Source organism: Vibrio sp. 10N.247.310.24 (assembly GCF_041467175.1).
Taxonomy (GTDB): Bacteria; Pseudomonadota; Gammaproteobacteria; order Enterobacterales; family Vibrionaceae; genus Vibrio; species Vibrio tasmaniensis_A.
Genome location: NZ_JBFSUD010000032.1, coordinates 1 through 54323 on the forward strand (window position 1 = coordinate 1; position 54323 = coordinate 54323).

39 protein-coding genes are annotated in these 54323 nt (G+C 43.6%); 20 read left to right on the forward strand and 19 right to left on the reverse strand.

The genetic code is table 11. The features are described 5' to 3' along the window. Positions 1-150: 150 nt before the first annotated feature. The gene (locus AB6E08_RS11795; protein WP_371708214.1) at positions 151-1587 is read right to left on the reverse strand and encodes a DUF2867 domain-containing protein; all 1437 of its coding nucleotides are present in this window, start codon (positions 1585-1587) and stop codon (positions 151-153) included. Between the two features lie 96 nt (positions 1588-1683). Here AB6E08_RS11795 and AB6E08_RS11800 point away from each other — a divergent pair, with 96 nt between their 5' ends. From AB6E08_RS11800 to nhaA, 5 genes are all read left to right on the forward strand, one after another. Further along, entirely contained in the window at positions 1684-3057 is a 1374-nt protein-coding gene (locus AB6E08_RS11800) for an MATE family efflux transporter (protein ID WP_372066411.1), read from the forward strand. Between the two features lie 122 nt (positions 3058-3179). Next, entirely contained in the window at positions 3180-3851 is a 672-nt protein-coding gene (locus tag AB6E08_RS11805; RefSeq protein WP_009847080.1) for an ABC transporter ATP-binding protein, read from the forward strand. Beyond that, positions 3832-6285: an ABC transporter permease gene (locus AB6E08_RS11810; protein ID WP_372066407.1), complete on the forward strand. Its 2454-nt coding sequence runs from the start codon at positions 3832-3834 to the stop codon at positions 6283-6285. The genes AB6E08_RS11805 and AB6E08_RS11810 overlap by 20 nt, the downstream gene beginning before the upstream one ends. Next, positions 6275-7423, forward strand: a complete 1149-nt coding sequence (locus tag AB6E08_RS11815; RefSeq protein ID WP_372066404.1) for a lipocalin-like domain-containing protein — start codon at positions 6275-6277, stop codon at positions 7421-7423. Before AB6E08_RS11810 ends, AB6E08_RS11815 begins: the two co-directional genes overlap by 11 nt. 275 nt (positions 7424-7698) lie before the next feature. After that, a complete protein-coding gene (gene nhaA, locus AB6E08_RS11820; RefSeq protein ID WP_029222855.1) occupies positions 7699-8862 on the forward strand; it encodes a Na+/H+ antiporter NhaA in 1164 nt (387 codons plus the stop codon). 237 nt (positions 8863-9099) lie between these two features. Here the strand turns inward: nhaA and AB6E08_RS11825 are convergent, their stop codons facing one another. Further along, complete coding sequence (locus AB6E08_RS11825; protein WP_372066403.1) at positions 9100-9711, reverse strand: OmpA family protein; 612 nt, start codon at positions 9709-9711, stop codon at positions 9100-9102. Continuing rightward, positions 9711-11018: a TolC family outer membrane protein gene (locus AB6E08_RS11830; RefSeq protein WP_017079061.1), complete on the reverse strand. Its 1308-nt coding sequence runs from the start codon at positions 11016-11018 to the stop codon at positions 9711-9713. Before AB6E08_RS11830 ends, AB6E08_RS11825 begins: the two co-directional genes overlap by 1 nt. 300 nt (positions 11019-11318) lie before the next feature. On the opposite strand from AB6E08_RS11830, the gene AB6E08_RS11835 reads away from it, so the two are divergent. The 4 genes from AB6E08_RS11835 (at position 11319) to fabV (ending at position 19948) form a co-directional block, all read left to right on the forward strand. After that, positions 11319-15128 (forward strand): VCBS domain-containing protein, encoded by a 3810-nt coding sequence (locus AB6E08_RS11835; protein ID WP_372066400.1) that lies wholly within the window; start codon positions 11319-11321, stop codon positions 15126-15128. 440 nt (positions 15129-15568) lie between these two features. Continuing rightward, positions 15569-16198, forward strand: a complete 630-nt coding sequence (locus tag AB6E08_RS11840; RefSeq protein ID WP_009847073.1) for a TetR/AcrR family transcriptional regulator — start codon at positions 15569-15571, stop codon at positions 16196-16198. Positions 16199-16253: 55 nt separating this feature from the next. After that, positions 16254-18536, forward strand: coding sequence for an acyl-CoA dehydrogenase (locus AB6E08_RS11845; RefSeq protein WP_017101462.1), 2283 nt, complete (start codon positions 16254-16256; stop codon positions 18534-18536). Between the two features lie 209 nt (positions 18537-18745). Next, positions 18746-19948, forward strand: a complete 1203-nt coding sequence (gene fabV / locus AB6E08_RS11850) for an enoyl-ACP reductase FabV (RefSeq protein ID WP_009847071.1) — start codon at positions 18746-18748, stop codon at positions 19946-19948. Between the two features lie 175 nt (positions 19949-20123). On the opposite strand, the gene AB6E08_RS11855 is transcribed toward fabV, so the two are convergent. Then, positions 20124-21806 carry an aspartate:alanine antiporter gene (locus AB6E08_RS11855; RefSeq protein WP_012604238.1) on the reverse strand — a complete coding sequence of 561 codons (1683 nt, stop codon included), beginning with the start codon at positions 21804-21806 and terminating at the stop codon, positions 20124-20126. Between the two features lie 247 nt (positions 21807-22053). Then, a complete protein-coding gene (locus AB6E08_RS11860; protein ID WP_009847069.1) occupies positions 22054-22317 on the reverse strand; it encodes a GrxA family glutaredoxin in 264 nt (87 codons plus the stop codon). 510 nt (positions 22318-22827) lie between these two features. Between AB6E08_RS11860 and AB6E08_RS11865 the strand changes: the two genes are divergently transcribed. Continuing rightward, complete coding sequence (locus AB6E08_RS11865; protein ID WP_017101463.1) at positions 22828-24120, forward strand: iron-containing alcohol dehydrogenase; 1293 nt, start codon at positions 22828-22830, stop codon at positions 24118-24120. A 135-nt stretch (positions 24121-24255) separates the two neighbouring features. Here AB6E08_RS11865 and AB6E08_RS11870 read toward each other — a convergent pair whose 3' ends face one another. The 5 genes from AB6E08_RS11870 to AB6E08_RS11890 form a co-directional block, all read right to left on the reverse strand. Next, positions 24256-25110, reverse strand: a complete 855-nt coding sequence (locus tag AB6E08_RS11870) for a MurR/RpiR family transcriptional regulator (RefSeq protein ID WP_004734686.1) — start codon at positions 25108-25110, stop codon at positions 24256-24258. Positions 25111-25468: 358 nt separating this feature from the next. Next, complete coding sequence (gene panP / locus AB6E08_RS11875) at positions 25469-27112, reverse strand: pyridoxal-dependent aspartate 1-decarboxylase PanP (protein ID WP_017101464.1); 1644 nt, start codon at positions 27110-27112, stop codon at positions 25469-25471. 118 nt (positions 27113-27230) lie between these two features. Next, positions 27231-27758: a hypothetical protein gene (locus tag AB6E08_RS11880; RefSeq protein WP_009847065.1), complete on the reverse strand. Its 528-nt coding sequence runs from the start codon at positions 27756-27758 to the stop codon at positions 27231-27233. A gap of 174 nt (positions 27759-27932) precedes the next feature. Continuing rightward, entirely contained in the window at positions 27933-28838 is a 906-nt protein-coding gene (locus tag AB6E08_RS11885; RefSeq protein WP_372066394.1) for a lysine exporter LysO family protein, read from the reverse strand. A 54-nt stretch (positions 28839-28892) separates the two neighbouring features. Continuing rightward, positions 28893-29813 carry an HDOD domain-containing protein gene (locus AB6E08_RS11890; RefSeq protein ID WP_371708196.1) on the reverse strand — a complete coding sequence of 307 codons (921 nt, stop codon included), beginning with the start codon at positions 29811-29813 and terminating at the stop codon, positions 28893-28895. Positions 29814-30168: 355 nt separating this feature from the next. Between AB6E08_RS11890 and AB6E08_RS11895 the strand changes: the two genes are divergently transcribed. Continuing rightward, positions 30169-30750, forward strand: a complete 582-nt coding sequence (locus AB6E08_RS11895; RefSeq protein WP_009847061.1) for a TfoX/Sxy family DNA transformation protein — start codon at positions 30169-30171, stop codon at positions 30748-30750. Positions 30751-30876: 126 nt separating this feature from the next. Here AB6E08_RS11895 and AB6E08_RS11900 read toward each other — a convergent pair whose 3' ends face one another. From AB6E08_RS11900 to AB6E08_RS11910, 3 genes are all read right to left on the reverse strand, one after another. Then, the gene (locus tag AB6E08_RS11900; protein WP_009847060.1) at positions 30877-31431 is read right to left on the reverse strand and encodes a hypothetical protein; all 555 of its coding nucleotides are present in this window, start codon (positions 31429-31431) and stop codon (positions 30877-30879) included. 357 nt (positions 31432-31788) lie between these two features. Beyond that, positions 31789-32286, reverse strand: coding sequence for a response regulator (locus AB6E08_RS11905; protein WP_135442714.1), 498 nt, complete (start codon positions 32284-32286; stop codon positions 31789-31791). Further along, positions 32279-34222, reverse strand: a complete 1944-nt coding sequence (locus tag AB6E08_RS11910) for an ATP-binding protein (RefSeq protein WP_372066389.1) — start codon at positions 34220-34222, stop codon at positions 32279-32281. The genes AB6E08_RS11905 and AB6E08_RS11910 overlap by 8 nt, the downstream gene beginning before the upstream one ends. A 183-nt stretch (positions 34223-34405) precedes the next feature. On the opposite strand from AB6E08_RS11910, the gene AB6E08_RS11915 reads away from it, so the two are divergent. From AB6E08_RS11915 to AB6E08_RS11925, 3 genes are all read left to right on the forward strand, one after another. After that, entirely contained in the window at positions 34406-35668 is a 1263-nt protein-coding gene (locus AB6E08_RS11915) for a DUF945 family protein (protein WP_372066386.1), read from the forward strand. Between the two features lie 163 nt (positions 35669-35831). Then, positions 35832-36926, forward strand: a complete 1095-nt coding sequence (serC, locus tag AB6E08_RS11920) for a 3-phosphoserine/phosphohydroxythreonine transaminase (RefSeq protein ID WP_029222857.1) — start codon at positions 35832-35834, stop codon at positions 36924-36926. A gap of 66 nt (positions 36927-36992) precedes the next feature. Further along, positions 36993-37685 (forward strand): MOSC domain-containing protein, encoded by a 693-nt coding sequence (locus AB6E08_RS11925; protein ID WP_065680233.1) that lies wholly within the window; start codon positions 36993-36995, stop codon positions 37683-37685. A 135-nt stretch (positions 37686-37820) separates the two neighbouring features. On the opposite strand, the gene AB6E08_RS11930 is transcribed toward AB6E08_RS11925, so the two are convergent. Further along, complete coding sequence (locus AB6E08_RS11930; protein ID WP_372066383.1) at positions 37821-38537, reverse strand: 3'-5' exonuclease; 717 nt, start codon at positions 38535-38537, stop codon at positions 37821-37823. A 5-nt stretch (positions 38538-38542) separates the two neighbouring features. Then, the gene (locus AB6E08_RS11935) at positions 38543-40432 is read right to left on the reverse strand and encodes a DUF294 nucleotidyltransferase-like domain-containing protein (RefSeq protein WP_009847053.1); all 1890 of its coding nucleotides are present in this window, start codon (positions 40430-40432) and stop codon (positions 38543-38545) included. Between the two features lie 150 nt (positions 40433-40582). Between AB6E08_RS11935 and AB6E08_RS11940 the strand changes: the two genes are divergently transcribed. Further along, positions 40583-41224, forward strand: coding sequence for a hypothetical protein (locus AB6E08_RS11940; protein WP_372066380.1), 642 nt, complete (start codon positions 40583-40585; stop codon positions 41222-41224). Positions 41225-41346: 122 nt separating this feature from the next. Here the strand turns inward: AB6E08_RS11940 and AB6E08_RS11945 are convergent, their stop codons facing one another. Beyond that, positions 41347-42537 carry an amino acid aminotransferase gene (locus tag AB6E08_RS11945; protein WP_372066378.1) on the reverse strand — a complete coding sequence of 397 codons (1191 nt, stop codon included), beginning with the start codon at positions 42535-42537 and terminating at the stop codon, positions 41347-41349. A gap of 261 nt (positions 42538-42798) precedes the next feature. On the opposite strand from AB6E08_RS11945, the gene AB6E08_RS11950 reads away from it, so the two are divergent. Further along, the gene (locus AB6E08_RS11950) at positions 42799-45957 is read left to right on the forward strand and encodes an Ig-like domain-containing protein (protein WP_372066375.1); all 3159 of its coding nucleotides are present in this window, start codon (positions 42799-42801) and stop codon (positions 45955-45957) included. A gap of 215 nt (positions 45958-46172) precedes the next feature. Here the strand turns inward: AB6E08_RS11950 and AB6E08_RS11955 are convergent, their stop codons facing one another. Both AB6E08_RS11955 and AB6E08_RS11960 read right to left on the reverse strand, forming a co-directional pair. After that, positions 46173-47699 carry an HD-GYP domain-containing protein gene (locus AB6E08_RS11955; RefSeq protein WP_029222860.1) on the reverse strand — a complete coding sequence of 509 codons (1527 nt, stop codon included), beginning with the start codon at positions 47697-47699 and terminating at the stop codon, positions 46173-46175. A gap of 298 nt (positions 47700-47997) precedes the next feature. Continuing rightward, entirely contained in the window at positions 47998-48297 is a 300-nt protein-coding gene (locus AB6E08_RS11960) for a hypothetical protein (protein ID WP_009847048.1), read from the reverse strand. A gap of 220 nt (positions 48298-48517) precedes the next feature. On the opposite strand from AB6E08_RS11960, the gene AB6E08_RS11965 reads away from it, so the two are divergent. The 4 genes from AB6E08_RS11965 to AB6E08_RS11980 all read left to right on the forward strand — a co-directional run bounded on the left by AB6E08_RS11965 (position 48518) and on the right by AB6E08_RS11980 (position 52515). Next, positions 48518-49921, forward strand: a complete 1404-nt coding sequence (locus tag AB6E08_RS11965; protein WP_372066371.1) for a PLP-dependent aminotransferase family protein — start codon at positions 48518-48520, stop codon at positions 49919-49921. A 127-nt stretch (positions 49922-50048) separates the two neighbouring features. Then, entirely contained in the window at positions 50049-50255 is a 207-nt protein-coding gene (locus AB6E08_RS11970) for a hypothetical protein (protein ID WP_004734707.1), read from the forward strand. A 387-nt stretch (positions 50256-50642) separates the two neighbouring features. Next, positions 50643-51353: a hypothetical protein gene (locus tag AB6E08_RS11975; protein WP_372066368.1), complete on the forward strand. Its 711-nt coding sequence runs from the start codon at positions 50643-50645 to the stop codon at positions 51351-51353. A gap of 1 nt (position 51354) precedes the next feature. Then, positions 51355-52515, forward strand: a complete 1161-nt coding sequence (locus AB6E08_RS11980; RefSeq protein ID WP_017101478.1) for a serine protease — start codon at positions 51355-51357, stop codon at positions 52513-52515. Between the two features lie 93 nt (positions 52516-52608). On the opposite strand, the gene AB6E08_RS11985 is transcribed toward AB6E08_RS11980, so the two are convergent. Beyond that, a complete protein-coding gene (locus AB6E08_RS11985) occupies positions 52609-53985 on the reverse strand; it encodes a hypothetical protein (protein ID WP_372066366.1) in 1377 nt (458 codons plus the stop codon). Between the last annotated feature and the right edge of the window lie 338 nt (positions 53986-54323).

The window sequence follows — 54323 nt, forward strand, 5'->3', positions numbered from 1 at the left end:
TAGTAAGACTCGCTACACTGTGCGATCTAAACACCTTAAATGATAGGTGTTGGCCTAAATGGCGGTCTTTTTCTAGCAAGAAGCTGTGGAGGGAGTCTCATCTATAGCTCTTAATTTCTTCGTATCTCGTTGCCGGATCTCGAATCTGCTTTAATCCTTCATCTGCTCTTTAGCCTGCTTCTCAATCGCCTTCACCATGCCTTTAAAGATAAACAGGTGAGCTGGCATCATCGCGAACCAATACAGTAAGCCTAAAAAGCCTTTTGGATGCCACCAAGCCGAGATGTTTAGTTCACGTGAATCACCGTGGTCAGAGACGGTAATCTCGAGTCGCCCCAACCCCGGGCCTTTCATGCCGAAAAGCAGAGATAAAAACTGGTTTTCTTCACAACGAATGACTTTCCACGAATCGATTTTATCACCGACTTTTAGGGTCGGTCCTTCAGGCATTTGTCTAACCGGCACACCACCGCCAAAGAGAAGATCTAACCATTCGCGTGTGCGCCATAGAGCATTAGCAAAGAAGTAACCTTGCTTCGGACTTCCTATTTGCTGAGCAACGTGCCAGAGGGAATCTAAGGATGCGCTTGAGGTGATACTTGCCCCTGTTTTCTTCGGGTAATAGCCATACCCAGCTTGCCAGCGCTTGAAGGCGGTTTTGTCAAAGCCCCAAACATTACTTTTTACGAAGTTGCCTTCAGAATGAATCGCTTGCTCAACCATGCTGTCGAATGAGATAAGTTTCTGAGGGTACTTTTCTCTAATGATGGTCGAACTGGCAATAAAGTCATGCTTTAAGCCCGCGAGAAGCGCTCTGCCTATGTTGGACGGAACAGAAGTCACCACGCCTAGCCAATAAGACGCAATTTGCGGTGTGAGTAGCGATGTCGCCCACAGCCTGAGTGGACGATCGGCTGTTTTGGCAATGTGAGCAAATTGATTTCGATAAGAGACAATATCTGGCCCGCCAACCTCGAAAGTTTGGCTTTCGCTAGGCGTGTCTTGTGCGAGTTTTAGTAGATAGTGGTTCAGGTTCTGCAAGGCAATAGGGTTGGCTTTAGAGTCGACCCATTTTGGCGCAATCATAATAGGCAAGTTGTACACGAAGTCTCGCATGATCTCGAACGCCGCAGAGCCGGGGCCAATGATCACGCCTGCTTGAAGTTCGGTCACCGGTACTGGTCCTTTACGAAGCAGTTGTCCGGTTTGTTTTCTCGCTTGAAGATGCTCTGAATCACCCGTTTGTGGCTGAAGCGAACTGAGGTAGATGACGTGTTGGTTTTTTGGCCCAAGAGCCGAAACAAAGTTACGAGCCAAGTTGAGTTCGTAATCAATGAAATCATGGCCTTCAGCCATTCCATGTACAAGAAAGAAAATAAGGTCAAAGTCAGGGACGAGCGCTTGTGTCGCAGCTTGATCTGCGAGATCAAGGTATTCAAGTGACAAGTTGTCGTGAGGCTCTGTTCGTGCTTTTAAATAGTCGATATGCCTTGCTGCAGCTGTGACTTGATAGCCTTGCTCAAGCAGGAGAGGGAGGAGCTGCGAACCAACATATCCAGAAGCGCCTAAAACCAGTACTTTCTTCATTGTTACTCCATTTATATCTGTGGTTAAAAACCGAACATTGATATAATAGCGCGATATTTATCTTTATTCATCAATACGTTCCGTTTAGGTATCTCTATGTTGCTCTCTTCAATTATTCATCACACTCGAGGTGATTTTGTTCGTAGGCTTATTGCGATTGCTTTGCCTATTGCTTTGCAGAGCATTATGTTTTCAAGCCGAGGCTTAGTCGATGTGTTGATGTTAGGTCAGCTTGGGGAAGCAGACATTGCGGCAGTGGGGGTTGCGAGCCGTGCAATGTTTGTCACGACCATTATGCTGGTGGGTGTCACCACGGGTGGTGCGTTATTGACTGCGCAATATTGGGGAGCAGGTAACAAGCAAGGCGTCAGAGAAAGTGCGGCGTTGACTTGGCTGGTTTCAACACTGTTTGCATTACTAACTATTGTTTTCTTCGTTTCATTTCCCGCACAAATCATGGGTGTGACGACTGACTCCCAAGAAGTGATCAACCTTGGTGTTGAATATATTGTTATCACCTCGCTTAGCATGCTAGCTGTATCGTGCGTTAGCAGTATGGCTGTAGGTTTGAGAGCGATGCACAAACCCGGGCTAAGCACCTTCTTCAGCGGTATCGGTATCCTGTCTAACGTGTTCTTAAACTGGGTGCTGATCTTCGGTAACTTAGGCTTTCCTGCACTTGGAATCAAAGGCGCAGCGATTGCGACAGTGTTGAGTGGTGCAATCGAAGTGGCGACCTTGTTTGGCTATCTTTATTGTTCAAAGCATCTCTTGGCTTTCAAGTTATGCGATATAAAAGCAGCAGCTTCGATTGAAAAAGTGGTTCGCTTCTTAAAGTTATCGCTGCCGACGACGTTTAACTTTTTGGCGTGGGCAGGTGGCTTATTTGCTTACCACGCGATCATGGGGCAATCGGGCGTTCAAGGACTGGCAGCACTGTCAGTGATGACGCCGGTTGAATCTATCTCACTGAGTTTACTGATTGGCCTTTCGAATGCGGCAGCCGTTCTGGTGGGTAATCAACTTGGCGCAAAGAATAATGAAGCGGTTTATTACCAAGCGTTAGGCTTAACGATTTTGTGTTTCTTGACCAGTATCGTGGTCGCGATTTTTCTTTACTTCGTACAAACGCCAATACTGAATGCTTTTAGTGCACTGACGGAAGAAACCAGAGCCCTCTCAGAAAAGTTCATTCTAATTTTAAGCGTGGGTATTGTTATCCGATCGGTACCGCTGACTGTCATTGTTGGTGTGTTGAGAGCGGGCGGTGATGTGAAGTTCTGCCTTTATCAAGACCTGATTGCCCAATGGGTGATCGGTATTCCGCTCGCCGCGATTGCTGCTATCTATCTGAAGTTTCCACCTGAGTGGATATATCTACTTTTCCTCACTGAAGAAGTACTTAAGTGGGGTGGGTCGCTCTATCGCATGAAAACAAGAAAATGGATTAAAAACTTGATAGGAAATTGAAGTAGAGCGCATCAACCCCATCACTTTATCGTTGGTGTGTGATCTATCTTTCAAAATACTTCCTCCTAACAGGGAATTAGTGTAGATTCTCATTCCAAATTCTAACTAATGTGAGCTGTTTAATGTTAAAGCTGTCAGACCTGTGTAAAGGCTATGTCGATGGGGGGGAGTTTCACCCTGTTTTGCAAGGTGCTGAATTAACATTAAACCAAGGTGATCAGCTGGCATTAATGGGAGAAAGTGGCTCTGGTAAGAGTACTTTGCTGAATCTTATCGCGGGTTTAGACCTCGCCGATTCAGGTGAAATCGCTTTCCCTCACTTCGATATGCACGACTCGACCGAGCGTGACCGCACCGCTTATCGTAGAAACAACATCGGTCATATCTTCCAGCAATTCAACTTGCTACCAACGCTTAACATTGCCGACAACATCCGTTTTTGCCGCCAGTTAAAAGGTTTACCTGAAGATAAGGGGCTCTGGAGACAGATTCTTTCTGCTTTAGACCTGATGCCTTTGCTTGGTCGTTACCCTGAAGAAGCGTCTGGTGGCCAGCAACAACGTGCTGCGATTGCTCGTGCCTTGTATATGGAACCGAAAATTTTGTTGGCCGATGAACCAACGGGAAGCCTTGATGAGCGCAATGCGGAAGCGGTGATGCGTTTGCTGACCTCTTTGGCCCGCCAATTAGAATGTACATTATTGCTGGTGACACACAGTGAGAAAGTTGCATTGCATATGGATGGCAGAATTCGCCTACAAGGAGGGCAACTGCATGTTATGGCCCGTAGTTAAAGCGCTACTTGGTCACTATCGACGTTACCCACTTCAGATTATCTTGGTATGGCTTGGTTTAACCCTAGGCGTATCACTTTTGGTTGGTGTTACCGCTATCAACCAACACGCCAAGCAAAGTTATACGCATGGCGAAAAACTCTTTTCGAATCCTCTTCCTTACCGTATTCGACCAAAACATAACGCGAATAAAATCCCGCAAGGTTTTTACATTCAGCTTCGTCGTGAAGGCTTTCAGCAGTGTTCTCCTTTTGACCACCATAGTATCACTGATGAAAATGGTGCAAACTTTATGCTTATTGGCATAGACCCTGTTTCTATGCTTCAGCTTCAGCCTGGTGCTGCCCTAAAAGAACTCACCACGTTAGATCTCATGAAACCACCATATCCGATCCTAGTGAGTGATGATCTTGCTGAACATATGGAATGGAAGGATGGGGACTACATTCCACTGATGGATGGTTCAGAGCTAGGTCCTGTGGTAGTTGACCAAAATAACCTGATTAATGGTACAAGGTTGATTGCGGATATATCTTTGCTCCGAATGCTTAAACGCAGTGCAGGGCTTTCCGTGATTGCGTGTTCAGACATGTCTCCTGAGAAGTTTGAACGTCTTAAAAACATGTTGCCCAATGGTTTGACAATCTCTCGCAGCTCTAAAGCTGAGCTTGAGTCATTGACTAGCGCTTTTCACTTAAATCTAAAAGCGATGGGCATGCTGTCGTTTGTCGTTGGCTTGTTTATTTTCTACCAAGCGATGTCGCTGTCTTTCATTCAGCGACAACCACTCGTCGGAATCTTGAGACAAACAGGTGTGTCTGGTTGGCAACTGACTAAAGCGCTTTGCTTAGAGTTATTGTTATTGGTTTTACTGAGCTGGATCTGCGGCAATGTATTCGGTGTCATGTTGGCAAACCAACTGTTACCTGCCGTTTCTTCGAGTTTAGGTGATCTTTACGATGCGAATGTGGGCTTAACCCTTAGCTGGAGTTGGCGTTGGAGTGGTTATAGCTTATTAATGGCGTTGCTTGGTGCATTCCTAGCGTGTGCATGGCCATTGGTTCGTTTGCTGAGGTCGCAACCGATTCGTTTGTCATCTCGTTTATCTTTGATGCGTTTTGCTGGCACTGAGTTTACTTGGCAAGCATTGATTGGTTGTGGTTTCTTGGTTGCAGCTGTCGCTGTGTATCAAGCCCCACAAACGCAAGAATCTGGTTTTGCGATTATTGCCCTGATGCTCGTCAGTGTGGCTTTGTTTACGCCTTTCTTGATGTGGAAGCTGTTCAACAGTTTGTCTTATTCACTGCGTTGGGTTCGTGCTCGCTGGTTCTTTGCGGATGCCGCTTCAAGCATGAGTTATCGTGGTGTGGCGACAATGGCGTTCATGCTAGCGTTAACAGCGAATATTGGTGTAGAAACCATGGTGGGTAGCTTTAGGGATACCACCGATAAATGGCTAACACAGCGTTTGGCTGCAGACCTTTACATTTACCCAACCAACAACGCCGCTGCACGTATGAGTAATTGGCTGTCAGAACAGCCTGAAGTCGATTCAGTTTGGTGGCGTTGGGAGAAAGATGTCGCTTCCCCTGTCGGAAGTACCCAGGTGGTCAGTACTGGTCCTTCTGAAGGCGAATTAGAAGCGCTGACGATCAAGTTAGGTATTCCGAATTACTGGTACCACCTGCATCATTCGAAAGGTGTGTTGATCAGTGAATCGATGTCTCTCAAGTTAGGGATTCGCCCAGGCGACTATATAGACCTTTATGACAGTCTTGGCTCTGGTTGGCAGGTTGTTGGTGTTTATTACGATTATGGCAACCCTTACCATCAAGTCATGATGTCACATCGAAACTGGCTATCTGGGTTTGCTGGACGCGGAAATATCGGTCTAGGCGTCATACTCAAAGATGATGTCAATTCCGTAGGACTTCGAAGTCGATTGGAAAGCGTATTCAGGCTTGGATCTGAGCGTATTTTTGATAATAACAATATTCACAGTCAGGCGATGAGAGTGTTTGATAGAACATTCGCGATAGCTGATACATTGGGTAACATCACTTTGGTCATCGCGGTCTTCGGCATCTTTTTCGCGACGGTTGCGGGTGAAGTGTCTCGACAAAGGCATATTTCATTGCAACGTTGCTTAGGGGTCTCGGCAAAAGAGCTGATTTTTACAGGCAGCTTGCAGTTGTTTGTGTTCGGACTTATTTCTTCCTTGATTGCTATCCCGCTCGGATTGGCGTTAGCCAGCTTGATCGTCGATATTGTCATTAAGCAGTCTTTTGGGTGGTCACTCGAATTACAAGTGATTCCTTGGGACTATTTGCAGACATTTGCGTGGGCTATGGCAGCATTAATGTTAGCTGGTGCATTGCCAGTGATGAGAATGATTCGGAACACACCGATGAAATCACTGAGGGATGCGCTTTAATATGCTTCAACGAAATGGCTCAAAAAAACTCAGACACCGATTTGTTTCTGCTCTATTACTGATTGGTTTCTTTGGCACTATTTTAGGTGTCTGGGCTTACTATTCCTATTTTGTCGATGTTGGCGATAAGGGCGAGAATGAGGTTAATTCAGTACTTGTCAGTGAGCACTTCAATGTGTTTGAACCTGTATTGCCAGACCGAGGCGTTTCGTTGCCTCGTGATTTCCAGTTCCACCCAGAATTCCAGCATGAGTGGTGGCATTATTTTGCGTCTCTAAAAGGGGATGATGGGAAAAAGTACTCGGTACAGTGGAGCTTCTTTCGTATAGCAACTGACGAGAGAGAAACTCGGGGGTGGCAAAGCCCACAGGCTTATATTTCAAATGTTGTGATTTCATCTGAATCTAAGGTTTGGAAAGAGCAGCGTTTGGCGCGTGGCGGCATTGGACAGGCGGGTATGACCAGTCATCCATTTAGAATTTGGATTGATAACTGGAACTGGCGTGCTCTGGGTAACACACCGTTTCCAGGTCGCCTTCAAGTACAAACCGATACGTTTGGCCTTGAACTCGACACTATTGCGAAAGGGCCATACGTGCTCAACGGCGATAACGGCTATCAGAAAAAGCACGACTTATTGCCTGTCGCGTCTTATAACTTCAGCGCTCCGTTTTTATCTTTGAGTGGGGTTTTGAATCTCGACGGTGTAACGAAAGAAGTCGAAGGTACTGCGTGGGTGCATAAAGAGTGGGGCAGTGGTTTACTCGGATTCGGTCAGCAAGGCTGGGATTGGTTCGTGTTTAATCTCGATGACGGTACTGCACTGAGCATTAACCGCTATCGCCACAATCAACAATTGCCTTATGTTTTTGGAACATTAGCAACTCGTTCTGGCAAAGTGTATCAGCTAACGGACTCCGACATTTCTATCAAGCCATTACAGAATACGACGCTAATGAATGGCAGAAGAATGCCGCTCCAATGGATTATTAACGTGCCACAACACGATATCAATCTCACTACGCGTATCAAACGTAGGGATATGTGGCTGCCTTTTGTCATACCCTATTGGGAAGGGCCAATTATGGCGAGCGGAAGCCATGAAGCAACAGGCTTTATGCAGTTAACTGGCTACTAAAAAACACCTAAGGCTATCATTTGATAGCCTTTTTTTATGTTTGATATTCCGACAACCCTCGAATTATTTGTGCATACAGCCTTGGTGAACTCATCTATACTTAATTCATGGTGCATAACAATATTATGGAATATACGACGTATTGTTTAGTATTTGTAGGAAAAACCGAAGTTAAACATCCGAAGAAGTGATTATCTATCGATAGAGCTTGGATATAAACTCGTGGTTATTCTTTGTTATTCGTTTATTTAAATAATAAATATAAGGGCGAAATCATGACCGACGTCATCCGTGACTTCTTTAAATTGGAATCTGCTGGCGGCATCATACTAGTCATCGCTGCGGCGATCGCAATGTTTGTAGCAAACTCACCATTGAACGAAATGTACCAAGGGGTACTGCACAGCTATGTTCTTGGTATGTCTGTATCACACTGGATTAACGATGGCTTAATGGCTGTCTTCTTCCTTCTAATTGGCTTAGAAGTTAAGCGCGAACTGTTAGAAGGCGCATTAAAGTCTAAAGAGACAGCAATCTTCCCAGCTATCGCAGCGGTGGGTGGTATGCTAGCTCCTGCACTTATTTACGTGCTATTCAATTCAAGTAACCCTGAAGCGCTTCAAGGTTGGGCTATCCCAGCGGCAACTGATATCGCTTTCGCATTGGGCATCATGGCTCTTCTTGGTAACCGTGTACCGGTAAGCTTGAAGGTATTCCTACTAGCGTTGGCAATTATCGATGATCTAGGGGTTGTTGTTATCATTGCACTGTTCTACTCAGGTGATCTATCGACGCTTGCACTAACGGTTGGCTTCATTGCAACTGGTGTGCTGTTCATGCTAAACAACAAGCATGTAACTAAGCTGAGTGTTTACCTTATTGTTGGTGCAATTCTGTGGTTCGCAGTATTGAAGTCAGGTGTTCACGCAACATTGGCTGGTGTAGTCATTGGTTTTGCTATCCCACTGAAAGGCAATAAAGGAGAGCGTTCTCCGCTGAAACATCTAGAACATGCTCTGCACCCATACGTCGCTTTTGCAATTTTGCCAATCTTCGCATTTGCAAACGCAGGTATCTCACTAGAAGGCATCTCAATTTCAAACCTTACAGGCATGCTACCTCTTGGTATTGCTATGGGTCTATTGGTTGGTAAGCCTCTGGGTATCTTCCTATTCAGCTGGGGTGCTGTGAAAACGGGCATCGCTAAGCTTCCTGAAGGTGTGAACTTCATGAACATCTTCGCGGTATCTGTGTTGTGTGGTATTGGCTTTACGATGTCTATCTTTATTTCATCGCTAGCATTTGGTCCAACGAACGCAGATTTTGATACGCTTGCTCGATTAGGTATCCTGATGGGCTCAACGACCGCAGCTATCTTAGGTTACTTCCTGCTAAGTATTTCTCTACCGAAAACTAAGCATCAAGAAGTAAAGCTATAATTGGTAGGTAAAAGCATAATCGGTAGTAGGTTCGCTTAAGAGGGAGCCTACTCACTGAGTAACAAGTCAATTTCTGAGTAGCAAGAAGAGTCACAGAATCACCTTTACGATTCATGTGACGACAAAGAACAAAAAGCCGTGATGGGTAACCCTATCACGGCTTTATTGATCTTGAAGCTAAGCTGTATTTGTAAGCGAATTTACCTTACATCTTGCGCTTTCAGTGATGATGTCACGTTACTTTTCTAGTGTGGTAAAAATGGTCCACTCTTCAACGATCTGCTCACTTAACCCAACTACGGTCGCGGTTACCTTACGATTCAGTGCGTGTGAAGTAGGATCGTCACCATCGTTTTCTAAGCGTTCTTCACCATAGCCAACAATTCTCACGCGCTCTGGTTCTATACCATTCGACAGTAACTCGTCTTGAACATTGTTTGCTCGTCTTTTTGATAAATCTAAGTTGTATTCGTTGGAACCCACTTTACTCGCGTAACCTTGTATTTCAATCGACGCACTTTTGTAAGTCTCAAGGAATTCAGCCATCGTGCTGATTTGATCAGAAAATATTGGGTTCACTTCAAATGAGTCATGAGCAAAGAGTATTTTTAACTGTCTGACTTCTTCTGCTCGAATCGTTTCACCACAGCCGTCATTGTCGACTTGTGACGCTTCAGGCGTTCCTGGGCAGGTATCACGAGCGTTTACCACACCATCGTTGTCGTCGTCTTGCAGGTCTGCAATCTGTTCTGCTTCAGGTGTCTCGATGTAAGCCTCTTCCTGTTGGCTAGAACAGGCAAATAAAGTCATCGTTAATACGGGAAGTAATAAGTACGTTACTTTCATCATTAATACTCCATAGCCGTTGTCCACTCTTCTGGAATATCAACCAGTAGAGCATTCAATAAAGAACCTGTTGCGTTCATCACTCGGTATTTAGCGTACTGCTCAGAGTAATGGGCATCTAGATAATCTTTACGGGCTTCAAATAGTTCGTTCTCAGTGTTGAGCAAGTCAAGAAGAGTACGTTTGCCTATTCGGTATTGTTTTTCATATGCGATAACGGTTTCCGAAGCTGAATCAACATGATCAGATAGGAAGTTCTTTTGTTGCAGCGTGAGGTCTAAGGCGCTCCATGAAAGGCGAAGGCCTTCTTCCACTTGGCGATAAGCACGATCTCTCAAATCTTTTGCTTTGTTCAATTGGTAAGCAGCAGCTTCAGAATTAGCACTGTCTGTTCCGCCGTTGTACAAGTTATATCTCATTCGCAGCATCGCGAGCGTTTCTTGACTTGAGCCTTCATCGCCACCTGCATCGTCACGCCATGACTGTGATGCCTCAATGGAGAAGGTAGGGTAGTTCACGCCTTTCGATTGTTTGTATTGGAAGTGCGCAGCGTCAACATCAGCTGCCGCGATTTTGATCACGGGGTGTTTGTCTAAGGCATCAACAATGGCGTCTGTTAACGACAAAGGAATTCTAGAAATATCGGCTCTTGGGTAAATTAAACCTAGGGGTTCTTGACCCACCACACGTCTAAATTGGGTATGTGTATCGATTAAATTATTCTGTGCAGCCAATAAGTTACCATGAGCTTTTGCAATCCTAGCTTCTACTTGCGATACATCCGCTGTTGAACCTATGCCAGAATTAGCTCGTTTCTTAATATCTTTATAGATTTTTTTGTGTATTGAAAGGTTACTTTCTGACAGTGCCAACACCTCAGTGGCTTTCACCGCGTCTAGATAGATTTGTGTTACCTCCAGCGCTTTGTCTTCGGCATCTGCAATCAATTGTAAACGAACCGACTCGGCTTCTGCGGCGGTACGATCAATGTCGTACAGAGTCGCGGAACCATCCCACAGCAATTGCGTGAGGGATATCGTCGCTTCCTTTCTTGTTAGATCGGTATCGGGGCCGTTATTTGGTGCAGGATTTATGCCTTCGTAACCAATACCAGCATCAAGGTCGATACTGGGCTTGTACGCTCCTCCTGAGGCATCATTACGTTTTTTCACGCTCGCATATTCGTTGAAGATGCTTTTTATCTCTGGATTCGTTGCCAAGGTAATAGCCACAGACTGTTCCAGAGTTTGAGCGGCGAGTGGTGCTGCAGCAACTAAGCAACACATGATGGATAATTTAAACAATTTCAAAGTAGCTCTCCTTCTACTTTCAATGTCTCATCCGTTTCCCAACCTACGTTTACCGTTGAATTGAGTGAATGGTATTAAACGAAGCTTAGGACATTTGCAAAAAAATGCGAAGTTTGTTGGTTTTTTTTGAATGTAAGTCGCTATTGCCATTGACTAATTTAAAAAGCATCGCATTTCCATGTCTTTAGTGAGTTGATTATCAATAATGCCACTACTAAATTTATTGTAGGAAATAGCCACAGCGCAGAGTGGGATTGGATCCGCGTTTGGTGTGTTCTGGGCAGAAGTGGGAATATGGATATGGGAAATATCAACCTAAGTATACTAGGTCTTGCGAACGGCGTTATAGTGCTCGACGCTCAAGGCCAAGTTAGACGTTTGCCTCCGGGCGAGCAACCAGCTGCTAGCGACGTCATTGTCACTGTCGAAACAACTGAAGAGAGCGTGCCAAACGTTTCTGCACGGTTTGTCGATGACCAAGGTCAGCAAAACGTGATAGACACTGATGATGCGATCGCTCAAGTTCAACGTGCTATTGAAGAAGGGTTTGATCCAACAGAATTGGGTGAAGAGTTTGATGCCGCAGCAGGTGAGCAAGGCTCAAGTCTAACCAACAGCGGTAGGATTGAACGTACAGGGGCTGAAACTCTGGCTTCAACAAACTTTGAAACTGACGGACTTGAATCTCAAGGGCTGTCCGAAACTCAAAGTATTGCTCTTTTCGATATCATTGCTCTTGCGCTTGTTTCAGGTGAAACCAACGTTATTGAGTTTGAACAGGATGAGCCTATTGAAACCGGGGGCGCTTTAACCATTGACGATCCGGACGTTACCTTTATCGCCAAAGATGCGGAAGGCGAAAATGGGTTCGGGTCTTTTGTCGTTAATGAGGATGGCTCGTGGACATTCGTGGCTAACAGTCCATTTGATGAACTTGCTGATGGCGAGCAAATTCAAGATACGACGACAGTGCAAACCTCCGACGGTGGCGAACAAGTCATCACCGTCACCATCATTGGTACTGATGATGCGGCAGTCGCTACCGATGACTCGGGCAGTGTGACTGAGGACATTGATGTAGATGAGATCACCAATCAATTAGTGACGTCTGGTCAGATCGTAATTACAGATGTAGACAGCGACACTCCTACCTATTCAGCTGACGGTGAGTTTAACCTCGTAGGTTCAACAAACGAATCACAGCTAGGCGTATTGAGCATCGACCCTGATGGTGCTTGGACTTACGTAGTTAACAACGACGATGTTCAGTACTTGGATGACGATGAATTCGTTACTGAGGTTTATACCGTGACAGCCAGTGACGGTACCACTAGCGAAGTGACTATCACTATTAACGGTGCCGATGATCCATCTGGCATAACCGTTGGTGAAGGTGATTCAGACACAGGAGAAGTGACTGAGGATGTGGATGTTGATCAAGAGAGCAACAACTTAGCGACGTCAGGGACGCTAACCATCACCGATGTCGACGATAACGACGTCGCTGCTTTCGAACCAAACGGTGTGTTTAACCCAGAAGGTTCGACCAATGATACCGCTCTGGGTTTTTTGACCATTACCGATGGTAGTGAATGGACTTACGTCGTCAACAACGATGATGTGCAATACCTTGACGACGATGAGTTTGTCACCGAGGTTTACACGGTTACTGCAATAGACGGAACCACGAGCGAAGTGACCATTACTATTAACGGTGCCGATGATCCGTCCGAGATTACCGTAGGAGAAGGTGACTCAGACATGGGTGAGGTGACGGAAGATGTCGATGTTGACCCGGAGAGTAACGACTTGATGGCGACGGGAACACTGACGATTACCGATGTTGATGCTAATGATGTGGCGGCTTTTCAACCTAACGGAACGTTTAATCCTGAAGGTTCGACCAATGATACTGCGTTGGGTATGTTGACCATTACCGACGATGGCGAATGGACTTACGTCGTAGACAACGACGATGTGCAATATCTCGATGACGATGAATTTGTCACCGAGGTTTACACGGTGACTGCGATTGACGGAACCACAAGTGAAGTAACTATCACCATCAATGGTGCTGATGATCCATCCGAAATTACTGTCGGAGAAGGTGACTCAGACATGGGTGAGGTGACGGAAGATGTCGATGTTGACCCGGAGAGTAACGACTTGATGGCGACGGGAACACTGACGATTACCGATGTTGATGCTAACGATGTCGCGGCTTTTCAACCTAACGGAACGTTTAATCCTGAAGGTTCGACCAATGATATTGCGTTGGGTATGTTGACCATTACCGACGATGGCGAATGGACTTACGTCGTCGACAACGATGATGTGCAGTATCTCGATGATGATGAGTTTGTCAACGAGGTTTACACGGTTACTGCGATTGACGGAACCACAAGTGAAGTGACCATCACCATCAACGGTGCCGATGACCCATCTGAGATTACGGTTGGGGAAGGTGACTCTGACGTGGGAGAAGTGACAGAGGACGTCGATGTCAATGAAGATACCAACGAACTCTCGGTGTCTGGTACTTTAACGGTTACTGACGTCGACACCAGTGACATGCCTGCATTTAAACCTAATGGCGTGTTTACCCCTGTTGGATCTACTTATGCACTTGCACTAGGAATGTTAACGATTACTCCTGAAGGGGCATGGAGTTATGTCGTTGATAACGATGCGGTTCAATACTTGAACGATGACGACACGGTTATTGAGCGATATGTCGTCACCGCCATCGATGGTGTAGAGCATGTTATCGAGATAACAATCAATGGTGTCAATGACGCACCTGAAGCGACCAGCTTTACGGTCGTTAATGATGAGGACGCGATTATACCTATCCTCTTCGATTCTGAAGATGGCGGCATGCCAGATTACATCTCAGATATAGAAGATGATCATGACGACGTTCCACTTAATATTCGGATAGAAAGTTTGCCAACCAACGGCAGCCTTTTGTATACCGATGAAAATGGCATCACGCGAGAAATTGTGCAGTCTGACGTCGACAACGGTGTGTTGTTTGTTCCAAACAATATCAGCTTCGTTGCCGGGCCAGGAGAAATGTTTGAAATGGGCTTCAGTGGTGACTCTGACGATATGCCAGAGCTCATTGATGGTTTCTATAATTGGGGCGTCGCGATGTCACCAACCGAGAGACTTATTACCCTAGATAACGGCAATACGATTACGGTTACGATTGAAGACAACAATAATAAACCTTTGAAACAGTATCAAGGTGAACAGTCTCATGTCGGTTTTGGTATTGGTGATACCGATGGTAGAGGTATGAACAAACAGGAGACCTTAGTCCTCGATTTTACGAATAACCCATTAGGGGTCGTTGATTTTGGTTTAGATGGTTTGGGTGGTTCATTTAACACCAATAGTAATGTTTATGTTGAAGTACTCTATACCTTTGCTGATGGTACAACGCATACAGAGCAGTATCAGAAAGACCCCGGAGACACCGGAAATAGCCAACTTCTTTATGATTTTAGTTATTCATCACCAGATAATCCGATCGTTGGAATGGAGTTGTCATCGACAGGGGGCAGTTGGGAGTTACGCTATGTCCAAGGTAACGAGGCGGTAACTGAAGACCCGCAGTTTGATTATGTCGCGGTCGACTCTAATGGCGCAGAAAGCACGGTAGAGACGGTCACCATAGATATCGAAGAACCGCAGCAATATAACGTTATTAGTGCAGCGAGTAATGAACCTTTGTATGCCGAGTCAGGCAACGATCTGCTGATTGGAGATAGCGGAGACAACATCTTCACTTGGCTAGACTCTACGCTCGACAATGGGACCGATATCATTAAAGACTTTGAGCTTTATACGGAGGGCGCCGGTGATCTGATTGACCTAAATGATCTACTTGAAGACCCACAAGATGAAACTCAAATGGCCGAGCTGCTTGGCATGATTGAAGTGTCTGTTGATGTAGACGATATCGCACTATCGATTCCAATCAATGGCGGCAGTGATACTCAAACCATAGTGGTTGAAGGTATTGCAACGGAAATGGGAGCTTCGGTTGATCTCGGCAATGATCTTTCGGTGCTAGCCGAGTTAATCAAAAATGATGCTGCCTAGTAGGATCGTGAAATGCTTTGAACTTTAATGTAATGAAAGCCTCCGGTTTCGAGGGCTTTTTTGTGTCTACTATTAACCTAAAAAAAAACACCGTGATCTTAGATAAAAAAAAGCCCAAACCAACGCGGTTTGGGCGGATACAAGTATAGGAGTTAATAAGGAAAATGCAGTAATTAAGAAAACAGTGAGAAACAAGTTTGACGGCCTGTTAAACATCTAAATACTCTGTTTTCTACTTAATTTATGACCCTCGATTACCATTTCAGTTCCCCAAAAATTCATTAATTTTCTCTTTTTAATTAAACGCGTCTCTATTCAATCGCTTAGAACGTAATGCTTACAACTGGTACGACCAATTTGTGAAAATGTGATGTTGCTTGCTTGTTAAATAAATGTTCTAAGCGTATATTTCAAACAGTTGTTTAATACGAGTGATTGAAATGGCACCAAGAAGTACAACCAAAGACAAAATCTTAGATGTGGCTGAAGGCTTATTTGCTGAGCACGGTTTTAATGACACCTCTTTACGCACGATTACGAGTAAAGCCAATGTCAATCTTGCTTCAGTGAACTACCACTTTGGCGATAAGAAGACTCTGGTTCGTGCGGTACTCAATCGTTACTTAGAAGCATTTATGCCAGCATTGCAAGATGCACTAGTGAACTTAAATTTGAACGAAACGTATTCTATGAGTGACGTGTTTGAGTCTTTAAGACAGCCACTAAGGGCACTCAATGATGTAAGGCCAAATGGTACGAGCCGATTTATGTTACTCATCGGTCGAGGCTATACAGATGTGCAAGGCCATTTGCGTTGGTTCATTACTACTCGTTATAGCGAAGTACTGACTTTGTTTACCAACTCAGTAATGAAAGCTAATCCCAACCTCACTCAAGAACAGTTATTTTGGCGATTGCACTTCACCCTAGGGACTTGTGTATTCACCATGGCATCTAGCCAAGCTCTAATAGAAATTGCAGAGAATGACTATGACAGAAAGATAGATGCTAAGGCAGTGGTCGATATTCTTATTCCATATTTGGCCGCTGGCATGTCAGCAAAAGAATAAAACAATAAAAAGCAAAATATTCACAAACAATATAGTGAACAAAAGGATCTGAACTATGAGCTCTCTAAGACAAAAATGGGTAAGTGACCCAGCTTTTAAACTCTTTAAAAAAGTACTACCACCCCTATCTAGCACCGAGAAAGAAGCGATGGAAGCGGGTAGCGTGTGGTGGGACGGAGAGCTGTTTTCTGGTAAACCAGATTTCACTAAGCTTCACCAGTACCCAAAACCTCAGCTGACAGCAGAAGAGCAATCGTTCATGGACAATGAACTTGAAACTTTGCTCGCTATGCTCGATGACCACAAAATTGTCAAAGAAGACCGAGACCTTCCTGAGGAAGTATGGAACTTTTTACGCAAAGAGCGTTTCTTCTCGCTAATTATCGCGAAAGGGTACGGCGGCCGTGAATTTTCGGCGCACGCCAACTCTACAATCGTAACTAAGATTGCAACGCGTAGTATCAGTACCGCGGTTTCGGTAATGGTTCCAAACTCTCTTGGCCCTGGTGAGCTACTGTCTCACTACGGAACTCAAGATCAAAAAGACTACTGGCTTCCACGTCTAGCTGACGGTACAGATATCCCTTGTTTCGCACTAACAGGCCCTGAAGCAGGTTCTGATGCGGGTGGTATCCCTGATGTCGGCACTGTGTGTATGGGCATGCACGAAGGTAAAGAGACACTAGGCATCAAGCTTAACTGGAACAAGCGTTACATTACGCTAGCACCAGTGGCAACGGTACTTGGTTTGGCTTTCAAACTGCACGATCCAGAAAAACTACTGGGTGACAAAGAAGACATCGGTATCACTTGTGCGCTTATCCCGGCAGACCACGAAGGTGTTGTGATTGGTGAGCGCCATGATCCACTTGGTCTTGCGTTTATGAATGGTCCAACACGCGGTCACGATGTATTTATTCCTATGGAATGGCTAATCGGTGGCGCAGATTACGCAGGTAAAGGCTGGCGTATGCTGGTGGAATGTCTGTCTGCAGGTCGTGGTATTTCATTACCCGCACTTGGTACGGCGATGGGCCACCTAACAGCGAAAACGACCGGCGCATATGCTTATGTTCGTAAGCAGTTCGGTATGTCGATTGGTAAATTTGAAGGTGTTGCAGAGAGTTTAGGCCGTATTGGTGGTTTAACGTATCTATTAGAAGCGACTCGTACACTGACAACCACTTCACTGGATATGAAAGAGAAGCCGGGTATCGTAACGGCTATCGCCAAATATCACATGACAGAGATGGCTCGTACTATTCTGAATGACTCAATGGATATCCATTCAGGTCGTGCAATTCAAGATGGCCCAATGAACTACTTGGCTGCGCCTTACCTAGGTATTCCAGTTGCTATCACAGTAGAAGGTGCGAACATTCTAACTCGTAACCTGATGATCTTCGGTCAAGGTGCGACACGTTGTCACCCATACGTATTGAGCGAAATGGAAGCGGCAGCGAACCCAGACGAGAAGCAAGGTGCAAAAGACTTTGATAGCTTGTTGTTCAAGCACATCTCACACGCAACTAAAAACACGTTTGGCGCATTTGGTGCAGCACTGACTGGCTCTAAGTTCATTAAAGCCGACATGAGCGGCCCAACTAAGCCTTACTACCAAGATTTGACTCGTTTGAGCCGTGCGCTTGCAGTGAGTGCGGATTTCGCAATGCTGACACTAGGTGGCGAGCTGAAACGTAAAGAGCTTATCTCTGCACGTTTGGGTGATGGTCTAAGTTACCTATACATGGCTTCTGCTGCACTTAAGAAGTATGAAGACGAAGGTCGCCAACAAGCTGACCTAGACTACGTACACTACGCGGTTCAACACTGTTTCCACAATGCGGCTAAATCACTACAAGAAGCGTACCGTAACTTCCCGAACAAGATGGTTGGTAAAGTACTTAAAGGTCTAGTTTTCCCTGTTGGTAACCACTTCGAAAAACCGAGTGATAACCTAACAGTTCAACTAGCAGAAAGCTTGATGACTCCGGGCGCACACCGTGAACGTCTGACTCACCTTTGCTACATCGGCAAGGAAGAGGATGATAGTGTTGGCCTTATGGAGAATGCTTTCAATGCGATGTACAGCATCAAGCCTCTGGAGCGTAAGATCTTCAAAGCAGTGAAAGAGGGCAAAGTGGCTCGTAAAGGCTTGTTGGCAGACAAACTGGCTCAAGCACTTGCTGCTGACGTTCTGACACAAGTAGAAGTCGACCAAATTGTTGCTGCTGATAAACTGCGTTACACAGCGATTCAAGTTGATCACTTCAGTCATGACTTTAGTGAAACTTTGACGCGAAAAGAGTTAAAACCTAAGCTAAATAGCGTTGCTTAGATAACGAAATGATAAAAGGCACCTAATAAGGTGCCTTTTTTGTTTTTGTCGTAGAAGTCGCAATAGAAGCGTTAACAAATGGTGACTTAGTCGGCAAATATCAGTTGAGTGCTCCAACCACTTGCATTTTCACCACATTTTTACAGAAATTAGATGCCATTTGCGCACGAAACTCTTATCCTTAACCTGATTTTTTAAGGAAGTTGAATATGATCATCAAACCTCGAATTCGCGGATTCATCTGTACTACAACACATCCAGTCGGTTGTGAAGCTAATGTAAAAGAACAAATTGCTTACACAAAAGCTCAAGGCCCAATCGCAAATGCACCTAAACGTGTACTCGTTGTTGGCTCTTCAAGTGGCTACGGCTTGTCTTCACGTATTGCGGCTGCATTTGGTGGCGGCGCTTCAACTATCGGTGTTTTCTTCGAGAAAGCCGGTACTGAGAAAAAGCCGGGCACAGCTGGTTTTTACAACTCAGCAGCGTTCGATAAGCTAGCTAAAGAAGAAGGCCTGTATTCAAAAAGCCTTAACGGCGATGCTTTCTCTAACGAAGCTAAACAGAAAACAATTGACCTGATCAAAGAAGATCTAGGTCAAATCGATATGGTTGTGTACTCACTGGCATCTCCAGTGCGTAAAATGCCAGAGACTGGCGAAGTGATTCGTTCATCTCTTAAACCTATCGGCGAAACGTACACATCTACAGCGGTAGATACAAACAAAGATGCGATCATCGAAGCAAGCGTTGAGCCTGCTACTGAAGAAGAGATCAAAGACACTGTTACTGTAATGGGCGGTGAAGATTGGGAACTTTGGATCAACGCACTTTCTGAAGCGGGTGTTCTAGCTGACGGTTGTAAGACTGTTGCTTACAGCTACATCGGTACTGAGCTAACGTGGCCAATCTACTGGGATGGCGCGCTAGGTAAAGCTAAGATGGATCTAGACCGTGCAGCGTCAGCGCTTAACGAGAAACTAGGCCAAACTGGTGGTACTGCGAACGTTGCTGTTCTTAAGTCAGTTGTGACTCAAGCAAGCTCTGCTATTCCTGTTATGCCTCTTTACATCGCTATGGTGTTCAAGAAGATGCGTGAAGAAGGCATTCACGAAGGTTGTATGGAACAGATCTTCCGTATGTTCAGCCAACGTTTATACAAAGCAGATGGCAGTGCAGCAGAAGTTGATGAAGTGAACCGTCTACGTCTAGACGACCTAGAACTTCGTGATGACATTCAAGAGCATTGTCGTAACCTATGGCCTCAAATCACAACTGAAAACTTAAAAGAACTGACTGACTACGTTGAGTACAAAGAAGAGTTCTTGAAGTTGTTCGGTTTCGGTGTTGACGGTGTTGATTACGAAGCTGATGTAGAGACAGCTGTTGAATTTGATGTAGCTGACATCTAATTCACAAATCAAATAAACGAAATAGGCGCTCATTGAGCGCCTATTTTTTTTGTCTATAGTTTGAGGAAAGTAGTATAGAGGTGTGGAATGAGAAAAGAGATTAAGTAATAAAAAATGCACTAACTCAACGATGAATTAGTGCATTTAAAATATCTAATCTATAACGCTGAATAAACTAGCTAATGATAATGATAAAGGTACCCGCTAAGGTCATCAATATATTGGCTATCGCGTACGTACCCGCGTACCCCAGAGCTGGGATAGTTGAACGAGCGTGGTCATTCACTATGTCCATCGCCGGAGCACAAGTTCGTGCGCCAATGATGGCTCCAAAAAGAAGAGCTCGGTTCATCTTCAGTGCGTAAGCGCCGACTAGGTAAGCGAAGAATACCGGCAGTACACTCACGATAAGTGCTATCCCGATAACTTGCGGACCCACTTGGGTCAAATGCTCAAATATCTTACCACCAGCGCTCAAGCCGATACCGACCATAAAGAACATCAAACCGAGATCTTTGACCATATTCAACGCCCCTTGAGGAACGTAACCGAAGGTAGGGTGGTTCGCTCGTAAGAAGCCAAGCATGATGCCCGATAGAAGAAGACCAACTGCATTACCTAAACCAAATGAGACTTGGCCGAATGTCATGGTGATCAAACCAAACAAAATACCCAGAATGAAGAAGCTACAGAAAGCCGTCAAATCGGCCATTTGGCTGTGAATCGAGATGAAACCAATTTTTTCTGCAAGGCCGTGAACACGGCTCTTTTCACCACTCACCTGCAGTACATCACCTTTAGAAAGTACGATGTTTAAGTCCATCGGCATTTCAATTTGAGCTCTTACTACGCGATTAAGGAAACAGCCGTATTCGGATAAGTTTAAGTCAGATAAACGCTTACCCGCGATGTTGTCGCTTTTAACGACGATCTCTTCTTCAACGATTCGTAGATCGAGAAGGTTACGGTCAAAAACCTCTTTGCCGTTTCGGAAACTTGGATCAAGACGAGCGTGGCTGTCAGGGAAGCCAACTAATGCGATTTCATCGCCTTCTTGCAGAATGGCATCGCCATCAGGGTGGGCAAGAATACCATTACGTCGAATCCGCTCGATGTAGCAACCAGTTTGGCGATAGATGCCAAGCTCACGAAGGTTCTTGCCATCAGTCCAGGTAATTAGCTCTGGTCCCACACGATAAGCTCGGATAATGGGTAAGTAAACCTTACGCTGGCCAGAGGTGCCTAGGCCGCGCTCTTGAGCTATTTGTTCTGCAGAGTCGTGTAGGTTTACTTTCTGAAGCTTTGGAATAAGGCGGGCAAACATAATCATACTGATTAAGCCGACTAAATAAGCCATCGCGTAACCTACAGAGAGGTTTTCTATAACCAGACCCAGGTCCATGTTTCTTGGCACTTCAGCTAAACCTGAATTGAGTGCATCTTGCGCACCAACTAATATTGGTGTTGCAGTTAGTGCTCCCGCCATCATGCCGGCGGAAAGTCCGAAACCAAGACCTAAATATTCGCTGCAAAAATAAGTAAGGGCAATAGCCGTAGAAAGTACAACGAGGCTAAGAATGAGGTAATGCTTACCGTCTCTGAAGAATATACCGAAGAAGTTGGGGCCAGCTTCAATACCTACACAGTAAATGAAGAGCATGAAACCAATCGTGAGAGCGTCGGCGTTAAAGGAAAAGCCAAGATGTCCCATGATAAGAGAAGTAATCAGAACACCGATTGAATTTCCTAGTTGGAGACTACCGAAACGAATTTTACCAATGGCGAGGCCAATAGATAACACAACAAAAATGAGAAGGATGGGGTTTTGTTTTAACAGCAAGACAACGTCGATATTCACAGTGATTGCTCAATAATTAGCGTGAAACACAGGATCAGTTTGAGGAATGAATTGTATCTAAATATAAATAAATTATAAGTGCTATTTTCAATTTTATTCGATATTGACCTTAATCTTACTCCGGTTGAAAAATTGTCATAAAAAAGCCCGCTGCAATGAGCGGGCTTTATATCAATCATACAGTCTAACTGTTTTATCTATCAGCTGTTTAGGCTTTAGCCTCGATTTTCGTTTGAGAAATTCCAGCTTAGTCGAAAAGACCTAGGTTTTCTTTTGCGTATGCTTCAAATTCTGTGCAGCCGCCAATGTGATCTTGGTCGATGAAGATTTGTGGAACTGTGTCTACAGGTTTACCAACAGTCTTCTCTAGGTCAGCTTTGCTGATGCCTTCAGCGTGGATGTCAACGTAACGGTAGTTGAAGTCATCGCGTTTAGCTTTAAGAGTTTCAGCATGCTCTTTTGCGCGAACACAGAATGGACAAGCAGGGCGACCAAAAATAACTACAAACATTTAATTTCTCCTAAATACGGGATGAGGCTCGTTAACTCATTTATGTTAACTATTCTTTTATGAATGCCACTCAAAATTTCTTAAAACCAACTATGCCTCAATGGCATGGGGAAATAAAGATGGAATTGCCTCTTAATACGATAGGTTTTGCCTATCAGCGCAAATATTAATCATAAAAGGCTAGAGTCTTGTTTACTGGCCACTGTCATCGTGAATTCCCTCAATATTAGTATGTGAATTACCCCTAAGATTGCAACTTTAGTCGATATTTAGTGCGACAAGTTGCACTTTGTCAAAAAAATCAAACGCAGAACGAGGCATCCTTTATCTAGGTATGGAACCATATTCTGTAAGCAGTCTGAAGTAATGATGTTTTAGTGCATTCGTATTTGGGGTGCCGAGATTGTGTTGTAAATACGAAAATCGAATTTCAAATGTGAAATCCAAGAGACCAATTTCCTAAAAACCAAGAGTTCGCAGTTTTGTTCGGTCATAGACGCAGGAGGCACCATGTTTCAATTTATGACATCTACAAAGATCATCTTTGGTGATGGAGCACTCTCCGCTTCATTGTCTCTCTTTAATCAATACGGTTACAGCGTGCTATTGGTGACTGGCAATACATTAGAGCGCACTTCAATAGTCACTGACTATCTCGATGCACAGAGTATGCGTTATCAACACATTGCCGTATCCGGTGAACCTAATATCAAAATGGTTGAGGAGGCTGCTATTTCTGCACGTCGATTTAAGCCAGATATGGTTGTCGCTATGGGGGGCGGTAGCGCCATCGATATGGGCAAAGCGTTAGCCGCGGTTTTACCTAACCAAGGTAGTTTGTATGACTATGTTGAAGTCGTTGGGCGTAATGTCCCTCTTAAAACCAAACCGCTTCCGTTCATTGCGATTCCAACCACAGCGAGTACAGGTGCAGAAGTCACTAAAAACGCGGTGCTGAAATCAGGGCAAGACCAAGTGAAAATCAGCCTTAGAAACCCAGACATGCTGGCTGACGTTGCGATTGTTGACCCAACCCTAACTCATGGTACGAATCTGTATTTATCGGGGCGAGGTGCTATGGACGCATTTACCCATCTAATGGAAGCCTATGTGTGCGGTGAACCGAACCCACTGACTGATATGATCTGTGAAGAAGGCTTACGTAAGCTGAGTGGTTCTGTCATTCAGGCGTGTATCTACGATGAACCTCAAGCGCGTTCTGATCTCGCGTTTTCCTCTATGTTAGGGGGAATAGCGATAACTAACGCCAAACTTGGCGCTGCGCATGGTTTAGCTTCTGCGCTAGGTGGCAAAATCTCGGCTCCTCATAGTGTGATAACTGCACGTTTAGCACCATTTGTGATGTTAGAGAATATAGCTGCTGCGAAGGAGCAGCAGAGGAGTGACATCCTAGCGCGTTATCAGCGAATTTCTCAGATAGTGACAGGTAACGTAGAAGCAACAGAGGAAGAGGCAATTTCTTGGTTGTCTGAAGTGTTGGATACGCTCAAGCTTCCAAGCTTACTGGAATTTGGTGTCTGTGAAGCCCAGTTTGATGAGGTGTCTGCCGACGCGCTCAAGTCGGTGGCGATTAAAGGGAACCCTTTACCGCTGAACCAAGAACGACTCGTACATATTCTGAAGAAGGTTTGCGAGAAGTGTGGTTGTGTAGAAGGGCATCATGAGGGAGCTTCAATGAATCAAATTGAGCAAGAGCCTGCCGCCGAGTCGAGCTTTACCATTATCAATTCTTATGCGTCCGAGAACAGCGTGGTTGAGAAGGGCAATAGCTGGACTATCTAACAGTCTTCAATCTGCTCTTGGCATAACCAGACACAGTATAATCAATCACAGCACAAACCCATTTAAACAGACAAATAAAAACGGAGCTCTAGGCTCCGTTTTTCAATTGAATTCTTAAGCTCACATCTTAACAGATTAGAACTGAGAGTACTTTTCGTAACGTGAATCACGAAGTGACTCTTTTACTCGTTTCAGGTTCTCTCGGAAGCCAGAACCACGACGAAGCGTAAAGCCTGTTGCTAACACATCGATAACCGTCATCTGAACAACACGACTTGCCATTGGCATGTAAACGTCAGTGTCTTCCGGTACATCCAATGAGATAGACAGAGAACTCGCTTTATCTAGCGGAGAGTCTTTTGCTGTGATAGCGATAACTGTCGCGCCGTTTTCACGAGCTAAGTTCGCAATCTCTACTTGGCTTTTAGTGCGGCCAGTGTGAGAGATCAGAACAATAACATCGTTATCACTGCAGTTAATGCAGCTCATGCGTTGCATCACGATGTCTTCGAAACAAGTGATTGGGATATTGAAACGAATGAATTTGTTTTGAGCATCTTTGGCTACAGCAGAAGAGGCACCCAGTCCGAAGAACGAAATGCGTTTTGCTTGAGTCAGTAAGTCAACCGCTCGGTTTACTTGCATCGCGTCTAAACTGTTTTTAGCAACATCTAGACAAGCCATAGTTGATTCAAAAATCTTATGCGTGTAAGCATCTGGGCCGTCATCTTCTTCAACATTACGGTTCACGTAAGGTGTACCGTTCGCCAAGCTTTGAGCTAGGTGAAGTTTAAAGTCAGGGAAGCCCTTTGTGTCTAAACGACGACAGAAGCGGTTAACTGTAGGCTCACTCACGTCAGCCATTTTAGCTAAGGTAGCAATGCTAGAATGAATTGCAGTTTGAGGGGAAGCCATGATTACTTCGGCTACCTTACGCTCAGACTTGCTGAAATTTTCCAGGTTTTTTTGTATTTTTTCTAATGTATTCATAGTGTTCACAAGGGTATAGAGAACAACTTGCTAGTTAATATCTTTTACCAGGGGTATGGCTGAAACAAATATAAGAAAATACAAAACCAAACTTATATTCGGTATTGTAAATTCTACTGTATCAAATAGATATCAAGCTAACTAGCACCATAGAGTCAGTATAAACCCAAGATACTATTCACTAATACAAAAACACGGCATCAATGCTTAAGAATATGACAAACCTCAACAAAATTTTAGAAAACTACAGAATTGGAAGAGGATTAGAGCAAAAAGAATGCAAATTGAGTATGAACTGACAGCTAAGTTACATCAAAAAGAAAGAAATTTTCAATTTGATGTAACTAAAATTGAATGGCTAGGCGTTGATTAGCTTAACCAATTTGGTGATTTTACTCATCAAATTGGGTGCTAGTTTAGAGATTTCACGCTGTTCTTCAAGCACTGAAGAGAGAATATCGTTGCCCGTCAGTGGATTTGCTAATACTACACGGAAAACGATGATTGGCTGATGCGCCCATATTTCGGGGTTTAAGCGCGTTCGCGATACGAAAGACTTGCCCGTTTCACGTTGCTTCTTCTGAATAAACTTGGTCAGTTCATTCAGTAGCTCATTCAGTTCAACACGCTCTGGTGCTTTAGCCTTGAGTAGTGCTGCTTTGACTGATTCAGGCACATAGCGATAGGTCAGTAGGCAAAGCTCAGGCTCTGAAACCAGTTCGAAGTCGTTTTGATCTTTAATCAGGTCAGCAAAGTAGCGCGCTTTATTGATGCTCTGGTCGATTAGCAGTTCATACCCAGGGCGACTGATGATGTGCATTGAGGCGTAGACTAACATTGCCATACCTGAACGAGAGCCTTCTAACGTATGGCTACCTAAGTCTTTTGAGCCTTTGCGAAGGATGTATTGAGCGTGATGTTCGATTGCGGTCATCGCATCTGGCTTCTTAAACAAAACCATGCCAGCACCCATAGGGATATAAAGCTGTTTATGTGCATCAATCGTAACTGAATCAGCCAATTCAATACCATCAAGTAGGTGACGATGGTTGTTCGACATTAGAGTCGCACCGCCCCAAGCGGCATCAACATGGAAATGACAATCGGATTCAGCACACACTTCTGCAATGTCTCTTAGAGGGTCGATATTACCGGTTTCGGTTGTACCAGCCACACCAATGACAGCGAAAGGCTTTATCTTATTCTGCTTGAGCTGTTCAATCTTGAGTCTTAGGTCGTCCGTACAAATGCGGTTGTCGTTATCTGTTTTAACAGACACTAGACCTTCTTGACCAATACCAAGGACATCCGCTGCTTTTTTCAGAGAGTAGTGACCACGTTCAGAAACCAAGATAGCAAGGCCTTCGTAGCCGTAGTGCTTCATGGCTTTAAATAAGCCTTCTTTTTCCACACCTTTGAACGAACCTTGTGCTTTTAGCGCATTGTTACGAGCAACCCAAAGCGCAGTAATATTCGCGATGGTACCGCCAGAACAAAACGCTCCTAAAGAGTGGTTGGCACTGTGCATCCAGCGAGAATAAAACTGGTCGCTATCCTGATAAATCAGGCGATGTAACATACCCAGAACTTGACGTTCTAAGGGAGTGAAAGCTTTTGAGGTCTCGATTTTTACTAGATTCTGATTTAGCGCAATCATGATTTTAGACAGCGGCATCAGGAAATAGGGTAGCGCAGACGTCATGTGACCAATAAAACTTGGCGACGACGTATGTACAGAATGAGATACAAGAGAATCGAGGAGATGCTCGGTATGTTCTGAAACAAACTCAGGCTGCTCTGGGATATGAGCATTCGAAAAATCTTTCTCAATCTCACGTAATGGCTTTTCTTCAGCCACAATGTGTTCACGTAAGAATTGATTCAGGTTTCGTGAAAGTTTGTCTTCGATTTGAGTGAGTGTTGAGTCTGGGCCTTCTGGTACTGTAAAGATACGTAGAAGACTGTCAAAGCTAACATCTGCTGTTTTTTGTTCCGTAACCATAGCAAGCGAGTTATTTTTCTTATATTGACGCGAGCGGGATAATCTAAACGAAAACGGGAACAATGTCCCGTCTTAATTATGAAATCCAACTTCCCATAAAAGCATAGTAAATTAAGGGTTATTTACACTTGATCGCTTCTAGTTTGGCGATCGACTGGTTGTAACGCTGCAGTGCTGTATCGATTTGCTTAGGGTGACTAAGCAGCTCAGCAAAGGCGGAACGTAGCTCGTAGTTTTGAGCGTGAGGTGTTGATTGGCGGTCGTCGAACGTTGTTTTCGCAATTCTACCAAGTTCATCATCACGTGTTGATAACGTCTTAATGTCGTGTTGTTCCAGTTGCAGCCAGCCTTCTACCGGTTGCTCTGTTGCCACTTTGCTTGAATCGTTCACAAGGTAGTAGTTTACCGCAGCGCGATTAAGCTCGAAGTGGTGCTTACGACCTTCTAGGAACCACTCGCTTACTTCTGTCAATTCTGGGTATTGCTCAGAAGTTAATGTAGCGAGGTCAGCATACCAACCTAAAGAGGCGTCGATGTACGCATCATATTTTTTTGCTTGGCACTGATTTGTCTCAGACATTGAATCTGCTGCAAAAGAGAAAGTCGAAGTTGAAGCTAGCAGTAATGCGACGCAAAGGCGTTTCATAGCGGTTCCTTTTGTAAGTTTATTCTTTTTATAACGTTGTCGTTACAGATTACCGTGATCATTATTTGTTGAGCAATGACACTTAGTGTCTTTTTATTTCGGTAACTGTATCGGTGTCTTGGGCATCGGTATTCGAGTTGCATTCTAATCTAAAACAAACGCTATTCCTGCGATCTAGTTAGCAAGAGATACAAAGAACAACATCAAAATCGGGACAAGCAAGCTGAGGATAAAGCCACTGACTATGGCGACTGGCACGCACCGAACGCCACCTGTGGTTTGAATGACAGGTAATGTGAAATCCATCGCTGTTGCGCCTGCATAACCAATCGATGTGCATGGGTAGCTCCGGATCAGCACAGGAATAAGTACCAAAGCAACTAACTCTCTTAACAGCTCAAGCATGAAAGAAGCGCCGCCATAAACAGGACCAAAGGCGTCGCCCATCAAGATACCAGCTAAAGAATACCAACCAAACCCTGAAGACATTGCCAAGGCTTTGAACAGAGGGATATCAAGGATATAAGCCGCAATAATACCACCAAGCATTGAGGTGGCGATGATTGCGATTGCGATTACCATACCGTGCTTGTTGAGTAAGATTTGACGAAGTGTTAGTCCGCTATTGCGTAACTGAATGCCAATAAAGAACAGTAGAACAAACAGAATCCATTCACTCGCGGTATCAACCCAATTAAGTCCAATAGGCAGAACTAAACCCGCAATAAGGCCGGAACCGACCACTAAGATGAGTTTGGCAGACTCCATCGCCATAGAAGACAGGGGGAGTTTCTTATTACAGCTGTCTGTCTGGAGTGGCAGTAACTTATCAATAGCAGGTAGCGCCATTAGATTACAAACGCTTAAGCAGACGAAGAAAGTGGCCGTGTATAGAAGAATTGTCTGCAGGTTACTGCCTAGGTTATCGAGTGCGGCTAAGCTAAGTCCCATTAACGCGAGAATCACGTAGATCAACCGCGAAGTAGAGCGGTTGATAAATTCTAGCGTCTGAGCGTTCGAAATTGAAAAAAGATACCCCACGACGAGTGGCGCAAATATAAAGATCATCCCTGTAAACATGCTTTCCCCATTGCATTGACTTCATATTGCATTTACTAGCAATTTAACAGTAACTTAGAAGCCGCTAGTATTGATCACGTCACTTAGCTTTGCATTAAAATCCTGTTTGCTCAAGTTGCTTAATTTATAAAGTACTTCCGCTCCTGTCACGTTTAGTTCTACTTCGTGCTCATCAATGTTCTCATCCTTGTTTCTAAACATCAGTAGGTGGTTAGCTATTCGCGCAATATCAAGGTAAGACACCTCGCGCTCTTCGTGATTACTAATGGTGTTGCTGCACACATCGATAAAGTCGCTGTCGAAACCCCAGCGTCTAAGGACCAACTTACTGGTTGCTGAACATTGGCCTTGGAATATTTGCAGTGCGATGTCGTGATCTAAATAGTTCCCGTTGTCTAGGTAGAGGTGATATTCACTAACCAAACAGAACAAGCCGATGTCTGCAAGTAACCCAACAAGTAGTGACTTTTCATGCTCTAGATAACGGTATTCGGTAGGGGATAGTTCTTTAAATAGGTTAGTGACTAACACCATAGTTGCGGCGAGTTCTTTTGATACAGAAGCGCTCTGAACCAATAGCTCGTTGCACTCTTTATTCAAATTGACGGAATGTTTAAGTTGTTCAATAGCCTGGGCCGTGACAATGTCACGCACTCTCAATATACCAAGACGCGATACGGCCGTCATAACATCGACACAAGTAATATTGCGTCTGTTGAAGACAACTGAGTTAGCAACTCTGATCACGATTGCTGTCAGCCCTGGGTCTTCAAGTAAGCACTCGGCAACTTCGGCGACGCCTGTTGGTTCAAGAGTACAAAGCTTTTGAATTTTAAGTACAACCTCAGGAATCGGAGGAAGAGTTATTTTTCCCGCTGAGATGGAATGTCCAACAAGTTGGGCAAACTCGGATTCTAGGCCCTTAAGGAGAAGAGCTTTATTTTGTGGTAGCCAGAAAAATGATAAATGATTCATATTAAGAGTAAGAACATGTATGTCGTACCATTTTACAAGCCGCGATGCTGCGAGGCAATACTCATCGAACCACATCAGCTTTGATAACTTGAACGGGGGTATCATTAAGAATTAAATTCTTGGCGTGATTTGATAGTTTAATGTGATGTAAATCATTAAAAACAAGGATATTCAACTGATTGATGTGAGCTGCGCCCTGACTTATTTTTCTTTTCGAAGTATCATTTATTTCAAAGGTGACAAACGAAACCATAATATTCACCTAAACATTAAATAGATTTAAAATTTTTCGCATAAAAAGCTGCTTGTCTGGCGATCAACCTAATCGGGGTAATTTGATTAAGGATCAACGGATATGACCGAGACAGCATTTATTAATTACGTGAATCAATTTGGTGAACATCAAAAGCGCTCTATGTTTGGAGGTATTGGCCTCTTTCAAAATGACGCTATGTTCGCTTTGTTGAGTGAAGATTGTGTATTCATTCGAGGTGGGAAGTTATTAGATAAAAAGCTGACGGGGCTTGATTGTGAAAAGTATCGTCACGTAAAAAAGCAGACGACAGCGACCGTGAATTACTACGACATCACGGATCTCTTTACGTCTGAGCATCCTGAATTGGATAGTATTATTCGTACTTCAATCGATAATTCAATTCAGCAGCGTAGCTTCAAAAAATCATCTGCTAGCCGTAGATTAAGGGACTTGCCTAACATGCAACTGACGTTAGAACGCATGGTTAAAAAGGCTGGAGTAGATGATGTTTCAATGTTTATGCAGTTGGGTGCATCTGAAGTGTTTAATAAGGTTCGCGAAGCGTACGGAAACGATGTTGACCTAAAATTACTTTGGAAGTTTGCGGGTGCAATTGATGGTATTCACTGGAAACTATTACAAGAGCCACGCAAGCAGCAATTATTAAAGAGCTGCCACTAAAGATATCGCCTGTATATGCATAAGATTACTTTTTATATATAAAAACCGAGGGATTTCCTCGGTTTTTTTGTTTCTATCTAGCCCGTTTTAAAGGCTAAGCCCTTATTAAGAGCTTTCTCGTTTTACTTAAAGCTTGAAACGAGTCGTGAACATTAACTGATCACCGTAGAAATCATTGATACGAACTTCTGCACCTAGAGAGAATAGTTCTGTAGAGTGGAAACGCACGTAAGCAGAGCCGATCCAATCATCTTTATCATCGATAGAAACGTAACCGCCTTTACCGCCAACTTCTAGTTGTGGGCCAAGCCATTGACGAACACCAACGTTGAATTCCATACCAACATCAGGAGAGCTTTTCGCAGCTGGTTGAACTATACGAGCTAGCATTTCACCCGTTAGATCTGCCCAGTTGTTAATTGGAGCGTGGAAACCAAGACCTACAGCAGAGTCGTAATCGCCTTCAAATTCTGAATCGATACGCGCTACTGCGTGAGCATTCGGGTGGATTGACTTACTGAATGCACCACCAAATGTAATTGGGCTCGCACCGATACGAGCGTCAAAGTAATCGTAGCTAAAGTTGCTCATTACTTGTGCTTGTTCATTTGGTTGTCCATCGACAGCTAGTGCTTGGCTAGAAGCCAATAGCATAGCGGTAGTAAGTAGAATTTTGCGCATAACGACCGTAAACCTTTATTAGTGTTGATCCCTTTGGTTTGATAAAAAACAGCCAAACCATAAACATTGAGACAGTTTAATCTAACTCGCGGAAAAGTAACCCATAAAAATGCTATTCATTTGTCATTTAGCTAAAAAATAAGCAAGTAAAGTACTGCTCTGTTACAGAGATCTCATGTTTTAGGACTATTTGACAAAATCTAGTATCCATTCACTCGTTATTGATAACTATTAGATACACTTAATTTACTCACTGTTATTCAAAATGCACTTCGTGTTAAAAGTGCAATAGCGATTAAATCGCTATTCATCATCTAATCACTATTCAGTAAACAATCTCTATTTACCAACCTATCGCTATTCACCGAAACTAGTTCGCTTGTCCGACATTGATGTCAGTATTCGCTCAGTATCTAAAATGGAAGTCCAGTTTAACAACTGCTTGTCGTTTGCAATGACATAGTCTGTCAGTTGTTGAGTAATCGTGTCTCTAAGTTGATCGCCTTGCCAAGGTTTTGAAATATAAAAATCAAGCGCCGCGTTGTTAATTGCTGTGACGGTATCTTCTAGCCCAGCTTGCCCGGTGAGCAGCAGCTTGCGTGTTGGCTTTGTAGAGTCGTGCTGGTTAAGTTCGATAAGAAAATCGATACCCGTTTTGTCAGGCATGATGTGGTCACACAAGATTAAGGCGAGTTTAATACCTTCCTGTCCCATTTCTTTAATCACTTGCTTAGCTTCATCGACCGATTCGGCTCCTTCAACAATAAAATTGTCTTCAAATGGTGCTAAATCTTGAAGGACACTGTTGAGAACCTCTGGCTCATCATCGACACATAAAATTAGGTACTTATTCATGAGGTGCTCCTTCTTGTTTGAATGGAAGCCACACTTGCATGTGTGTATGGCTGCCTACCTCAGACTCCACCAAAATAAAACCTTGATGAGCCGAAACGATTTGTTGAGAAATGGATAACCCAATCCCTAAACCGAAGTTGCCTTCTTTTTTGGTCGTGAAGTTTGGGTTGAAAATAGTGTTGATGTCTTCTTTGGCGATACCGTGTCCAGTGTCCGATATTTGCACTACAAGAAACGTGTCGTCACCTTTAGTTTCTTGAGACGTGGTGATAGAGACTTTGCCTCGCTCTGAAAGAGCATCAAGTGCATTAGAGAGAAGGTTGGTCCACACTTGTTGCAGCGAGAGCGACTGGCACAATAGAAGCGGCAAGTCGGTGTCGTAGTGTTTTTCAAGTTGGTGATGTTTGAGCCTGTTTTCAAAGATCACTAAGGTATCTTCAAGCCCTTCGTGGATATCTGTGTAGTGGCGGACCTCTTCATCTTCTCGGGCATAGCTTTTTAGGCTTTTGACCATATCGGCAATACGTTTGCTGCAAACTTGAATTGAGCGGATAGAGTTTCCAACATAGTGGTAATGCTCTAAGTCATTGAGCAGCTCTTTGCCTGCGACAGGGGAGTCTTTTAAGGTATTTAAAACCGCCGAGTCTTGGCTCAGGTTCAGTCTTACGGCTTTTTTAGCTAGCGCGCGGTCATCGATAGTAGAGGTGAGGTGCTTTACAAGTTGTCTTTCTTGAGCTGTTGATAGTGGTTTAGCCATTTTTGAATGTGCTAATACATCCGTCCCTTTATTGGATTCTGGGAGTGCCGAGTTCTCGAGTATTTGATCGAGATGTTCAGACAAGGTTTCAATACTTCGCAAGATCGCTGCAATCGGGTTATTTAACTCATGTGCGACACCCGCGACAAGTTGCCCAAGCATCGCCATTTTCTCTTTCTCTATCAATTGTTGATGTGCAGATTCCAACGATTCTAGCGTTTGCTGAAGCTGGATCTTATTGTTGATGCTTCTTTGTAAGCGTCGGTTAAAGTGACGGAGCAGTAGATTGGTAAATAGCGGTAGCAGGGTGTTGTTTGAATGCATCACCTGAGCAAAGCTATCTTTATCCAGTTTGATGACTTGGGTCTGAGTCAGAGTAATCGCAGTAGAAAACGAAGGCTCACCCGTCACGAATGACATCCCTCCGACAATATTGCCCTTAGAGTGACGCACAACTTCGCGTTGCTGCCCCAGTTCATCTTTTTTATAGAGCGCCGCTTCACCTTCAATAATTAACCAAAGAAAGCGATTATCTTCGCCCTCAACCGTCAGCAGATGCTCTGGTGAATAATCACGAATGGCCTTGGTTTTATCATCTTTTGAAAAGACATCCTGCAGAGCACTGACGACACGCTCAGCAAGGGCATTGTCAGAAAGCTGGTGGTAATCGTGAATGAAGCCAGATTGGAACGAATGAATCTTTTGCTCGATGTGTGCTCTTAGTAAACGTTGTTGATCCAACGCATCACTGTAAGACAAAAGGTTTTCTGGGTCGTACTCGATAACAAAAGAAGTCAGCTCTTTCTGTGCAGACTTGAACAGAACCTGATCTTGAACCGGTTTGGTTAAACAGTGGTTGAGCCTGCCTTCATTCACAGCGGTTAGAATGGATTGAATGTCTGACGAAGCGCTGACTAATATCGTTCTTGCGGTATTACTATGGGGCAGCTGTTCCAGTTCAATCAGAAATTGCACGCCATTAAATTCCGAATGATGATGAGTGATCACTAAAGCAACGGTTTGATTGTGATCATGGATATCTTCTAATGCGTGATGTGCGTCTTCTATGTTCTCGGCAGTATAAATATCGAATACAGAGGCCAACGGAGCCAGCTCCGAACGTATTCTTTCAATGCTAACCGGATTATTATCTAAACAGATAACAGCGTATTGATTCACAGCTCAACCTTATTAGTAGCGACGCTTCTAGCCTAGCAAGAACCGCTGAATAAGGATGAGAGCTAGCCGTTAATTTATTGAGGCAATCGAAGTATCGAGCAATAGACTGATTTAACTCAATGTTTCTTGTTTGCTACTGATGGGTTAGACTGAAAAAAACAGACTAGTGTAGAAAGAGAACTCATGGAACAGTTAAGAAAAATTGGTGCAATTGGTGGAGCAATCTCATTGGCACTTTGTTGGCCGCTAGCGGTTGGACAAATTGGACAAAATGCCATTACCGATGGTGTTGCAAAGCTTAACAATTCAAGCATTCAAGCGGAGATCGTGGAGTACGATAGAGGTTACCTGTCTTCTAACGTAACTACTCGCCTAACTGTGACCGATGAAAACCTGAAAGAGCAACTTGCGATTGATGGGCTGCCGAGTGAGTTTGTCATCAATAGTGCGGTTAGCCATGGTTTGGTGAGCCTAAATGCACTGTCGACGTTTGAGAATACCGATATTCTGCCTTTAACTCTGACGACTAGCACTGAGCTAAACGGCAACACTGACTTTAACTTCGAGTTAAGCCAGTTCAATCATCAAGGTTCTGATGAGAATGGTACGTCGGTATCGATCACGAAATCGAATCTGTCTGGCCATGCGACTGTTTTAGGGCAAGTTGATTACGAGCTTTCAATCCCTTCAGTTCAAATTGATTTTGAAACCGGTGAAGAGGTAACACTGTCAAACCTAAAAGGTGTAGGTTCAGGCCAACAAGCGAAAGGCTACTGGTTAGGTTCTCAGAATTTTACTATCGATAGCTTCTTGGTTACAGACTCTGCAATGCAGCCTTTCATGACCATTGAAAACTCTAAGTACGATTTTGAATCACATCTAGATGAAGCGACTAAGCGTCTGCGCAGCAACCTTAAGCTGGATATCGCAAACATCGAGACCAGTGAAGGCCAGTTGAACAACCTAAACGTCGATTTCGAAATGTCGAAATTGGATAGCGAATCGTTTGAGAAAATCTTTGAGATTTACCAATCTAATCCAGTAATGACGCAAGAAGACGTTGCCGAGATCATTCCATTTATCGATATCCTGTTTGCTAAAGGCTTCGACCTTTCAATGAACAATATGTCGTTAGATCTAGGTAAGGGTCAATTCGAATCTAAGTGGTTAGTGAGCGTACCGGAAGGAACCGAAAACATCAGCAGTAATCCTTCGATGATTGTACCTGCATTAAAGGGTAACGTTCACTCTAGCTTCTCAAATGAGCTTGTTGAAGAGTACCCATTCATCCGTGAAGGTATTGATGAATTGCTTGTGATGGAAATGATCAAAGAAACAGAAAGTGGTTATGAAATCCGTGCTGACGTTGAAAATGGAAACCTAGTGTTCGAAAATGGCCAAGAAATTCCATTAATTGCTCTACTTATGCCGGTTTTTGTTCAATAAACAGAACAAGGCTGAATACTGATAGGGTGATTTAGCAGGTTAAGCTTAAACATTTTATACGGTACAAAACAAAAGAGGTCTTAAGACCTCTTTTGTTGTTTTTATGTTGGGTAAAACATGGTATTACTTGCATAGTTATTATTTAGCAGGAGCAATCATCCCCATGGAACTTACATTAGATAACGTATTCAACTTCAGTGCTGGCCCAGCGGCACTGCCTAAACCGGTAATGAAACAAGCGCAAGCGGACTTTATTGATTGGAATGGTTTAGGGACTTCCGTGATGGAAATCAGCCATCGCAGCAAGGAATTTATTCAAGTTGCAGACGAGTCCGAGCAGGACTTACGTGATCTTCTGAACATCCCAGACAACTACAAAGTTCTTTTCTGTCAGGGGGGCGCTCGTGCTCAATTCGCTGCTGTTCCTCTAAACCTTCTAGGTAACGCGACGAAAGCGACTTACATTGATGCGGGTTACTGGGCTGAAAGTGCAGTGACTGAAGCGAGCAAATATTGCGAAATCGATGTATTCAATGCCAAGACGTCAATTGATGGCAAAGCAGCGGTTGTTCCAGCTAAAGATTGGAAAATCGACCCGGAAGCGGCGTATGTACATTTCTGTCCAAATGAGACCATCGATGGTATTGAAATCAGTGAGCTTCCTCAAACGGATAAGCCAATCGTAGCGGATATGTCATCTAACATTCTGTCTCGTAAGATCGATGTGTCTCAGTATGGTGTTATCTACGCTGGTGCTCAAAAGAATATAGGCCCTGCGGGTATCTGCATTGCTATCGTGCGTGATGATCTGCTAGAGCTAGCAAACGACGTATTGCCGAGTATTCTTAACTACAAAGTACTTGCTGAAAAAGACTCAATGTTCAACACACCGCCAACGTACGCTTGGTACCTATCAGGCCTTGTATTCAAGTGGTTGAAAGCTCAAGGTGGTGTAGAGGCTATGGAACGTGTTAACCAAGAAAAAGCAGCGCTACTTTACAACGCGATTGACGATTCTGCTTTCTACAAAAACGATGTTCATACAGCAAACCGTTCAAGAATGAACGTGCCATTCCAATTAGCGAAACCAGAGCTAGATGCTAAGTTTTTAGAGTTGGCTGATGCTGCTGGTCTGAAATCACTAAAAGGCCATAGAGCGGTAGGTGGGATGCGAGCATCACTTTACAACGCGATGTCTCTGGAAGGCGTGCAAGTATTAGTCAGCTTCATGAAAGACTTTGAAGAGAAATACGCTTAATTAAGGCGTATTTCACAATAAGAGGAGCGAAAGCTTCTCTTTTTTTACTTGCTGAAAAGGAAGGGTATGAAGAAGTTAGGTACAGTAAACAGTGTTTTGGGCGGTAAGGTTGTTGCTTTTGCTCACGGTACACAGAGTGCTATCAATAAGCAGGTTTTATCTGAGCGCCAATACACCACTGAGCTTGGATTTATTAACGATGAGCAAGGCGACCCTCGCTTTCATGGTGGTATTCAGAAAGCCCTTCATATCTACCCAAGCGAGCACTACTTAATTTGGCAGGAGGAGTTGGGCGACAAAGCAATCTTCCAATCTGAAGGTGCATTTGGTGAGAACATAAGTTCAAGTGGGGTGACTGAAGCTTCCATTTGTTTAAAAGATAAGATTCGAATTGGTTCAACCTTGCTGGAAGTTTCACAAGGTCGTATGCCTTGTTGGAAGCTCAATGTACGATTCGATCAAAATGATATGGCGAAAAGGCTACAAGACACCCTTCGAACTGGCTGGTACTTCCGTGTTTTGGAAGAGGGTGATATCGGCTCCGGCGACGAGATTATCCTGTGTGAAAGACCTTACCCAGAATGGCCGTTAAGCCGGGTTATGGGTGCGGTGTTCACGGGTTGTTTGGATAAACAAGAGCTTAGAGAATTGGCGGAGCTGCCTTTAGTGGAATCTTGGGGCACGCTTGTAGAACGTCGACTTGAAACTGGCGAAGTTGAAGATTGGGAAATGAGATTGGTTGGCCCGACAGCCGAGTAGACTTTCTCTTCAGGCGCAAAAAAAAATCATGCGAAAAAGAAAAATGCTCACAATCTAGATGATGTGAGCGTTTTTAATTTTGAAGTGTGCACTATTAACTATTAGTCAGTAACTAACAGCGACTAGTTTATCTAGCTATAACCAGAAATCTTTAACAGGCATATCAGGGCTAAAATGGTGCGCAATCTGTGCTTGTAGAAGCTCCGCTGTCGCAATCGCATCAGTTAACGCATGATGCGGAGTATAGTCAGGCAAGTGGTATCTACGACGGCTCTGACCAAGCCTTACTGACGCAGGCTTCTTACCTTTTAGCTTATTCCATAGACCGCCGGCCAGTTTGTTTTGGATTTGAGATTCAATCTCGAGCGTGTCGAGGATTGGAAACTCAATTCCTTCACCTAATCTGACCTTCAACGCGTTATCCAAGAAATCACGCTCGATGCGGCGATAATGAACGACTGGGATATGGCCGCCCATTGATTCTAAGATCTCATCTAATACTTCACTTAAGTCTGGCGCATCAATGATGTCGTTGTGAGTGATGCCATGGATAACAACCGAGTCTTCTTCCAATTTCTGCTTTGGTCTCAGGGTCCAGTGCTTGGCTTGTCTTAGGTAGATTCGATTTAGCGTAAACGGAACTAGACCAATGGTAATGATGCCATCTTTGTTTGGGTTTAAACCCGTTGTCTCAAAGTCGACAGCTAAGAAAGTCACTTCTGATAATGGCGTATCAGGTGCAGGAAGAGGCTGGCTATAAAATTGCTTCAAGCGTTCATCTCTCGCTCGTTCGAGCTTCTGAGCAAACTTAAATGGCCAATCAACCGCTGGGGATCTGAATAGTTTGTTCATAGCGCCTACTTAAACTTATTGCTGGCTTGATAACGGAACTTAAGAAAGTTCTGTGCATTGCTTAATATTTGGAATGCATCCTTTAGATTACGTCGCTCGAAGTCAGAAAGGTTCTCTGGTTCGATGTTGTTATCCGGTTCGATGTTGTTGTCGACATCGTGTGCTTGGTGGCGAATACGAACTAAGGAGATAAATTCCATCGCATCTTTCAAGTCTTGAGCTCGACCTTTTGGCAAAATACCTGCGTCGATAATGTCATCTAAACGTTCGAATGAGTTCTTAGAGCGAGATGCGACTGCTAAAGAGTGAACACGGATTAGATCGGCAAGTGGTGCGGTACCACGACGTTTAAGATTGATCGAGTTGTTATGACGACCATCTTTCTCCATTACGAAATCTTTAAAGAAACCCAGAGGCGGTGTTCGGTTGAGTGCGTTACGAGCAAGACACGCCAAGAAACGGTTGTTCTTACGCGCACGTCTTACAATAAAACTATTTAACTGTTCTGCCCATTTTAAGCGGCCATAAACACCATCTAAATCAAAGAAGATAGAGGCGTTCAGTAGTGCTTTCGGGTTTGGATCATCAATCCAATCAGCGAAGCATTCTTCCCATTGTCGACGTGTCATACGCCAAGTTGGGTTAGTGGCCATGATGTCACCGGTACAGTACACATAGCCACATTGGTCTAAGCCATCACAAATGAAGGTCGACAGCTCTTCAAAGTACTTACCGTGCTTTTTCTCATCGTAGGTATCATCAAGAATAATGGCGTTATCTTGGTCAGTAACGAGCAGCTGCTCATCACGCCCCATCGAGCCGAGCGCGAGGAAACAATAAGGGATCGGCGCTTTACCGAGTTTATCTTCGGCTAGTTCAATAATTCGTTGTTTAAAGCTACGGCCAATTACCGACATTGCGGTACCCACCATGTGGGCGTTGGCGTCTTCGTTAACCAAGCGCACAAAGCTGTCTTTTACTTGCTCAGAAAGGACTTTAAGATCTTCGATGCTTTGCTGTTGGAAGATGCTGCTTACCAATAACAGCGAGTTTTGAGATTCGTAACGTACAATATCGGTCGCTTCAATAATACCAATAGGCTTCTTATCTTTTAGTACTGGTAGGTGATGCACGTTGTAGCGAAGCATGGTCATCATGGCTTCGTAGACATAGGCATTATGATCGAGCGAGATAACCTCTGCTGTCATTACACTTGATACTTCATCCGATGGATCGAGTCCTTCTGCTAAAACTCGGGTACACAGATCACGGTCGGTAATGATGCCAATAACGGGCGTCGAATCGTCTTCATCATCTTCAACAATATCCGGGTCGATGATCAGCAAAGATGAAACATTATCTTGTGCCATCATGGTAGCAGCTTGTTGGATGGTTCGTGTTTTTTCGATCATTGGCGCTTCGCTAGTCAGCAGCGTCTTTACCTTTGACGTGGTTAGATCGTTAGCGTCGTTGCTGTCTGAGTTAGCCTGACGCAGTCGCGCATTATCTTCTACTTCGACAAAGTCAGCGAATGAATCATAGTTGTCGTAGAGTTCTTGGAAAATAGGTTCAGGGATACAGTAGAGTAGGGTGTCTTCTGTTGCTTTTACCGGGAAGCGAACTTTATTGTTGGTGAGTAGCCCCATTTGGCCAAATAAGTGTCCCTCATCCAGCCGGTTATAGAGCTCACCTTTACGACGATAGACTTCTACTTCGCCGCTTCGAACAATGTAAAGGTCGTTAATCTGATCACCAAAGTGAATGATAGGGGTATCTTGGCGGTAATAAGAAATTTCGACGCTACTGGTCACTTTCGCCAACATCTCCTCTGGGAGTTCTGTGAAAGGGGGGTATTGTGCCAGAAAGTTTTGAATCTCTAATAACTCAGCATCCATAATGATCATCCATTGGTTTGTATGATTTCATGGTACAACATTTGATAATATTTTGCCGTCACAAATCAATCTGTGAGCTAAAACCTTTTTAAAGTCTTAGGGATAGACTAATCTTTCAAATAATAGGGTGACAGTTAAAGGATGATAGGAATGCCGAAGTGGAAACTTAGTTTAGTGTCTGCAATTTTTATGTTTTCTTCAAGTTCGTGGGCCGAAACTCACCGTGTGGATATTCTTGATTATGACCATATATACGCCACCGCTCATTCGGGAAGTTTGAATGAAGATGCAGGCAGCAATAACAATGCATCATCTTATGGATTAGGTATCAGCTATGCGATATCGGATGATTGGCTATTGTTGGGTGACTACAGTGCTCGTTTCATTCACCCAGATGAATCAACAACTCGAATGGATACCCTTATGCCGGGCATTGGGTACCGTTACAGTATTAAGCGAGATCTAGATATAGTGGCTTACTACCTGCTTGGTATTACTAAGGGGGAAGTCGAAGATAATGGAACTAACATTACTCGCTCGTCAGACACGGAGTTTATCCAAGGGATAAAAGCCGAACTCAACTATGGCTTTGCGAAACGTTGGATTGCTAACGGTAGTGTGCAAGTGAACCGAAGTGACTTGTTTGATGAAGAAATTTACCACGTGGGTTTACGTTATCTCGTGACCAACAAGTTTGCGATTGGTGGCTCTTATCAACACAGAAATGGCGAAGGTAAGATTCGTAGTGAACGCACTAACGAGCTAGGTGTAGAGTTCTTCCTAGAGTATTAGTTAGCGATATATAGACTAAGCGTCTTAAAAACTGACATATAAAGGAGACAGACACAAAAAAGCCAGCTTAATAGCTGGCTTTTGCATATCTATTGGTCTGCAAGTGCAGGTTTCTTTTTCGATTAAAGAACCGCAGCGATACCTTTACATAGAGGACCCATATTTGACTTCGTCATGCCCGCTACGCTGATACGGCCAGAACCGACAATGTAGATAGCGAATTCGTCTTTCAGGCGAGTTACTTGCTCTTTGCTTAAACCAGAGAAAGAGAACATGCCGTTTTGGCGCTCGATGAATGTGAAGTCTGCATCAACACCTTCAGATTTCAGTGTCGTTACGAATAGCTCGCGCATCTCTTGGATACGGTCACGCATTTCTGCTACTTCTGCTTCCCATTCAGCACGTAGATCAGCATCACCAAGGATGTGAGTAACGACAGCACTGCCGTGCGCTGGTGGGTTAGAGTAGATAGAGCGGATGATGCTCTTAACTTGAGAGAACGCTGTTGTTGCTACGTCTGCAGATTCTGCAACCAGAGTGAATGCACCCACACGCTCGTTGTACAAGCCGAAGTTCTTAGAGAACGAGCTAGCAACAAGAATCTCTTTGCTGTATTGAGCAAAAATGCGCAGGCCAGCTGCATCTTCTTCAACACCTTTAGCAAAACCTTGGTAGGCAAAATCGAATAGAGGAAGCAGTTTCTTCTCAGCAACTAGCTTAGCAAGTACTTCCCACTCTTCAGTTGTTGGGTCGATGCCTGTTGGGTTATGACAGCAGCCGTGAAGAAGAACGATGTCGCCTTCAGAAGCTTTCTCTAGGTCAGCAACCATGCCTGCGAAGTCTTTGTCTTTGGTTTCAGCGTTGTAGTAGCTGTATTGAGCGGTTTCGATACCGGCAGCAGCGAAAACGCCGTTGTGGTTAGCCCAAGTTGGGTTACTGATCCAGATTTTCACGTCACCCAGTTGGCGCTTGATGAATTCACCCGCTACGCGAAGTGCACCTGTACCACCTGGAGCTTGTGCTGTTTTAGCGCGTTGAGACGTTACGATCTCTGCATCTGAACCGAAAAGCAGTTTCTGAACCGCTAGACCGTATTCAGCGGTACCTTCAATCGTTAGGTAAGATTTGGTTTTTTCGTTTTCAAGAAGTGCAGCTTCTGCTTTCTTTACTGTTTTAAGTACTGGCGTTTGACCATCTTCATTTTTGTAGATGCCAACACCAAGGTTAATTTTCTCTTCACGAGAGTCTTTTTTAAATTCTTCAGTAAGGCCGAGAATAGGATCGGCGGGAGCTGCTAACACTTTTTCAAACATAATCTTCATCCATGTCAATTGAGAGGGAGGTAATAATAACTCCAGTATTTATACCTTTCATATAAGGTTGATACAACTCAAAACCTAGAATTTATTAAAACGATTTATAACTAACAGTTTCGAAAATTTGATTTAAGGGATTTTTCGGCATTTCCATTTGAAACGACTGTACGTTGGCGTTGTTTTGTTCAACGTAATTCATTGCTATTACTATGGTTTTTATTCATCTTTAGACTGGTCGATATAAGGGAACCACATAGAATGAATAAAATACTGAGTCTATGTTTTGTGGTACTAGCGGTAGTCATGGCTGGTGGGTGCAAAGATAGCAAAAACGAAGGCCATAAACCTATGGTCTACAACCCTACGAAAGCATCACCCCCAGATCTTTCAGTGGCAATTACGGTTAATGGTAAAAAGCGTACGTTAGAGCTCCATCGTTACTCGATCAGAGAGCCCGATATGAAAGTATATCTTTGGGATCACCGTATTAATGGGAATGCACCATCCAGTACTATTAATACGCCAGCGATTCGTGTTTATCGTGGTGTTGATACCAGTGATGAGAATACGCAAGTTATTGCCGCACTGACCAGTAAAAATAAACTCTATGTGACAGCGTTCCGTGGTAGTCAAAGAGTATGGACAATTGAAAAAGCGGACATCATAAGCGGTCTTTCCGCTAAGAAGCTAACAGCAACAGCTCAAAACTTAGCTTCGGTTACGCCGCAGTCTGCAATTTTAGACAACATGCAAAAAGCAATTAAAACCGTAGATGAGCACCCGAGTGCACCAACATCGGGTTTAGATAACTTAATTGCTAAAGACAAAACGCAAGTTCAGCTGCACAAAGTAAAAGTGGCAGTTCATGTCTCTTACCAAGCGTTTGTTCAAGAAGCGGATAGCAACTTGGATGATGCGATGGTGCTCGTCGACTACTACATTAACTTGGTTGATTATGTTTTGAGTCGAGATGCTTTGTTACGTTTCTCTGTCAATGATGTGTTGATAGAAACTTGGGGCTATCTGGACGACCATTACCAAACTTGTAAAAAAAGCGCTTCTCATGACGCTTGTAAGACTTGGGGGTACCAACACGAGAATGAACCCATTAGAGTCGCTGCTATAAAATGGTGGGATGAACAAAGAAAAACGCGAGGTTGGGACCTTAAACATAGAATGTTGTGGCTGAAAGGTAACTGGATTCTAGGTGTAAACTTCGGAAGTATTGTTCGCTCTCCAGGTGACATCATTGGTGCTGATGGCGTTGTATTGCATGAAACCGCGCACTACTTAGGCACAGGGCATAGTACTTCTGCTGAAGGCCACGGAATTCAAGGTGGTGAAGCGCACGTTGACGATATCAATTTCAATATTTATAAAAATAACCGTCTAAGAAGAAATCTTGTTGGACCTGCGGATTACCCTCTGCCTCCTTCGGCTAAAATTGACCACTTTAGTGTAAAACGTGATAGCACGACGGCATTAGATGTCATGAAAAATGACGTAGATGCTAATGGCGATAAGATTTCTATCCACAACGTTGATAAATACTCGGCACAAGGTGCTGAGCTCAGTATCACAAATGGGAAAGTCACCTATAAAGCACCAAAAGGCTTTATTGGTGAGGATGAGTTCCACTACATCATTACTGATGGCAAGAAACTGTTCGATCGTGACGTTGTTCATGTCAAGGTTACGACTCCAGATCTATATGCTCGTTTCGATTTTGAAGACGCACCTGTTGATGACTTATGGATGGTGAACGCTCAAACAGGATTGGCAGGACAAGTTGCTGTTGTAAAAGAGTCGAGTAAGCAGGAAGTTTCTGAAGTTTGGGTTAACCAAGGTTACGCGAATTCGAAAACACTAAAACTAGGTGCTTACGAGTCAGTAAAATCTAACTTACTAGAGAACGATGTTCAGGAATCTTATAAGTATAAGTTCCACTACGGACATGATTTCGATTTCGGTGAAGACGATTTTACTTTGTCACTCAAAGTGAAACCTAAAGTCAAGCTAGAACATCCAATTGATCTCGTTAGTAAGGGCATTTGGGTTGATGGGTTCCAACTTAAGTTAACGAACGAAGGAACACTAGAGTGGTTCATGATTTCGCGTCAACTTGCTGCTTATGCGGGTGGAAGTGACCTTAGAAAGGTGTCTGTTACAACCAAAGAGGCACTTAACCTCAGTCAATGGAATACTGTCGCAGTGCGTGTTGATCGTACCACTCAAAAAGTTTCTATTTGGGTTAATGGAAAGCAAGCTACGCTAGTTAACAACTACAGTCGCAGTAAAGAAGAAAGCGATGATATGGAGTTGGCTGATGGTTATGCGGGTGTTTGGGGGGCGGGTAGCCGTTTGTCTGCGGGCACAAGCCAAGGGTTGATCATTTCTAAGCCTTGGATGGATGCAGGCAAAGATGCTACAGCTAATATAAAGTCTGAGCAAAAAGCAGGTAATATCTTGGTTGATAATATCGAGATGCGCTCATTTGCTTTGTCTGATGGTGACATGGTGGCGCTTGCTAATGATAGCTTAAAGTATGCGTATACACCGCGACCATATAATGGACAATCGTTCCCATTCAAGGGTAACCATAAGCTCACTTGGAAAGTATCTAAATCAAGTGCTTACAAAGTGTATACCAGTACAGATAATAGCACTTGGTTAGAAGTTCAATCAGGTGCTAGTTCTGCTGCTTCAGGTTCGCACACTGTCAATCTAGACCCAGCAAGCGATGTTTTATATTGGCGCATTGATTTTGATGGTAAAACCGGAAAAGTATGGTCTGTTCGTAACTCACTCAAAACGGGTATTCAGAACTTATCTTTCAGTTATGCTGAAGCAAACTCTGGTGCTAATTACCCTCAATGTACAGTCACTAAGAATGGGGATTGTCTGTTTGGTTGGGATGATGGCAATACAACTGACCAATTTAATCATAGTTGGACACAAAACCCTGCCGATATCACTAACTGGGAAGGTCACCTCTACCTTGGTGGTGAAGATAAAAAGCCTGAAGTGTCAGTTACAGCTGAAAGCGGACAAAGCTGGAAGGCCATTCGTTTTAGAGCCGCTGTTATTGGAAAAGGCTGGACTGGTGCTCAAGACGTACCAAAAGGTACGCTTAAATTATTCGCGAATGGCACTGAAGTATGGAAGGCATATAGCGTTGGTGACAATATTATTGATGGCGCGTTAGCAAAATCAGGGAATCAGTGGTCTAGCTTACCTTCTATCGGTTCTTCTTCAGTCAGTGTACCTAGAGGCACTAAGGTAGGCCGCTACGGTATTCACCAAGTTGATTTACCAGACGATACCACGACCCTAAAATGGGTATATGAAGTAGAAAATCTGGATAGTAAAGGGAAGAACCCAGGTGTAGCTCTTGGTGGTGTGCAACTACTAAGATAGTGTTTCTTCTAAACCAAAAAAACCAGCATATATATGCTGGTTTTTTATAGAATCTTACTCAGTCACTCTTCCTGTTTCGCTTAACTTAACACTCGAATGAAGCTGACTCAAAAAATCACTCTGCGATCTAACCTATATAACTATTGTCGGCTGTGTAGCACCCAATAACTTACTGTTACCGGTATAGCCTGTATAGTTAGTGGTTTTCGAAAAGACTAAGCAGGTTGAGCAACAAAGCTTTCTCGTTCAAGTTCACTTTGCATGTTTTTTCCATCCTTGTAGGTCGCGGCAATTGAAACGAACTCTTGTTCGACGGCCAGAAAAGCTTGGACAACTTGCGGATCAAAATGGGTCCCATTACCTTCCAAGATAATCTGTTTCGCTTGCTCATGAGTAAAGGCTGGCTTGTAGACTCGCTTCGATATTAATGCGTCATAAACATCGGCCAATGCCATTAAGCGGCCGGACAGAGGGATATCTTCCCCAGACAGCTGGTTGGGATAACCGCTGCCGTTCCATTTCTCGTGGTGAGTGAGAGAAATCTCTTTCGCGACTCTTAAGAAAGAACTGCTTCCCAATTGCTTTTCTGCAATAGATAACGCTTCGGCGCCAATAGCAGGGTGACCTTTCATTATCTCAAACTCTTCATCCGTCAGTTTGCCCGGTTTTAGCAGCACACTGTCAGGTACTCCAACCTTACCTACATCATGCAGTGGGGCAGATTTATAAAGCAGCTCGATATAGTTGGGTGTTAATAAGATCGCGTGAGCTTCAGATTTGCTGAGCTCCAGTGCGAGTACCTTTACGTATTCTTGAGTTCGTAAAATATGGGCGCCAGTTTCATTGTCTCGAGATTCAGCAAGCGCAGATAAGCTCACAATCGCAACGTCACGTGTGGTTTTGACTTCGTGTTGCGCGTTTTCGAGGCTATCAAGCATGGTATTGGTCATAGATGCTATTGACCCAAGCTCGTTGTAGCTGAATATAGGTAAGCGAACGCCTTGCTCACCATTAGTTACTTTACTTAATGCGTGCTCTTGGCTTAGAAGAATACGTTTAATCAGCTGGCTCCATAGAGTCATGATGGTTATCGCGTATCCACCTAGTACAACCGCCAAATAAATGAACTCTTTGATCACGCTGATCTTGCCCGTACCATCTAGCAAACGACCGGGGTTGTGTTCTAGCCAGAAGATGTCTTTGACGGCCACCATAGTCAGCATGGTGGTCAGTGTTACCAGAAGCACGATGACCAAACCAATCATTTGTTTAACCAGTGAACTTCTTTCACCCATCAGGTGGAAGTCAAATTGCCCAGTCATCTCCATTTCATCTATTTGGCTAAGCTTCGCTTTCAGTTGAAGAATGGTACCGGTAAAGAAACCGAATAGACTCATGCCAAACAGCACTTTCAAGTTACTGTCTATCGTGAAGTCGTAGCTTAGGTTGTAGTAGAGCGCGAAAGGAATACTCGCGGCAAAGAACAACATAGTATCGAGTTGTGCAAATCGACCTTGTTTGACTAAGGTGTGTTGCGATAGCAAATAATGACGCGCTAGCCACAATAAGATAAAGACACTACTGACTTGGGTGAAAATTTCTAACGTCGTTAAGCTTTCGAGCATCGGGCATACCCGACTGCCGTAGGTGCCAAATAGCACGCCAGCGATGACGTATAATTGAGTCGTTAGCGATTGATTGTAATTTGAAGTATCCATCGATAAGCCTTTGTTCATTTTCATCTTAAGGTCTCGCAACTATTCCTAAGTTTACGAATACGTATTTTGTGTATTAATTCACGAGGTTGGTAGGTATGTATGGCTAGTATAGCGAGTGTGAATAAGGTCGGGGATTCTATCGATAGCTTTTGTTGAATGATACAAAAAATTGGTTTGTGTTAGATAATTGTTAGCTATATGGGTGTTATTACGGCAGTTTTTATGAAGACACTTGAATAGTCCCGGTTGAAATACGAGACTATTCAGTCGATATATTTGAGTAAAGTCGAGAGTGATTGACGACTACTTACCTCTAATCAAATTACTTTTTCAGATTGATTTCAGATTCAATTGAGTTGGTTTCAATGTCTGGGTGAGATGCTAGTTTGTCTGATGCCCATTGGTTTAGGTGTTTCAGAATAGCAGACACCGCGTGTTTCTCAGTTGGTGCTTGGTCTTGATCGACGTCGATCTCCTGTTTTGGATGTGAGCCTGTTGCATCTTCAGCGATATGGAGCCAGTCTGGGTGCCAGTAATATGGCTGGCCACTCGGTGTTGTCCAACTATGAACACCGTTTGACTCTCCTTTATAACTTAACTGGTCTGCTTCTATTTTTTTCATTTTTATCTCGCATGTTTTTTGGATTACATCAAATTATAGAGGCGTAGAACGAACTTGGCTCTCGCCTTGGTTACAAACTTAGCAAAGCATACAAAGTTATCTGTGAACCAATTCACACTATTATAGAAATTAGGCTCAATCATATGGATAGCAGCAATAGTTGTTAACGTTAGTGATAAAATCTCAGGCTTATTAGAATTTCTCTAGGTAGTACAATTAGATGGCGCGTTATGAAGAGCTTGCAAAGGATATTCGAACTCAGATAGCGAACAACACGTGGCGTTCAGGAGAAAAGATCCCTTCCGTCCGCATGAGTTGTCGCAATTACAGCGTCAGCAATAGTACTGTCTTACAAGCCTACCAATTGTTAGAAAGCGAAGGGTGGATCATCGCTAAGCCTCAGTCGGGCTACTTTGTTGCACCACGTGTGGACGGCGTTGATTATGAACAGCCGTTAGTACACAAAAAGAAAGCCATTAATGATCGCTTATTCGACTTTTTGAAATCGAGTTCGGCAGAGGGGGTTATTCCTTTTGGATCAGCATTCCCAGATCCTGACCTTTTTCCTTTGCCTACCTTGACTCGAAACCTCGCCAGTGCGGGAAGGAAGATGACAGGTGCTAGTGTGATCAATAATCTGCCACCGGGCAGTGAGTCCCTAAGAAGACAAATCGCTCAACGTTACCTGCAGCAAGGTATTACCGTTAACCATCAAGATATCGTGATTACTTCTGGTGCGATGGAAGCGCTTAACTTGAGCCTTCAAACTGTAACCAAGCCCGGTGACTACGTTGTGATTGAATCTCCCGCTTTCTATGGTGCTCTGCAAGCTGTCGAGAGGTTAGGACTCAACCCTATCGAAGTGGTTGTTTGTCCAATCAATGGATTGAATATTGAGCAGTTTGAAAGCGCACTACAAAACCAGGATGTGAAAGCGTGTTGGCTGATGACGACGTTTCAAAACCCGACAGGGACAAGTTTGTCTGAAGATGCGAAGCGCCTTGTGGTAGAAATTGCAGAGCAAAATGAAACCTACATTATCGAAGATGATGTTTACGGCGACCTATATTTCGAAGGGCATAAACCTAAACCGCTAAAAGCATTTGATAAAACAGACTCAGTGTTGCTATGCGGCTCTTACTCTAAGAGTTTATGTCCTGGCTATCGTGTTGGTTGGGTGGTGAGTTCGCGTTTTAATGATGCGATTCAAAAACTTCAGCTTCTTTCTACGCTGTCGAGTAGTGCTCCTGTGCAGCTTGGCGTCGCGCACTTCTTGACACACGAAAGCTACGACAATCACCTTCGTAAATTGCGTAAAAATCTTCTAATGAGAAAAAAGCGATTTATAGAGGTCATTAAGCAATATTTCCCACATTCCATCGAGATAGAAGACCCTGCTGGTGGTTACTTCGTGTGGGTACGGTTCTCTCCTCACTTCGATAGCCAACAATTCCATCAACTCGCAATTGCTCAGGGGATCAGCGTCGCTTCAGGCGATCTGTTTAGTGAGCAGGGCAGAGTAGATAACGCGATTAGATTGAACTTCTCTTATGAACTCACAGCAGAGAAAGAGCAAGCGCTGCTCTTACTTGGTAAACTTGCGCATCAACTTACGCACTCGTAAAACCGTAAGTCACTCATAAAAAAGATAATGATTCCAACTGTACGGACTGATTCCGATGCAACTGTACGCCTTCTTGACCAACGAGTTGTGATTCAATATCGATAGACCAAATATTGGAGATACCGTTATGTTGAAAATGACTATGGGTAACGAAGTTAAGTTGATTATCGTTGCTATTGTGTGTGCACTTCTGTTAATCCTCGGCCACGTACTACTGGCAAAAGCATTCGCTGATATGGCATGGGCAGAATACACGACTGCCGCCATCCCATTCGTTATGATGGCAATCTGCGGTCTCGCGATAAAATACGCTATCGACCAAGATGTCGACTAAGTTTTTGAGTACACAAAAATGATCTTTCAGAGCCCCTCCATGATTTGGTGGGGCTTTTTCGTTGTATACATGAAACGAACTTGCATAGGTATCGCTGTTATCGTCGTGAAATAAAAATTCTTAATGACATACAATTACTATCCATACCTGTTGTAAGCATATGTAAGGAGCGTCGAGTCACTACTTGGAAAGTAAATCACCTTTAGTCAAAAGCTTGGCAAACGCCATTTATCATCATTAACTATTGGTATGGTTGGGTTTATAGTTATTCGTGCCAACTATCAGTCGGTGAGGTTTGAATCGTGATGAACAAAGCCCTTACAGCACCTTACATTTTCAACTTATCTTTAGCCTACAATTACTTGGAACTAATACTGAGGCGAAAAAATGAGATTAAAATGTGCAAAATTGAACCTCTGCAAGTTGGCATTGCTAACAACCAATGCAGCGGCCAGTGAGGTTGAGGTCGATTTAAATAAATTAAGTAATGTTTCAGAAATTGGTACAGATACTTTGTCGATCGCTAGTGAGTTCATCGGTTATGAACTTAATGATGGCAAGTATCGTTACGCAAGAGACGTTGACTTGAACGGTTTAGATTGGGTTTTCTTGTATGGAGAGCATCAAAGAAAAGATAAACCCAATAGTGCTTTAATTGGTGACGTAAACGTTATTGGTGAATTACGACAAGTTTCTAATTCAGAGACCAAAAACGCAATTGGTAACCGTTATTACTGGCAGGGTGGTGATTCTACAGATTACAACCAAGAGCTAGCTTTTTCTGGTTTACTTGTCGGCACTAGTGGTTTCTCTTTTGACGTTCAGCCAGGTAAAGGCGGGCGATTTTCTGTAGAGCTTTATACACACAATTGGCTCTCTTCTGCTGATGTAACCGCATGTGTTAAAAAGCAATGTATCACTATTAAAAATGATATCTCCTTTCACATGACCAGTGTCAAAAATACGATAGTTTTCGAATCCCAATCTCCTGATGATATCGTCGAAATCACTTATACACGTCAACATAGACAGTTCGACTTTGAAGCTAGACAGGGTTACCACGCTATTGAAGCTATCCAATTGAGAGAGGCTCAGTAACATGAAAAAAATTATTTTGGTATCAGCGATCGTTGCTACTTTTTCAGCGCAGGCGGGCATAGGCAAGATGGATCGCTCGGTTACTCAACACAAAGCGTTTGCCTTACAAACTCAATTTGATTTTGCTTGCCACATGAATGCAGGGTCGGCCACTTTAATCGACCCGTATTGGGTTATCACAGCAAATCATGTGTCAGGTTCAAAAAGTGAAGGATATGAAAATGCGGTAACTTGTTCTTCTTATGAAAAAGATAAGAATGGTAAGTACAATGTTGTTCATACGTCACGTGCGACTACTGACCCTGATGGTGAGTGGGGGGAGTATGAATTTACCGATGGTATTTACGACTTCGCTTTGGTGCGCTTAGATACGCCTATCACCGGTATCAAGCCGGCGAAGTTGCCCGAGAAAGGGATGTTTGATCATTCAGAAGTCTATGAAGTAAATAGCGTTGGCTTTGGCAACTATAACGGACGTAATGGCGGCAAAAAGTTTGTTAAGTACAACGACACAGACAAAAAATGGTTAGCTGAGTACAAATATGACCCAGTGATCATGCCTCAAAGTAACTTGCAGTGGTTAATTATCCATGGGGATTCAGGCTCTGGTATCACGATTGAGAGAGATGGTGAGTTTTATATTATTGGGGAGATAGGGCTTCAATATTATGGTGAGCTTGGTTGGCAAGATACCTTCGATGATGTTTTGGGAAGATTGGATTCATTACAAAGTGACATGCAAGAGCATGGTTTTAGCTATACGAAACCTGTAAATCTTGCTGATGTAAAATGGACACCGACGACCCAGAATGACATTGAAGATCTTCACGCGTTTTACAGCTACTGGAAAGCGGGAAGTATGGACTTCAATGCGACTTACTGGACGGCGGATGGTGGTATTTATAACACCGCTTATGCGATAGAAGGGGAAAAGTACACTTTTGAAACAGTGATACCTGTAAATTCTAAAGCGCCTGCATTTGATGTGTTTGTTAATGGTCGTCAGGTCGCTCATAACATTAAAGCGGACAAAGAAAGTCTGTTTTTGAAAGTGAATGCATTTGAACAGAAAGGCGATCAGTTAGTCATTGAATTTAAGCCTCTTCAAAGTACAGGTGAAAAAATTATGCTCGATCACTTTTTGGTGCGCAAGGCTGACTAATTTAGTCTGGACAGCTTAAATGAAACTTAAGCAGAATAAATAAAGATGAAGCCCTACAGTGTTAAGTAGGGCTTCTTTTTGCAATGTGTAAAATTACTTAGTAATTAGCGTACTTTGCTTAGCATTGAATTCAAAGTTCGAAGTCTTAGTAATGGAGTTCTTTACTGAGGGAGTTCCACCAATTAAGGGTGTTTTTGTCGTTCGCTTGTAATTCACCAATTGTACCACGTCACCTTGAAGGCGGCTTTCTGTACAGTTTGCAATCGTTACTAAGTGACCTGATGAATTCGCTGCGCTATCCATTTTGCAATGGTTTATTTTATTTGTTGAAGAGGCTTTGGTTAGAGAAAACTCTTCACTTCCTACGGTAACTTTGACATCACTTCTATTTAATACGACTTGAACACTTGTTGTTGTGTCTTCGACGCCATAGTCTTGTATCGTCAAGCCAGTTTCAATTAAAGGTTTAGCTTGGATCTTATACTTACTATTGGAGCTGTAAGATGAATGAATTACATCTTTGTTTGAGTTATAGATCGTCGCAGGTTTGTCTGACGTGGCTGCGAAGACGTAAGATTTCGTTACGGGGTCGAGTTTCCCATTGAGCTTTATGTAAGTGATTAACTCGTCTCTATTTGATACATTGAAATGCTTAAATAGAAGTGTGGAGACATGGTCGAGCACATAGACACTGCTTCTCACGTGGTTTTCAACGGCTACAGCTTTCAGGCTATCGCTCACAACGTCCAGCAGGTTGTTGTTCAAAAGGCTGTTTTTAGGAGTGTAATTTGCTCTAAGGTCTTTTGAAATATTTGTCATTACAGATGCTAAGCCATACTTAGATACTTCAGCAGGAGTCATATAATGCATTCCTTGAGCCGGAGCAGCTTTCAGTGTAAACCAGTAGAAGCCGCTCGGATCTGGTAATCCCATCTTTTTATAATAATCAATGTAGGGTTTATGCTCACTATGACCAACAGGCAATGAAGCCCCTTGTAAAGACCCTTGTGCCCATGAGTGAACGCCTAATCGAGCACCTGGTTCAATCGTTCTTTTCACACCCGCAGCGAAAAGGTCAGTTCCCCCCGAAGCGACATGTCCAATAGAGCTAATGTACGTGTCTAATTTTTTCGCTCTTACTTTGTACGCTAGTTGAATGTTGGCATCATCATTCATAGAGCCACCCATATCGATGAAGTTCAGCGTTTTTGTATTCGGGTGAGCTTTCATCATATCGTCAAATGCTTTGGGGCTACCACTACATGCAACGCCATTGACACTCGCTATTGTACCCTTAATCTTGAAGGTTAAGGCTGTATCCCCTTGTAAGGGTTGCGAACATTTAGAGATAAATACCACTGGCTTTTGCGTTGGCTTAACTGTTGGTTTTTTCGCGGGAGTCGATGAGCCTCCTCCGCCACATCCGGTTACAGTGATTAGTAGAGCTGCAGATAAAATGCTTGTTTTCATTGGGGTCCCTAAAAATTTATATTCACAAATTAATTAGTAAGAAGAATAATTTATACAGGACATCAATACTGTATGACTTTGTCAGGTGTTCATTACATAAAATTACAGTGCTTAACTATATGATTTTGGTTTGTTGATTTGTTGATTTGTTGATTTGTTGATTTGTTATCTTCACGTCTAACCGCTTTTGAATCGAGAATACGCAGGAGAATTTGTGGGTGGGGAAGGGAGGTTGTGGGTAACGGAAATAATCTCGGGGAATAAAAAAACCTCCGTATATACGGTAATGCCGTTCACTTAAGAGTGAACGGCATTTTTGTTCTTAGCATACCGTTGTG

What these genes read in the sequence shown, in the direction of transcription:
- fabV (WP_009847071.1), top strand. Translation starts at nt 18,746, where the DNA reads ATGATCATCAAACCTCGAATTCGCGGATTCATCTGTACTACAACACAT.
- AB6E08_RS11885 (WP_372066394.1), bottom strand. Translation starts at nt 28,838, where the DNA reads ATGTTTACAGGGATGATCTTTATATTTGCGCCACTCGTCGTGGGGTAT.
- AB6E08_RS11835 (WP_372066400.1), top strand. Translation starts at nt 11,319, where the DNA reads ATGGGAAATATCAACCTAAGTATACTAGGTCTTGCGAACGGCGTTATA.
- AB6E08_RS11950 (WP_372066375.1), top strand. Translation starts at nt 42,799, where the DNA reads ATGAATAAAATACTGAGTCTATGTTTTGTGGTACTAGCGGTAGTCATG.
- AB6E08_RS11795 (WP_371708214.1), bottom strand. Translation starts at nt 1,587, where the DNA reads ATGAAGAAAGTACTGGTTTTAGGCGCTTCTGGATATGTTGGTTCGCAG.
- AB6E08_RS11915 (WP_372066386.1), top strand. Translation starts at nt 34,406, where the DNA reads ATGGAACAGTTAAGAAAAATTGGTGCAATTGGTGGAGCAATCTCATTG.
- AB6E08_RS11955 (WP_029222860.1), bottom strand. Translation starts at nt 47,699, where the DNA reads ATGAAAATGAACAAAGGCTTATCGATGGATACTTCAAATTACAATCAA.
- AB6E08_RS11865 (WP_017101463.1), top strand. Translation starts at nt 22,828, where the DNA reads ATGTTTCAATTTATGACATCTACAAAGATCATCTTTGGTGATGGAGCA.
- AB6E08_RS11815 (WP_372066404.1), top strand. Translation starts at nt 6,275, where the DNA reads ATGCGCTTTAATATGCTTCAACGAAATGGCTCAAAAAAACTCAGACAC.
- AB6E08_RS11940 (WP_372066380.1), top strand. Translation starts at nt 40,583, where the DNA reads ATGCCGAAGTGGAAACTTAGTTTAGTGTCTGCAATTTTTATGTTTTCT.
- AB6E08_RS11825 (WP_372066403.1), bottom strand. Translation starts at nt 9,711, where the DNA reads ATGATGAAAGTAACGTACTTATTACTTCCCGTATTAACGATGACTTTA.
- AB6E08_RS11805 (WP_009847080.1), top strand. Translation starts at nt 3,180, where the DNA reads ATGTTAAAGCTGTCAGACCTGTGTAAAGGCTATGTCGATGGGGGGGAG.
- AB6E08_RS11965 (WP_372066371.1), top strand. Translation starts at nt 48,518, where the DNA reads ATGGCGCGTTATGAAGAGCTTGCAAAGGATATTCGAACTCAGATAGCG.
- AB6E08_RS11880 (WP_009847065.1), bottom strand. Translation starts at nt 27,758, where the DNA reads ATGAAACGCCTTTGCGTCGCATTACTGCTAGCTTCAACTTCGACTTTC.
- AB6E08_RS11925 (WP_065680233.1), top strand. Translation starts at nt 36,993, where the DNA reads ATGAAGAAGTTAGGTACAGTAAACAGTGTTTTGGGCGGTAAGGTTGTT.
- AB6E08_RS11975 (WP_372066368.1), top strand. Translation starts at nt 50,643, where the DNA reads ATGAGATTAAAATGTGCAAAATTGAACCTCTGCAAGTTGGCATTGCTA.
- AB6E08_RS11810 (WP_372066407.1), top strand. Translation starts at nt 3,832, where the DNA reads ATGTTATGGCCCGTAGTTAAAGCGCTACTTGGTCACTATCGACGTTAC.
- AB6E08_RS11890 (WP_371708196.1), bottom strand. Translation starts at nt 29,813, where the DNA reads ATGAATCATTTATCATTTTTCTGGCTACCACAAAATAAAGCTCTTCTC.
- AB6E08_RS11980 (WP_017101478.1), top strand. Translation starts at nt 51,355, where the DNA reads ATGAAAAAAATTATTTTGGTATCAGCGATCGTTGCTACTTTTTCAGCG.
- nhaA (WP_029222855.1), top strand. Translation starts at nt 7,699, where the DNA reads ATGACCGACGTCATCCGTGACTTCTTTAAATTGGAATCTGCTGGCGGC.
- panP (WP_017101464.1), bottom strand. Translation starts at nt 27,112, where the DNA reads ATGGTTACGGAACAAAAAACAGCAGATGTTAGCTTTGACAGTCTTCTA.
- AB6E08_RS11970 (WP_004734707.1), top strand. Translation starts at nt 50,049, where the DNA reads ATGTTGAAAATGACTATGGGTAACGAAGTTAAGTTGATTATCGTTGCT.
- AB6E08_RS11900 (WP_009847060.1), bottom strand. Translation starts at nt 31,431, where the DNA reads ATGCGCAAAATTCTACTTACTACCGCTATGCTATTGGCTTCTAGCCAA.
- serC (WP_029222857.1), top strand. Translation starts at nt 35,832, where the DNA reads ATGGAACTTACATTAGATAACGTATTCAACTTCAGTGCTGGCCCAGCG.
- AB6E08_RS11840 (WP_009847073.1), top strand. Translation starts at nt 15,569, where the DNA reads ATGGCACCAAGAAGTACAACCAAAGACAAAATCTTAGATGTGGCTGAA.
- AB6E08_RS11895 (WP_009847061.1), top strand. Translation starts at nt 30,169, where the DNA reads ATGACCGAGACAGCATTTATTAATTACGTGAATCAATTTGGTGAACAT.
- AB6E08_RS11935 (WP_009847053.1), bottom strand. Translation starts at nt 40,432, where the DNA reads ATGGATGCTGAGTTATTAGAGATTCAAAACTTTCTGGCACAATACCCC.
- AB6E08_RS11860 (WP_009847069.1), bottom strand. Translation starts at nt 22,317, where the DNA reads ATGTTTGTAGTTATTTTTGGTCGCCCTGCTTGTCCATTCTGTGTTCGC.
- AB6E08_RS11845 (WP_017101462.1), top strand. Translation starts at nt 16,254, where the DNA reads ATGAGCTCTCTAAGACAAAAATGGGTAAGTGACCCAGCTTTTAAACTC.
- AB6E08_RS11870 (WP_004734686.1), bottom strand. Translation starts at nt 25,110, where the DNA reads ATGAATACATTAGAAAAAATACAAAAAAACCTGGAAAATTTCAGCAAG.
- AB6E08_RS11945 (WP_372066378.1), bottom strand. Translation starts at nt 42,537, where the DNA reads ATGTTTGAAAAAGTGTTAGCAGCTCCCGCCGATCCTATTCTCGGCCTT.
- AB6E08_RS11800 (WP_372066411.1), top strand. Translation starts at nt 1,684, where the DNA reads ATGTTGCTCTCTTCAATTATTCATCACACTCGAGGTGATTTTGTTCGT.
- AB6E08_RS11985 (WP_372066366.1), bottom strand. Translation starts at nt 53,985, where the DNA reads ATGAAAACAAGCATTTTATCTGCAGCTCTACTAATCACTGTAACCGGA.
- AB6E08_RS11905 (WP_135442714.1), bottom strand. Translation starts at nt 32,286, where the DNA reads ATGAATAAGTACCTAATTTTATGTGTCGATGATGAGCCAGAGGTTCTC.
- AB6E08_RS11930 (WP_372066383.1), bottom strand. Translation starts at nt 38,537, where the DNA reads ATGAACAAACTATTCAGATCCCCAGCGGTTGATTGGCCATTTAAGTTT.
- AB6E08_RS11960 (WP_009847048.1), bottom strand. Translation starts at nt 48,297, where the DNA reads ATGAAAAAAATAGAAGCAGACCAGTTAAGTTATAAAGGAGAGTCAAAC.